The following is a 53723-nucleotide window of genomic DNA, read 5'->3' on the forward strand; positions in this document are numbered from 1 at the left end:
TCGGCGATGTGGGCCAGCTCGTCCGCGCCGAGGGCGGAGAAGACCACGAGGTCGTCGAGGCGGTTGAGGAACTCCGGCTTGAAACTGGCCCTGACCACGTCCAGGACCTGCTTCTTCTTCTCGTCCACAGGTGTGGACGGGTTCATCAAGAACTGGCTGCCCAGGTTCGAGGTGAGGATCAGGATGGCGTTGCGGAAGTCCACCGTGCGGCCCTGGCCGTCCGTGAGGCGGCCGTCGTCGAGGACCTGGAGCAGGACGTCGAAGACCTCGGGGTGGGCCTTCTCCACCTCGTCCAGGAGGACGACGGAGTACGGGCGCCTGCGCACGGCCTCGGTCAGCTGGCCACCCTCCTCGTAGCCCACGTACCCGGGCGGGGCACCGACGAGGCGGGCCACGCTGTGCTTCTCGCCGTACTCCGACATGTCGATGCGGACCATGGCCCGCTCGTCGTCGAAGAGGAAGTCGGCGAGGGCCTTGGCCAGCTCGGTCTTGCCGACGCCGGTGGGGCCGAGGAAGAGGAAGGAGCCGGTCGGGCGGTCCGGGTCGGCGATGCCGGCGCGGGTGCGGCGCACGGCGTCCGACACGGCCCGCACGGCCTCGGTCTGGCCGATCAGGCGGCGGCCCAGCTCGTCCTCCATGCGGAGCAGCTTCTGGGTCTCCCCTTCGAGGAGGCGGCCGGCCGGGATGCCGGTCCAGGCGCCGACCACGTCCGCGATGTCGTCGGGGCCGACCTCGTCCTTGACCATGCTGTCCTTGGCCTTGCCGGCCTTGGAGGCCTCCTCCTCGGCCTCGGTGGCCTCCGCGAGCTCGCGCTCCAGGGCGGGGATCTCCCCGTAGAGCAGCTTGGAGGCGGAGTCGAAGTCGCCGTCGCGCTGGGCGCGCTCGGCCTGCCCGCGCAGCTCGTCCAGGCGCTCCTTGAGCTCGCCGACCCGGTTGAGGGACTGCTTCTCCTTCTCCCAGCGGGCGGTCAGGCCGCGCAGCTCCTCCTCCTTGTCGGCGAGGTCCTTGCGGATCTTGTCGAGGCGTTCGCGGGAGGCCGGGTCGGACTCGTTGTTCAGCGCCAGCTCCTCCATCCGCAGCCGGTCGACGGAGCGCTGGAGCTCGTCGATCTCCACAGGCGAGGAGTCGATCTCCATGCGCAGTCGGGACGCGGCCTCGTCGACGAGGTCGATGGCCTTGTCCGGGAGGAAGCGGGAGGTGATGTACCGGTCGGAGAGGGTCGCGGCGGCGACGAGCGCGCTGTCGTTGATGACCACCTTGTGGTGGGCCTCGTAGCGGCCCTTGAGTCCGCGCAGGATGGCGATCGTGTCCTCGACGGACGGCTCGGCGACCAGCACCTGCTGGAACCGCCGCTCCAGCGCCGGGTCCTTCTCGATGCGCTCGCGGTACTCGTCGAGGGTGGTCGCGCCGACCATGCGCAGCTCGCCGCGGGCCAGCATGGGCTTGAGCATGTTGCCCGCGTCCATGGCGGAGTCGCCTCCGGCGCCCGCGCCGACGACGGTGTGCAGCTCGTCGATGAAGGTGATGATCTGGCCTTCGCTCGACTTGATCTCGGCGAGGACCGTCTTGAGCCGCTCCTCGAACTCGCCGCGGTACTTGGCTCCGGCGACCATGGCGCCGAGGTCGAGGGAGACGAGGCGCTTGTTCTTGAGGGACTCGGGGACGTCGCCCTTGACGATGCGCTGGGCCAGGCCCTCGACGACGGCCGTCTTGCCGACGCCGGGCTCGCCGATGAGCACCGGGTTGTTCTTGGTGCGGCGCGAGAGCACCTGGACGACGCGGCGGATCTCGTGGTCGCGGCCGATGACCGGGTCGAGCTTGCCGTCGCGGGCGGCGGCCGTGAAGTCGGTGCCGAACTTCTCCAGGGCCTTGTACTGGCCCTCGGGGTCGGGGGTGGTCACCCGCCGGCCTCCTCTCGCGTTCTGGAAGGCGTCCAGCAGCTTCTTCGCGCTCGCCCCCTGGCTGGACAGGACCTCGCCGGCCGCCCCGCCCTTGGCGGCGATGGCGATGAGCAGGTGCTCGGTGGAGAGGTATTCGTCACCGAGCTTGCCCGCCTGGGCGTCGGCCTCGGCGAGGACGGCGAGCAGGTCGCGGCTGGGCTGCGGGGGCGCGACGGTGGAGCCGGTGACGCTGGGCAGGGCGGCGAGGAGGCGTTCGGCGCCGGCCCGGACGGCCGCCTGGTCGGCGTCGGTGGCGACCAGCAGGTCGATGACGTTCTCGTTGTCCTCGCCGGCGAGGAGCGCCAGCAGCAGGTGCGCGGGGGTCAGGTCGGCGTGGCCGTCCTTGACGGCCCTGCCGGTGGCCGCGTTCAGGGCGTCCCTGCTCTTGTTGGTCAGCTCGGCGTCCACTGCGTCTTCTCCTCTCCCCAAGGGGTAGTACCGAACAATAATTCTGACAGGATCAGCGTACGTAAAGTTGAGTCTATTCCACTCAAGGGAGATTCGGGGACGGCCTGCCCGTACCCTTCGGCCCATGTCCCATGACGTACTCAACCCGACGCCCGAGTACCTCGCCTACTGGCGGGAGCGCCACCTCTGCACGCTGACCACCACGCGGCCCGACGGCTCCCCGCACGTGGTCCCGGTGGGCGTGACGTACGACCCGGAGGCAGGCCTGGCCCGAGTCATCACCAACAAGCAGAGCAGGAAGGTCCGCAACGTCCTGGCGGCACAGGCGACCGAGCCGGGCGGGGCCCGGGTCGCGGTCTGCCAGATGGAGGGGCGCCGCTGGGCGACGCTGGAGGGGCGCGCGGTGATCCGTACCGACGAGGCCTCGGTCGCCGAGGCGGTGGCGCGCTACGCGCAGCGGTACGGACGCACTCCCTCGCCCAATCCCGACCGGGTGGTCCTGGAGATCACGCTGGAGCGGGCGATGGGCCGGGCCTGAACGGCACCGGCGAGACGCGCGGGCCGGAAATCGGCCCGCTCATATTGTCCCGTTCAACCACTGGACGGGGACATCACAACGGCGCCATCGTGGTCAGGTCCACGATGGCGCCGTTGTGTGGGGGTAGCACCTGAGCGATCTGCAACGACGGGGGAATCGCTTCAGGCACTGCGGGGGGTGGCGGTGGTGATATCGGGTTCGAAGAGCTGGTGGTCGCGCTGATCGAGATTGACGAAGACCATTCCGTAGCGCACCTCGCAGCGGACCGGCTGCGGCGCGCCGCGCGGCCGGCGCAGGCACCTGTAGGCACGTACGTCCTCGTCCTCCTCGCGCACGATGACGATCGGCTGTCCGAAGAGCGTGACCATCAACGAGTCGCCAGGGTGGGGGATGGCCGTGGCGAGGTCGATGAACTGCCAGCCGGAGCGGTAGGCAGAGGCCATTTCGCGGCGGAAGCCGCGGTCGTCGGGGGTCACACGAAGGCCTTGGCAGGAGCGGTGTTCCAGCCGAGGTCGGCCGGCTTGGCGTTCCAGCCGAGGTCGACCGGAGTGGCGTTCCACCCGAGGTCGGCCGGCTTGGCGTTCCAGCCGAGGTCGACGGGCGTGGCGTTCCACCCGAGATCGGCCGGAGTGGCGTTCCACCCGAGATCCGCCGGGATGACGTTCCAGCCGAGGTCGGCGGGCTTGGCGTTCCAGCCGAGGTCCGCCGGGATGACGTTCCAGCCGAGGTCCGCCGGGGTGGCGTTCCACCCGAGGTCGACCGGAGTGGCGTTCCAGCCGAGGTCGGCCGGCGTGGCGTTCCAGCCGAGATCCGCCGGCGTGGCGTTCCAGCCGAGATCGGTCTTGCCCACCGGCTCGGCGGGCGTACCGGTGGTGCCGGCCCGAACGCTTCCCGCGTCCCCGTTGAAGGCGACGACTGCCCCGTAGACCGCGACGACGGAGAAAACAACGGCAAGCACCGAGCGAAGCATTCTCTTATACATGGTCGGCTTCGTCCTCACTTGATGGAATCCTCTCCCCCGCGTGACTGACGATGGCTCATTCAGGCACGTCAGTGCCACAGGGACGATGCATCATGTTCTTACATGTTCAGGACCCTGGGGGGTGGAGATTTGCCCAAGAGCGACACAAACCCGACACATCCCCACCCGGTCACGGCCATGTGCCCCGAGGGAACCCGGCTCTACGCGGCAGCGCTGAGCACCGGCCGCGTGACCCGCGGCGAGGTGAAGAACGCCCCCTGCCTGCTCGAATTCGCCCTTCTGCGACCCGACCCGGATGACGCGAACCAACTCCGCGCGGTTCCACCGTCCGTCGCGCTCGCGCAGCGCCTCCATCCGCTCGAACGCGAGATCCGCGACCGCCGGCGCAGTGCCGTAGATCTCGCCGATGCATTCGAGCCGTTCCTGACCATCAGCGCCCAGACCCCCGCGACCACCCACGCCATCACCGTGCTGGAGGGCTTCGACCAGATCAACGCCGCCCTCGACCTGGCCACCGCGGAGTGTCACACCGAGGCGCTGACCGTCCAACCGGGCGGCGCCCGCCCCACCTTCGTCCTCACCGAGGCCCTGGAGCGGGCCGCGCCGCTGATCGACCGCGGGGTGAGCATACGGACGCTCTACCAGCACACGGTACGGCACAGCCAGGGCACGCTCGCCTACGTGGACCGGATCTCCACGGGGAAGGTGGAGATCCGCACGCTCGAAGAACTCATCGAACGCCTCATGATCTTCGACCGCACGGTGGCCTTCATCCCGGTGAGCGACGACCGGACGGTGGCGCTTGAGCTGCGACACCCCGGGCTGGTCGACTACCTCATCAGGGTCTTCGAGCAACTGTGGCGCAGGGCCGTCCCGTTGACCGAAGAGGTGACGTACACGCACGCCCCGGACGGCATCTCCGGCGTGCAGCGCACCATCGCCCAGCTCCTCGTCGAGGGGCACGTGGACGAGGCCATCGCGCGCCGCCTGGGGATGAACGTACGCACCTGCCGCGCGCACATCGCGAAGCTCGCCACCGCCCTGGGCAGCGGCAGCCGTGCCCAACTCGGCTTCCTCATCGCCCAGTCCGGCATCCTGGGCCGCCCCGGGGGGCCGTCGAGGCCCGACGGCCCCCCGGGGATCTGAATGGAACGGCCTTGCGGGAAAAGGGAGAAGGGCCCCTGAGCGGACGGTCGTCCGGTCAGGGGCCCTTCTCGTGCGCGCGTGCGCCGTGCGGTGCGCTCGGCGAACCGACCGCTCGGCGAACCGACCGCTCAGTCCATCGGCCGCTCAGTCCATCGGCCGCTTCGGCGCCGGCCGCCACACCACCAGGGCGTTGCCCGGCTGCGGGGGCTGGTACGGGACCAGGTCACGCCGGTAGGAGGCGTGCACCTGGGCCTCGCGGGCCCGGAGGGTGGCCGCCGCACCGTCGACCGCCGCGGCGAGCTCGGCCACGCGCTGCTGGAGCGCGGCGACCTGGTTCTCCAGCTCGATGATCCGCTTGATGCCCGCCAGGTTGATGCCCTCGTCCTGGGACAGCGCCTGCACCGTGCGGAGCAGTTCGATGTCCCTGGCCGAATACCGCCGGCCGCGCCCGGCCGTACGGTCCGGGGAGACCAGGCCGAGGCGGTCGTACTGACGGAGGGTCTGCGGATGCAGGCCCGAGAGCTGGGCGGCCACCGAGATCACGTAGACCGGGGTCTCGTCGGTGAGCTGGTAGCCCCCGCCCAGGCGGGAGGACTGTCGTCGGCGGCCGTCCATGGTCATGCTCCCTTCGCGGACTCGAACAGCGCGGAGCGCGGGTCCTCGGACCCGGTCGCCTCGCGGTACATCTCCAGCGCCTCACGCGCCTTGTCCGACAGCTGCGCGGGCACCGCGACCTCGATGGTGACCAGCAGGTCGCCGCGGGTGCCGTCCTTGCGGACCGCTCCCTTGCCGCGGGCCCGCATGGTGCGGCCGCCCGGGGTGCCCGGCGGCAGCTTCAGCGTCACCGAGGGGCCGTTCAGGGTGGGCACCTTGATGTCGGCCCCGAGGGCCGCCTCGGCGAAGGTCACCGGGACGGTCACCGTCAGGTTGTCGTCGCGGCGGCCGAACACCGGGTGGGAGTCGACGTGCACGACGACGTAGAGGTCACCGGCGGGACCGCCGCGCTCGCCCGGCGCGCCCTTGCCGCGCAGCCGGATCCGCTGGCCGTCGGAGACGCCCGCCGGGATCCGGACCTGCATGGTGCGCGAGGAACGGGCCCGGCCGCTGCCCTTGCAGACCTCGCACGGGTCCTCCGCGATCAGGCCGCGGCCCTTGCAGTCGGCGCAGGGGTCGGTCAGCGAGAAGCCTCCGCCACTGCCCCGGGAGACCTGGCCGGTGCCGACGCAGGTCGGGCACACGCGGGGCGTGCCGTTCTTGTCGCCGGTGCCCGCACAGGCCTTGCAGGGCGCCTGGGAGGACATCCGGAGCGGGACCGTGGCCCCGTCCACCGCCTCCGTGAAGGAGAGGGTGACCTCCGACTCGATGTCCTGGCCGCGGCGCGGCTGGGTGCGGGTGCCCGCACCCGCCGTACCGCCCCGGCCGCCGAACAGGCCGCCGAAGACGTCGCCCAGGCCGCCGCCGAAACCGCCGGCCCCGGCGCCACCCGGCTGGGTGCCGCCGAAGAGGTCGCCCAGGTCGAAGTTGAACGAGCCGCCGCCCGCGCCGGGACCGGGGCGGAAGCCGCCGTTCCCGAACAGCGCGCGGGCCTCGTCGTACTCCTTGCGCTTCTTCGGGTCGCCGAGGATGTCGTTCGCTTCGGAGATCTCCTTGAAGCGCTCCTCGGCCGAGGAGTCGCCCTTGTTGGCGTCCGGGTGGAACTCGCGGGCGAGCTTCCGGTACGCCTTCTTGATCTCGGCCTCGGTGGCGTCCTTCGGGACACCGAGGACCTTGTAGTAGTCCTTCTCGACGAAGTCCTTCGTGTTCATCCCCGGTGTCCCTCCTCCCGTGCCACTACTGGTTCAAGCTCAGCCGTTGTCGGCTGCATCCGCGTCCTTGTCGGACGACGCGTCGCCTTCCGACGACTCGGACTTGGGGGCCGCACCCGGCTGGGGCTCGGCCACCGCGACCCGTGCGGGACGGATCGTACGCTCGCCGATCCGGTACCCAGGCTGCAGGATCGCCACGCAGGTCGTCTCGGTGACGTCCGGCGCGTACGAGTGCATCAGGGCCTCGTGGACCGTCGGGTCGAAGGGCTCGCCCTCCTTGCCGAACTGCTGCAGACCCATCTTGGCGGCGACCGTCTCCAGCGATTCGGCCACCGACTTGAAGCCGCCGACCAGCTCGCCATGTTCCCGCGCCCGGCCGATGTCGTCCAGGGTCGGGAGCAGCTCCGTCAGGAGGGACGCGACCGCGATCTCCTTGACGGTGATCCGGTCCCGCTCCACCCGGCGGCGGTAGTTCTGGTACTCCGCCTGGAGCCGCTGGAGGTCCGTGGTGCGCTCGCTGAGCGCGGTACGGGCCTGGTCCAGCTGCGCCAGCAGGGCTACGTCCTGAGCGCTCTCGTCCCCGGCCGGGGCCGCTTCGTCCTTCGCGGACTCGGCGGCCTTCGGCTCTTCGGGCTTGCCGTCGGCGGGGACTTCGGGCTTCTCCTCGAAGCCCGGGGTCTCCTCCGACATCAGGCAGCGCCGCCCTTCGGCTTCTCGTCGTCGACGATCTCGGCGTCGACGACGTCGTCATCGGCGGCCTTGTCCTGGGCACCCTCGGCGCCGGCGGCACCCTGGGCGGCCTGCGCGTCGGCGTAGATCGCCTGGCCCAGCTTCTGGCTGACCGCGGCGAGCTTCTCGGTCGCGGTGCGGATCTCGGCGGTGTCCTCGCCCTTGAGCTTGTCCTTCAGCTCGGTGACGGCGGCCTCGACCTCGGCCTTGACCTCGGCCGGGACCTTGTCCTCGTTGTCCTTGACGAACTTCTCCGTCTGGTAGACGAGCTGCTCGCCCTGGTTGCGGGACTCGGCCGCCTCCTTGCGACGCAGGTCCTCGTCCGCGTACTGCTCCGCCTCCTGGCGCATGCGGTCGACCTCGTCCTTGCCGAGCGAGGAGCCGCCGGTGACGGTCATCTTCTGCTCCTTGCCCGTGCCAAGGTCCTTGGCCGTGACGTGCATGATGCCGTTCGCGTCGATGTCGAAGGAGACCTCGATCTGCGGGACGCCACGCGGGGCCGGCGGCAGGCCGGTCAGCTCGAACATGCCGAGCTTCTTGTTGTACGCCGCGATCTCGCGCTCGCCCTGGTAGACCTGGATCTGCACGGACGGCTGGTTGTCCTCGGCCGTCGTGAAGATCTCGGACCGCTTGGTCGGGATCGTGGTGTTGCGCTCGATGAGCTTGGTCATGATGCCGCCCTTGGTCTCGATGCCGAGGGACAGCGGGGTCACGTCGAGGAGCAGGACGTCCTTGACCTCACCCTTGAGGACACCGGCCTGGAGGGTGGCGCCGATGGCGACGACCTCGTCCGGGTTGACGCCCTTGTTGGCGTCCTGACCGCCGGTGAGCTCCTTGACGAGCTCGGCGACGGCCGGCATGCGGGTGGAGCCGCCGACCAGGACCACGTGGTCGATCTCGGACAGGTTGATGCCCGCGTCCTTGATGACGTTGTGGAACGGGGTCTTGCAGCGGTCGAGCAGGTCCGCGGTCAGCTGCTGGAACTGGGAGCGCGTGAGCTTCTCGTCCAGGTGCAGCGGGCCCTCGGCGGAGGCCGTGATGTACGGCAGGTTGATGGTCGTCTCGGTGGAGGACGACAGCTCGATCTTCGCCTTCTCGGCGGCCTCGCGCAGACGCTGGAGCGCCATCTTGTCCTTGGACAGGTCGACGCCGTGGCCGTTCTGGAACTGCTTCACCAGGTAGTCGACGACGCGCTGGTCCCAGTCGTCGCCACCGAGGTGGTTGTCACCGTTGGTGGCCTTGACCTCGACGACACCGTCGCCGATCTCCAGGAGCGACACGTCGAAGGTGCCGCCACCGAGGTCGAAGACGAGGATGGTCTGGTCGTCCTTGTCGAGACCGTAGGCCAGGGCGGCGGCCGTCGGCTCGTTGACGATGCGCAGGACGTTCAGGCCCGCGATCTCGCCGGCCTCCTTCGTCGCCTGACGCTCGGAGTCGTTGAAGTAGGCCGGGACGGTGATGACCGCGTCCGTGACCTTCTCACCCAGGTAGGCCTCGGCGTCGCGCTTCAGCTTCTGCAGGATGAAGGCGCTCATCTGCTGCGGGTTGAAGTCCTTGCCATCCAGGTTGATCTTCCAGTCAGTGCCCATGTGGCGCTTGACGGAGCGGATGGTCCGGTCCACGTTCGTGACCGCCTGGCGCTTGGCCACCTCGCCGACGAGGACCTCGCCGTTCTTGGCGAAGGCGACGACGGACGGCGTGGTCCTGGCGCCCTCGGCGTTGGTGATGACGGTGGGCTCGCCGCCTTCCAGAACGCTGACGACGGAGTTAGTGGTGCCCAGGTCGATGCCGACCGCACGTGCCATTTTGATTCCTCCAGCTGACTTGAGTGGAACAGACTCAACCATGACGTATCGCGGCGCGCACGTCAACAGAGCTGAGTCGAGTCGACTCAACCTTTAGGTCACCCTTACGCGCAATCCCGGATGCGATTCCGGCCCCGCCGGGCGGAACTCCAGCCCCTCCGGCATCTGAGGAGCGGGGTCCGGGGCGGAGCCCCGGCGGCGCCGCCGAACGGGTCACCCGGCCGCGCGGCACCCCCGCACCGCCGGAGGCGTACGGCACGGTGCTGGCATGGCAACGTCCCTCATCGCCCGGTCGGAATCACGGCCGGCCAGGCCCTCGGCGAAGCGGGTGTTCGACCTGCTCGGGGCGGCCGCCCTGCTGGCGCTGTGCGCCGTACCGCTCGCACTGGCCGCCGGGCTGCTCTGCCTGACCCAGGGCGGGCGGGTCTTCGTACGGGAGCCGGTGGCGGGCCTGTCCGGGCGGCCGTTCCGGACCTGGAGGTTCCGTACCGCCCCGGCGGGCCGCGCCGGGGCCGCCGTGGAACGCTGCGCGCTCGACGCGCTGCCCCAGCTGCTCAACGTGCTCCGCGGGGAGATGTCCCTCGTCGGCCCGCGCCCGGAATCCCGTACCGACCGGGCCGACAGACTGCTCGTACGCCCCGGAATGACCGGGTTGTGGCAGGTCAGCGCGCGCTCCGACCTGCCCTGGGAGGAGATGGCCCTGCTCGACCGGCATTATGTGGAGAACCACTGGCTCGGGATGGACCTGGCGATCCTCGCGCAGACCCCGCGGGCGGCCTTGCGGCAAAGGCTCGCCTGAGCGACACAGATCACCGCACGCTCGGCTACATTGCGGCGTCGGGAATGGGTAACCTCAAGCCTTGACTTCATAAGTTACCGCTTAGTAAGTGCTGCCCGAGGAGCCCGCCCATGCAACTCGCCGCGATCATCGTGTCGCTGGTCATCACGGTGGTAGCCGTCGCGCTGTTCGGCCGTGCCATCGCGCAGATCTACCGCTTCGTGCGCCTCGGCCAGCCAGTGCCCGCGGGCACGCGCACCGGCGACCCCACGCAGCGCACCATCACCCTGGCCAAGGAATTCCTCGGCCACACCCGCATGAACCGCTGGGGCATCGTCGGCTTCGCCCACTGGTTCGTGGCGGTGGGCTTCTTCTCCCTGCTGCTGACGATCGTCAACGCCTTCGGCCAGCTCTTCCAGGCCGACTGGCTGATCCCGATCATCGGCGACTGGCTGCCGTACGAGATCTTCACCGAGTTCCTCGGCCTGATGACCGTGCTCGGCATCGTCACCCTGATCGTGATCCGGCAGCTGAGCCGACCGAGCAAGGCGGGCCGCAAGTCCCGCTTCGCCGGGTCCAAGACCGGCCAGGCGTACTTCGTCGAGGCCGTCATCCTGATCGTCGGCGTCTGCATCATGACGCTGCGCGCGCTGGAAGGCGTCCAGCACCACGTCGACGGCTGGGAGCCGGGCTTCTTCGCCTCGTACCCGCTGATCGCCGCCTTCGACGGGCTGAGCCTGAGCACGATCCAGCACCTCACCTACTTCTTCGCCGCCCTCAAGATCGTCACGTCCTTCACCTGGATGATCACGGTCTCGCTGAACACCAACATGGGTGTCGCCTGGCACCGCTTCCTCGGCTTCCCGAACATCTGGTTCAAGCGCAACGCGGACGGTGCGAGCGCGCTCGGCGCGCTCCAGCCGATGACCAGCGGCGGCAAGGAGATCGACTTCGAGGAGCCGGGCGAGGACGACGTCTTCGGCGTCTCCCAGGTCGAGCAGTTCTCCTGGAAGGGCATCCTCGACTTCTCCACGTGCACCGAGTGCGGCCGCTGCCAGTCGCAGTGCCCCGCCTGGAACACCGGCAAGCCCCTCTCCCCCAAGCTCCTGATCATGTCGCTGCGCGACCACGCGCACGCCAAGGCCCCGTACCTGCTGGCCGGCGGCGGCAAGACGATGGAGGGCGACGAGAAGGCGACGGCGGAGCAGCTGAAGGACGTCCCGGCGGCGGCGCTGGCCGAGGCCGAGCGCCCGCTGATCGGCACCGCCGAGGAGAACGGCGTCATCGACCCGGACGTGCTGTGGTCCTGCACCACCTGCGGTGCGTGCGTGGAGCAGTGCCCGGTCGACATCGAGCACATCGACCACATCGTCGACATGCGCCGCTACCAGGTGATGATCGAGAGCGCGTTCCCGTCGGAGGCGGGCACGATGCTCAAGAACCTGGAGAAGAAGGGCAACCCCTGGGGCCTGGCCAAGAAGCAGCGCGTCGAGTGGACCAAGGAGGTGGACTTCGAGGTCCCGATCATCGGCAAGGACGCGGAGGACCTCTCCGAGTTCGACTACCTGTACTGGGTCGGCTGCGCGGGCGCGCTGGAGGACCGGGCCAAGAAGACCACGAAGGCCTTCGCGGAGCTCCTGAACATCGCGGGCGTCAAGTTCGCGATCATGGGCGGCGACGAGAAGTGCACCGGTGACTCGCCGCGCCGCCTGGGCAACGAGCCGCTGTTCCAGCAGCTGGGCCAGGAGAACGTGGCCATGCTGAACATGGCGTTCGGCGAGGACGACGACGACCCGGCCACGAAGAAGCCGAAGTCGGCGAAGCGGATCGTCTCGACCTGCCCGCACTGCTTCAACACCATCGCGAACGAGTACCCGCAGCTGGGCGGCGAGTACGAGGTCATCCACCACACGCAGCTGCTCCAGCACCTGATCGACGAGGGCCGCCTCACGCCGGTGACGCCGGTCGACGGGTTGATCACGTACCACGACCCGTGCTACCTGGGCCGCCACAACAAGGTCTACACGCCGCCGCGCGAGATCATGTCGGCCGTACCGGGCCTGCGGCAGCAGGAGATGCACCGCCACAAGGAGCGGGGCTTCTGCTGTGGCGCCGGTGGTGCGCGGATGTGGATGGAGGAGCGGATCGGCAAGCGCATCAACAACGAGCGCGTGGACGAGGCCCTGTCCCTGAACCCGGACATCGTCTCGACCGCCTGCCCGTTCTGCCTCGTCATGCTGACCGACTCGGTGAACGGCAAGAAGAACGAGGGCCAGGCCAAGGAGTCCGTCCAGGTGGTGGACGTGGCCCAGCTCCTCCTGGAGTCGGTGAAGACCCCGGGCCCGACGGAGGCCGAACTGGCCGAAGCCGCCGCCGAGGCCGCTGCCGCGGAGGCGGCGGAGATCGCTGCGGCCGAGGCCGCTGCCGCGGAGGCGGCTGCCCAGGCCAAGGCCGAGGCGGAGGCAAAGGCCAAGGTGGAGGCCGAAGCGAAGGCGAAGGCCGAAGCGGAAGCCAAGGCCGAAGCCGAGACCAAGGCGGACGCGGAGCCGGAATCCGAGGCCAAGGCCGAGGCGGATGCCGCGGCTGCGGCTCCCGCCGAGGCCGAGGCCGAGGCCCCCGCAGCCGAGGCGGAAGCCGCCGCCGAGGCCCCCGAGGCTGAAGCCGAGCCGGAGGCAAAGCCCGAGGGCGAAGCCGAGCCGGAGGCGAAGGCCAAGGCCGAGACCGAGCCGGCAGCGGCGGACGCCGCGACCGAAGCGAAGCCCGAGGCGGTCCAGGCCGAGGACACCAAGTAGGCCCTGGGCTCAACCGCACAACACCGGAACGGCCGGTCCCCCACCCGGGGGACCGGCCGTTCCGGTGTGTCCGGCCCCCCGCAAAACGGCCCGGCTCGGTCCGGCGGGGGGCGGCCCAGCCCCGCAATGGAGCTCCCCGCGAGGGGTCCGGGGTCCGGCTCGGCCTGGCGCGCGGGGCCGGGGGTCAGGTGCGGTTGCGGCGGAGCATCGCGAAGCCCAGGCCCGCCGCGCCGACAGCGGCCATGCCGCCGCCCGCGGCAACCAGCAGCGGGGTGTCGGATTCCGCCGTGGCGACCCCTTCCGCACCGGCCTTCACTCCGCCCTTCGGGACGATCCTCTCGACGGCCGGCTTGGCGACGTCCGGCTTGGCTACGTCCTTCGTGGCGTACTTCTTCGTGTCCCGCTTCGCGTCACGCTTCGTGTCCACCGTGTACTTCTCGATCAGCTTGCCGTTGAAGTCGTACACCCAGCTGTTCCCGCCGCCCCTGCCGTCGATGACGACGAACTTCACGCGCTTGCCGTCCTGGACGAGCTTGTACGTCCAGCCGTCGTTCTGCGCGCTCGGGTGCTTCAGGTCGATCGTGCCGAGGGCGTTCCCGTTCGGCATGGAGATGTCGACGCGCTTGCCGTTCGAGCCGTCGACGAGCTTCGCGATCCGCCCGTCGGGCATGGTCAGCCGGACCGAGCTCTCCTTCCTGACCTCCGGCTTCTTCCCCGGCTTCGGCTTCTCGGCTCCCTCCACCCACGAGGTCACGGTGCCGTTCGGGTGGAGCACCACGTGCAGGCCGTTGCTCTGGCCGTACGTCGCGGCCCCGTCCTTGCCGACCAGCGTGTCCAGCTTCGTGCCGCCGGAGAAGATGTCCGCCTCGAAGTGGCTGTCGGAGATCTTGTAGATCTTGGCGATCGAGCCGTCCGCCAACTTCACGGTGGTGACGTAGGCCCGCACGCTCGGCCGCGGCTTCTCGGAAGGCTTCTCGGAAGGCTTCACCGGCGGCTGCACGGACGGCTTCACGGACGGGTCCACCGGCGGCTCGACCGGCGGTTCCACCGACGGCTGCTCGATCCCCGGCAGGACCTGCGGCTCCGGGACCGCCGGGGAGTCCGCGAAGGCGGATCCCACCGGGAGGGCCATGACGGCGGCCGCGCCGGTGACGACGGCGGCGGTACGGAGGGCGGTACGTCGGGTGCTGCGCATGGCGGGCGGCTCTTCTCGTTGGTTCGTGCGTTCGTTCAGCGACACTCACGAAGCTACGGACCCGATATGTGCGTATTCCATCGGGAATGTAACGAAGGGCCCCAGAACGCGACGCAAACACGTAAACCGGACAGCTAGGGGTTCCCCTAAGGGATGTCACAGCTCAGCCGCAATGGGTGCGTCTTTCCGCCGCCCGGTCACCGGGCCCCGCAGGACCAGGTACGTTCGATCACGTGGCTGGATTCAGGATCGGACGCGGCCGGGACAACAACCGCCCGCCCCAACAACCCCCGCAGCAGCAGCCGTACGGTCAGCAGCAACCGCAGCCGCCGTACGGCCAGCAGCCCTACCCTCCCGCCGGCTCCGCGCCCCCGCAGCAGCAGTGGCCGCAGCCGGGCGGTGGCGGCGGGCACGGCGAGCCCGAGTACTTCGACCCGTACGGTCAGCAGCAACAGCAGCAGCCGTACGGCCACGGAGCGCCCGGACCGGGATACACGAACGACAACCCGGGGCACACCCAGGTCTTCGCCTTCGGCGAGGACCCGTACAGCCAGGGCGCGACCTACCAGGCCGGTGCGGCGGCGGCTCCGGCCGGGCCGAGGCTGCCCTGGAAGGAACTGCTCCGCGGCATCGTGACCCGGCCCGGGCAGACCTTCCTCCAGATGCGCGACCACGCCGTCTGGGGCCCGGCGCTGACCGTGACCTTCCTCTACGGGCTCCTCGCGGTCTTCGGCTTCGACGACGCCCGCAAGGACGTGATCAAGTCGACGCTGTCGCAGGCCGTCCCGATCGTCCTCTTCGCCGGCGTCGCCTTCGTCATCTGCGGCCTGCTCCTGGGAGCGGTCACGCACACGCTGGCCCGCCAGATGGGCGGCGACGGGTCCTGGCAGCCGACCGTGGGCCTGTCGATGCTGGTCATGTCGCTGACCGACGCCCCGCGCCTGCTCTTCGCGGTGTTCCTGGGCGGGGACAACGGCCTGGTCCAGGTCCTGGGCTGGGCCACCTGGGTGGCGGCCGGCGCGCTCTTCACGTCGCTGATCAGCAAGTCGCACGACCTGCCGTGGCCCAAGGCACTGGGCGCGTCCGCGATCCAGCTGATCGCCCTGCTGTCGATCATCAAGCTGGGCCTGGGCACGTAGCGGCCGCATCCCTCCCGACACGAAAAGGGCCCGCCGCGCGATCCTCCGCACGGCGGGCCCTCCTGTCGGCCCGTGGACCGGGACTAGGCGTCGAGCACCTGTCCCTCGCGCTTCACGACGGGCGGCAGGACCGACCACGGGAACTCGATCCAGGCGTCCGTGCGCTTCCAGGCGTACTCGCACTTCACCAGGGAGTGCGACTTCTCGTAGATGACGGCGGAGCGCACCTCGGCGACGTGGCCGAGGCAGAAGTCGTGGACCAGCTTCAGCGTCTTGCCGGTGTCGGCGACGTCGTCGGCGATCAGCACCTTCTTGTTCGTGAAGTCGATCGCCTCGGGCACGGGGGCCAGCATGACCGGCATCTCCAGCGTGGTCCCGACGCCCGTGTAGAACTCGACGTTCACCAGGTGGATGTTCTTGCAGTCGAGCGCGTACGCCAGCCCGCCCGCGACGAACACCCCGCCCCGGGCGATGCTCAGGATGATGTCGGGCTCGTAGCCGTCCGCGGCGATGGTCTGCGCCAGCTCGCGAATGGCGTTCCCGAAGCCCTCGTAGGAGAGGTTCTCGCGTTCGACGTCACTCATGCCTCGTGCCTCACCTGGGTGCGGTGGAAGTTCTGGAAGGAGCGCGAGGCGGTCGGCCCGCGCTGCCCCTGGTACCGGGACCCGTAGCGGTCGCTGCCGTACGGGAACTCCGCGGGCGAGCTGAGGCGGAACATGCACAGCTGCCCGATCTTCATGCCCGGCCAGAGCTTGATCGGCAGCGTGGCGAGGTTCGACAGCTCCAGGGTCACGTGACCCGAGAACCCGGGGTCGATGAACCCGGCGGTCGAATGCGTCACCAGGCCGAGGCGGCCGAGGCTGGACTTCCCCTCCAGTCTGGAGGCGATGTCGTCGGGGAGCGAGATGACCTCGTACGTCGAGGCGAGGACGAACTCGCCCGGGTGCAGGATGAAGGCCTCGTCCCCCTCCGGCTCGACCATGCGGGTCAGGTCGGCCTGCTCGATGGCGGGGTCGATGTGGGCGTAGCGGTGGTTCTCGAACACCCGGAAGAACCGGTCGAGGCGCACGTCGATGCTGGAGGGTTGGATCATCGACTCCTCGAACGGGTCGATGCGAACCCGTCCGCTGTCGATCTCGGCCCGGATGTCTTTGTCAGAGAGAAGCACGTCCCGAGGATACGCAGGCGCGCGGGCCACCCCCAATCGAGAGCGGCACCCCGCGCGCCTCCCGCCTCGGCCTGCCTCCTGCTACCGCTTCACGCCACCCACGGGCACGGCCTGCCGCAACCGCGCGCACCGCGGACACCGCAGCAGCCGTCCGGGCCCGATCCGGCCGGCACCGAGGTGCTGCAGCGGGAAGGAGGCGGTACTGAAAACGTGCCCTTCGGCACAACGGACGACGGTGTGCTCCATCGAGTCCCTTTCCCCAACGAGCTGTACTGCGACGAATCGCCACATTAGGGGATGATCGGGACCCAGCTCCAGCCGCCGCTCCGAACCCATACGGTACGCCCCAACTCCCGCACGCACACGCCTCGGTGCACGCCACACACGACAACGACCCCGCGGCGAACACACCGGGGGTCGATCATGGGGTAGAGTGTGCAACGGTAAGGATCCGGGCAACTGGTCCGCCTTGCGGATGTAGTTTAATGGTAGAACATGAGCTTCCCAAGCTTATAGCGCGGGTTCGATTCCCGTCATCCGCTCAGATGTGAAGGCCCAGGTCGGCGACCTGGGCCTTCTTCTTTGTCTGGACTTCTCAGGGCCCGCATGCCGTTCGCGTGCCATAAGTGCCCAGCCGGCGCGTCCGGTTGAGTGCGCCCGTTCTCCGCCGGCCGCTACGGGATGCCGACGACCGTCTCGCAGCGCACGGCGGTGTCGCCGGTGCCGGCTTCGCCGTCACAGTGGTCGATCTGGCGTCCGCCGTCGAGCCAGTCGTTGCCCGGGCCCGCTCGCAGCGCGTCGTCCCCCGCGCCGCCGGCGAGACGGTCCCGGCCGCCCGCCGTGCCGACGGTCCTGCCACCGTCGACGTCGGTGTTGTCTCCGAAGAGCGTGTCGTTCCCGCCACGGCCTTCGATGCGGTCATTGCCGGCGTCGGTGGCATTGTCGGCGGCACTGTCGCCGATGAGGAGTTCGGCTCCCGCTCCACCGATGATCCGGTCGTCGCCCGAACCGCTTGCCGCGGCGCCCGGCGTGAACGTGTTGTGGTCACCGATGGCGAAGTATCCGCCGTCCGCACCGAGGTCCAGGAGGTCGTCTCCGCTCCCGCTCGCGCCGAGCGCAGCATTGCCGTCGCCCCGCAGGTTGTCCATGAGGCCCGGGCCGCCGAGGAGGACGTCGTTGCCCGCGCCCGTCGCGTAGCCGGTGAAAGAGGTACTGTCTCCCGCGATGGCGTCGTCGCCGGGGCCGCCCTCGATGCGGTCACGGCCGCCCCCCGAGGCGTTGCCGTCGAGGGCGAGGCTGTCGCCGGTGGCCGCGTCGTCACCCGGCCCGAGAAGCAGCAGGTCGTCCCCGCCGCCGATGGCGTCGCCGGTATCGGTGCGTACGTCGCCCGCCACGATGTCGCGGTCGTCGCCGCCGTCGATCCGGTCGTTCCCGAGTCCCCCGCTGAGCACGTCCATCCCGGCGAGTCCGCAGATCCGGTCATTGCCGCCCTTGCCGTCGATGGTGTCAGCGCCGGAAGAGCCGATGATGACGTCGTCGCCCGGGGTCCCGTCGATGACACCGGAACCCGTGATCGTCGCCGGTCGGCCGAAGCACGTCGGCTGGCCGGGTCCCGCTGCGGCCAGGGGGACGCTCAGCACGAACAGGGCCGTGGTGACGAAGCCGACGGTGAGCGTCCCCCAGGATGCCGGGTGGTGGGGCCTCTTCCTCGAAGGCTGCGGGGTAACGGGCGGCAAGGGCATGGGAGACCTCCGAGTGTCGACTGGAACGTCGTACGGGCACTGCGGCGCCAAGGCGCTGCGGCGCTGGTGGATCAGAGCCCGCCCCTCCCTCCGGGAAGCCCGGACCTGGCCCCGATTGATCCGCTATGGACCGTATATGCCGATTCAGGCTGGATGGGGTGGCCCGCGCTCCGCGTTCGAGTGACAGATCGACGCTGCCGGCAGCACCGGGCGCGGGCCGGGCCCGCCACTGATCCGGCCGGAACGGAGTCTCCCGGTACGCGGCGGTTGGCATGCGAGTCAGACAGCGTTCCAATTCCGGGCGCGTCCCACCCGGGCGGCGCGACCGGGGCGCGCAGGCCGTGAAACGGTCATCGCATTCCCCACTCACGGCAGGAGCCCTCCCGAAGGAGTGCCGTGTTCGGCAGGAATCGGCAGGCCGGATCACGAAGAAGTGGCCCCTTGCGGGTCTCCCGAGACGGCGAACCGGCCCAGTCGATGCCGCCTTGCCCAACGGCATCCGCGCTCACGCCACCAACCCGATCGGCCCTATGCAGGACAACGGAGACATTGCTAATCGTAGTCATGTCACTACGTTACGTACGCATTCGCGATCGAGGCACAAGTGTCCGCAGCCCGCAGGGGCTCCGTGGCGCGCCGCGCGTCGGAGTGCGGCAAGAGAGGTGGACATGGCTACGAAGACGATGGCGTTCGGCGAACTCGAACTCGCCTTCACGGACAAGTTCGTGTGGTGCTGGGACGACGAGGACACCGGCGGGAAGCACTGGGTCAGCTTCTGGCACCCCGAAGCCCCCAAGGGCTTCCTGCCCCTGGGAACGACGGCCATCCCGGCCTGGGGATCGGCGAATCTGAACCCCACGACCGGGGCCAAGAAGGTCAAGGACCACGTGGTCGCCCTCTGCGTGAAGGAGAGCGGCACGACTCCGAAGGACAAGGCGCCGGCGCTCGCCGCCCCGGTCGCCTACGAGAAGATCTGGACGGACGTCGGCACAGGAGGCAAGTACAAGGGCTCCCTGTGGAGGCCCATCCCGCCCGAGGGCTACGTGGCCATGGGGTGCGTCGTGCCCAAGGACACCTACGAAGAACCGCCGTTGGACGCCGTCATGTGCGTGCGCGCCGACCTGACCGACCACTCCACGGGGACCCTGATCTACAACGACAAGGGCACCGGCGGGAAGCAGGACGTGAGCGTCTGGCACAACAACGTCCCGCCGGCCTACGTCGACAACACGAGCGGCGACACCCGTGCGTTGATGAGCGCCAACACGTTCACCGCCCACGCCGCCTACGGCGAGCCCAAGTCACTGCCGGACATGCGGGTCCTCTGCCTGCCCATGCCCGTGGTGAAGGCACCCTGGCCGCCCGCACCCGAACTGTCCGACAGGTCGCGGCCGGCCGAAAGGACGGCTCCGGTCACCGCCAACGCCCTGTGGATTCCGTTCACCGCCATCACCGACGCCGAGCGGTCGGTTCCCTGGAAGCTTGAGCACTCGCCGTTCTACAAGATCGAGCGGAAGGTGAGCTGGGAGCTGGTCGACCACGTCGACAACAACACCGAATCACCCGCCAAGCTCTCCAGGAGCATCACGACGGGTGTGGAGACGGAGAGCGCGAACAGCTTCCAGATCACCACGGGCGTCCAGGTCAACACGACCGCGGGAGTCAGCAGCGGTATCGCCAGCGCGTCGGTCAGCACCACGTACAGCCTGGAGCTCGGCTTCTCCCATTCGACATCCGTCAAGGAGCTGGAGTCCAAGTCCGTCACCGTGGAGAAGGACGTGCTGCCCAACACGTCCCTGGCGGCCTGGGTCGGCTCCAACAGCCTCCAAGTCGTCCGCGCAGACCACACACTCGTCGGCAAGCCCCTTCAGTTCAGGGGCAAGAGCAGTGTCCGGTACGACCAGTACCCCGACAAGGCTTCGGCCTCGACGTAGCCCTCCTCGCCGGGGCGTGCGACTCAGTGCCGCACGCCCCGGCAGGACGGGCTTTCGTGCACGCGGCGGCAGGCGGTGTGGGGCATCTCGCCGTCCAGATCGCCAAGGCGCGCGGGGCCCACGTGATCGGCACGGCCCGGACGGCCAAGCACGACTTCGTGCGTGAGCTCGGTGCGGACGAACTGATCGACTGCCCGACACTTTTCGGCCGGGGTGCCGGAAGGTCAGGGCGCTCCGAGCAACCCGTGCTGGTAGGCGAGGGCGACCAGGTGGGCTCGGTCGCGGGCGCCCAGTTTGGCCAGGGCCCGGCTGACGTGGGTCTTCGTCGTGGCCGGACTGATCACCAGGTCGCGGGTGATCTCCTCGTTGCTCAGGCCCTGGGCCACGAGCGCCACGACCTCGCGTTCACGGGTGGTGAGTTGGGCGAACACGTCGTGGTTCGGGGTGCGGGCGGGTCTGGTCATACGGGCGATCAGCCGTCGGGTCAGGCCCGGGGCGAGCAGTTCCTCCCCGCCCGCCACGACCCGGATGCCGTGGAGGAGTTGCGCCGGGTCGGTGTTCTTGAGCAGGAACCCGCTCGCGCCCGCGTTCAGGCCCTCGATGGCGTACTCGTCCTCGTCGAAGGTGGTCAGGACGAGGATCCGCACCTCTGAGAGGGCCGGGTCGGCCGTGATCCTGCGGATGCCCTCGATGCCGTCCACGCCCGGCATCTGGACGTCCATGAGGATCACGTCCGGGCGCTCGGTCCGGGCGAGTTCGGCCGCCGCGGCTCCGTCGCCCGCCTCGCCGACCACCGTCATGTCGGGCTCGCTGTCGATCAGGACGCGGAAGCCGCCCCGGACGAGCGCCTGGTCGTCGGCGATGAGCACCTTGATCACGGGATGTCCCTTCCGAGCGGCAACGCGCACCGCACTTCGAATCCGAATCCGTCTTCCACCCGGCCCGCCGTCAGGGTGCCGCCCAGCTTCTCGGCCCGGGCGCGCATGCCTTCGATGCCGTGCCCGCCGACCGTCGTGGGCTCCTCGCCGGGGCGCCCGTCGTCGCGTACGGCGATGTGCAGCTCGTCCCCGTAGGACAGTTCCAGGCGCACGGTCGTGGCTCCGCGCGCGTGGCGTCGTACGTTGGTCAGGGACTCCTGGATGATCCGGTACGCGGCGAGGTCGGCTGCGACCGGCACGGTCCGGTTCTCGCCGCGCACCGACACCTCGGCCTTCACGCCGGCCGTGGCGAGCAGCTTGTCGAGCTTGGCCAGTCCGCCCGTGGCCGTGCGCAGGTCCTGCGCCCGCATCGCGCCGAGCAGCACCTGCACCTCGGCCAGGCCCTCGTCGCTGATCCGCTTGATGGTGCTCAGCGCGTCGGCGGCCTGCTCGGGCCTGCGCTGCATCACGTGCACGGCGACGCCGGCCTGCACGCTGATCGCGGCCATGGTGTGACCGAACACGTCGTGCAGTTCGCGGGCGATCTCCAGCCGTTCCTCGGCGGCCTGGCGGCGGACCTGGTCGGTGCGCGCCTCCGCGAGCCGCTCGGCCCAGTCACGCGCCCCCGCCGCGAACGCCCTGTGCGAGTGCACGGCCGCGCCGAGGGCGGTGGCGACGGCCACCAGGGGCAGGGCGTTGAACACCTGGTCGCCGAGCCACTCTCCGCTCATCGTGAACCGTACGGTGACGACGGTGCAGGCGGCGGTCAGCAGACCGCCGACCGCCCCTGCCTGCCAGCCCCGGCGCGCGGCCAGCGTGTAGCAGCCGATCAGGGGGGCGATGGTGATCAGACGGCCGTGGTAGTCGAGGTGGAACCAGGCGGCCGTCACCGCGTTGACCACGGCCAGGGCCGCGACGGGGAAGCGGAGCCGGTACGCGACGGCCGTGCCCGCAGTCACCGCGAGGGCGAACGCGCCCCAGTCCACCGGGCCGGTCGGCCCTGGCGGTCCCACTCGCAGCAGACCGCCCCCGAGGACCAGGAGCAGCAGTCCGGCGCCCAGTGTCACGTCGGCCGTTCGCGGCACGCCGCCCTCCCCTAGCCCTGGACCGTGATCAGCATGCGCATCCCCCGCGCCGCGAACATACTGCCAGTGCGCAGGTCGCGGACCCAGGTGACGAGTGCGTACTCACCGGGCGGAAGGTCGGTCGTGAGCACCGCCGACCGGCCCGGCGACAGCGGCACCACACCCGTCGGCCCGCCGGTGAACGGCGATCCGGAAGGCCGGCGCCCCGCGTCGACGTCGGCGAAGAAGGCGTCGAGGTCCGCGAGGGTGGTTCCGGGGCGTACGGGCATCAGCATGGCCTCGTTGTGCTGCCGCGACCGGTTGACCACCTGGACGGGCCCGCTCAGCACGTCGGGAGCCTCGAAGGCCCCGTCCCGCAGGGTGATGCGCGCGGCGGGGCGGATGTCGGCCGTGTCCGTCCGCGGGTGCCCGGCCAGGGCCCGTACCGGCCGCACCCGGTCCGCGAGGTCCGGCAGGCCCACGTCCCGGAAGTCGATGAGGTGGTACTCGCCGGGGGTGAGCTTCATGGTGACCGCGGCCGGGGCGTGGGCGACGGCCGCGCCGCCGAGCATCTCCGCGTCCCTTGCCACCGCTTTGCCGCCCTCGACGGGGTCGTCGCCCATGGCGCGTTCCAGATCTTCGAGGTACCGCTCCAACGGCACGCCCGGGCGGAGCCGTACGAGCCCGATCCACGCACCCCGTGGATCGGTGGACCGGACCCGGAGGGTGACCGGACCGGCCCGCAGGACGGACGGGGCGGTGAATCCGTCGGGCGTGACGGGGATGTCCACCTCCTGCGGGGCGGCGGAGGAAGCAGCCGCGGCCGGCACCTGCGAGGTCGCGGACGCCTGCGCCCCGGGGGCGAACGACAGCATCAGGGAGCCGGCGAGCGAGCCGGCGAGGACGGTGGAAACCAGGGTTCGCTTCATGTCGGCAACCCTGCCGTCCGGGCTCCCGTCATCGCGTCGGCCGGGCGGCGACAGCCGCGGCGTACCGCCGGAGTATGACGCTACCGCCCCGGTCGTAAGCGGATGTTGCCGCCCAGAGCCGACGCGACGCGGCGGCACCCGGCGGCACGCTCGGGGCCATGAGACGACGCGGCTTCCTCGCACTGACCGGACTGGTGGGACTCGCCCTGGCCGGGTGCGCCGGCTCGCAGGGCAACGCGAACACCCTGGCCTTTCGCAACCCGTTGCGCATACCGCCCCTGCTGGACCCGGAGCCCGGCCCGGACGGGGTGAAGCGGTACCCGCTGCGGCTGGTCGAGGGCCGCACCGAACTGCGGCCCGGCAAGCCCGCCAGGACCTGGGGCATCAACGGCGGCCACCTCGGCCCGACTCTGCGCGCCCGGCGCGGCGACCGCCTCGCGATGACGGTGACGAACACGCTCGGCGAGGCGAGCACGCTGCACTGGCACGGCATGCGGCTGCCCGCGGTGATGGACGGCGGCCCGCACCAGATGATCGAGCCGGGCGCCGTGTGGAGCCCGGAATGGACCGTCGACCAGCCCGCCGCGACCACCTGGTACCACCCGCATCCGCACGGCCGGACCGGGCTCCACGTCTACCGGGGCCTCGCAGGGATGTTCATCCTGGACGACGAGAAGGGCGGGGACGGCACCGGGCTGCCGAGCGCGTACGGCGAGGACGACATCCCGTTGATCCTCCAGGACCGGAAGTTCGAGCGGAACGGCGAGCTGGACGAGGGCTTCGGCGGCACGTTCGGCCCGCTCGGCGACGACATCCTGATCAACGGAACGTACGACCCGCACTTCCGGGTGACCACGACCCGAGTGCGCTTCCGGGTGCTCAACGGCTCCAGTGCGCGCGTCTACACCATCGGGTTCTCGGATGAGAGGGAGTTCCACGTCGTCGCGAACGACGCCGGGCTGCTGGAGCGTCCGGTGGCCGTGCGCCGGTTCCGGATCAGCCCCGGTGAACGGTTCGAGATCGTCGCCGCGTTCGAGGCGGGCGAGGAGGTCCTCCTGAAGAGCCACGGCGGGGACACGGGCGCGGACGTCGAGGAGGGCGATTACGACCTGCTGAAGCTGGCCGCCGCCCCGCAGCTGCGGCCGTCGGCCCCGCTGCCCGCGCGGCTCACCCCGCTCGCCCCGCCGGACCGGGGGACACGGACTCGTACGTTCAGGCTGGGCGGCTCGAACATCAACGGCCGGGACATGGACATGGCCCGCATAGACGAGGTCGTACCGGCGGGCGCCCGCGAGACGTGGGAGGTGGACAACGTCACCTTCTCCCACAACTTCCACATCCACGACGCCGTCTTCCGCGTCCTCGACATCGACGGCGAGCGTCCGCCGGAGCACCTGCGCGGCCCGAAGGACACGGTCTACGTGCCCGGCAGGACGAAGGTCCGGCTGGCCGTCGAGTTCGGCCGCCACACCGACCCGGGCACCCCGTACATGTACCACTGCCACATCCTCAGGCACGAGGACAAAGGCATGATGGGCCAGTTCGTGATCGTCCCCCCGGGTTCCGAGGACACCACCCCGCGCCGCCTGCCCGTGGCCGGCCATGGCCATCACTGATCGCGCCGCGGAGCGCCGCCCGCACCCCGTGCCACGACCTCCGTGCTCCCCGCGCCGGATCAGCTCGCGATCTTCGCCAGGGCCCGGATGCCTTCGAGTACCTCGGCGGCCGTGGGGGCACTGCCGGGATCGCTGAGGCACTGGAGCATCACACCCGACACGAGCGCGAGTTGCACGGTGCCGAGGGTGCGGACAGAGGGCTCCGGCACTTTGTCTTCCGGGACGCCGTCCAGGATGGCCGCCATGCCGCGCCGCCCCTGGGAGATGCCTCCGGCCAGCGCGGGGCGCAGCTCCGGCTGACGCTGGGCCTGCATGAACAGCTCCACCGAGGCGAGCCACAGGTCGGGGTGCGCACCGAATTCCTCGATCAGGCTCTCCCAGACGCGCTCGAAATGCGCACGGGCGGAGCCGTCGGCGTCGGGGACCAGCGCCCGGCCCATCGCGTCGCCCCACTCGTCGAGGATCTCGAACAGGGCCTGGTTGAGCAGCGCTTCCCGTGAGCCGTAGTGGTAGCCGACGGCAGCCGTGCTCACTCCGGCGGCCGAGGCGATGTCACGCACGGACGTTCGGTCGTAGCCCTTTTGCCGCAGGCAGGCCTTGGCGCCGACGAGCAGGGCTTCGCGGTTTCCCATACCCGGAGCCTAACGGCCGTGTGGCACGAACGTCTCATACGATCGAGTTATACATTTGTCTTGCACGATCGTTTGAATCGCCGTAGCGTGCGGGGCATGAGACGCACCAAGAACGTTTCCAAGGGGTTCACCACCACCGCTCTGACGCTGGCCACGTTGGGCGTCGCCCTCGGCATCGGGCCGGCCGGCCCGGCAGCGGCAGCCGAGGGCAGGCCGGTGGTCGCCACCACCGGCGGCACCGTGCGCGGCACCACCGACAGCAACGGCCTGCGCGCCTTCCAGGGCATCCCGTACGCCGCCCCGCCGGTGGGCGACCTTCGCTGGGCCTCGCCGCGGCCCGCCGCGCCCTGGACCGGGGTGCGGGAGGCGACCGCGCCGGGGTCCGCCTGCGCACAGCCGGCCGGGCTCCCCATCGGGGTCCCGAGCGAGGCCGAGGACTGCCTCTATCTGAACGTCACCACCCCCGCGAAGCAGAACGGCAAGCGGCCGGTGATCGTGTGGATCCACGGCGGCAGCCTGATGTTCGGCAGCGGCGACCTCTACGGCCCCGAGCGGCTTGCCGCCGAGGGCGCCGTCGTCGTGTCGGTCAACTACCGGCTCGGCGTCATGGGTTTCCTGTCCCACCCGGCGTTGGGGACCTCCGGGGGCCTCGGCCTGGAGGACCAGCAGGCCGCGCTGCGCTGGGTCCGCGCCAACGCCGGTGCCTTCGGCGGCGATCCCGGCAACGTCACGATCATGGGGCAGTCGGGCGGCGGCTACAGCGTCTGCGGCCACCTCGCCTCGCCGAAGTCGGCCGGACTGTTCCACCGCGCCATCGTGCAGAGCGCGCCCTGTGCCACGGGCGGCTCCCGCACCCGGCAGGAGGCCGAGGTCGAGGCCGAGACGACCGTCAAGAACCTTGGGGTGCTGGGGGTTTGCGACGGCCACCAGGACGCGGAGTCCTGCCTGCGCCACGCGGACCCGGCCGCGCTCCTGAAGGCGTACGGGACCGAGAACGAGCCCCGCCCGATCGCCGGCACGGACCTGATGCCGCTGGCCCCCGCCGAAGCCCTGCGCACCGGGAAGTTCAACCGGGTCCCGGTCCTCGTCGGGGTCAACCACGACGAGGAGCGCGGCCGGATCCTCGGCGAGGAGCTGAGGGACGGACCCATACGGCCCGAGGCATACGAGGCCGAGGTACGAGAGAAGTTCCCCACCGAGGCCGACGCCGTGCTGGCACGCTACCCGCTGAATCGCTTCGGTTCGGCCGGCGAGGCCCTGGCGGCGGCCCTGACCGACCGCGACTGGTCGGTGCCGACGCTGGACACCGCCCGGCTGCTGGCACGGTGGACACCGACCCGGATGTACGAGTTCAGCGAGCGCGAAACGTTCACTTGGGCAGGCAACCCGGAGCTCGGCTTCGAACCCCGCGCCTCGCACATGTCGGAGCTGCCCTACCTCTTCGACTTGAAGCTGCCCCTGTACGAGAAGATGACGGAGGAGCAGCGACACCTCGGGAAGCGGATGACGGACACCTGGGTGGACTTCGCCGAGTCCGGGAAGACGAACTGGCCGGGCTTCCGCGACGGAGGCTACGTGCAGTCGCTGGCCTCGGGGCCCTGGAGCCGCGCGGAGTTCGCCAAGGACCACGACTACGCGTTCTGGAAGAACCTCCGCTGACGCCAAGCCCGGGCCCGTGGCGCGGGTTCGATTCCCGTCATCCGCTCTCGTACGGAGGACCGGGTCGGCGCCGGGCTCAGACGAAGAGGAACGCGGCCGTGGTGGCCGCGCCGAAGGCGGAGCCGACGATCGTCTGGGCCACCGTGTGGTACGCCAGCGCGACCCGGGACCAGCACACGGCGGCCGCGAGCGAGTAGGCGAGCAGCCACCACGGCGAGTGCACCACGGCCAGCAGGGCCACCACCGCCGAGGCCACGGCGGAGTCCACCGAGATCTTCCAGACGGTGTTCACGAGGAGCAGCCCGATGGTCATCACCCACAGGCCGAGCATCGCGACCAGGATGGGCTTGGGGGCCCCGCCGAGGACCATGACCACGGAGCCGGTGCCCAGGGAGCCGAGGATGACGAAGAAGATGGGCGCGCGCTGGGTGCGGTCGACCACGTGGCGGTCGCCCCAGGTGCCCCGTTTGCGCTCCCACTCGATGTAGCCGGCCGGGACCAGTCCGGCGCACAGGGCGCCGAGCAGGCCCCAGGGCAGGCCGGTCCAGTCGCCGGCCGCGGCCAGACCGATCCCGAGCATGCCCGCGAGCAGGACGTTGCGGGGTTGCAGCACGTCCGTGACGGTGCGGGCCACCGTGGTCGTGGTGGTGGAGCCGGGGTTGGTGTTCGGGGCGGTCACGCGCTGTGCTCCAGGGAGGATCGCAGAACGGCGCGGGTCCGCTGCTCCGGGATGGACTTGTAGGCGGCGGCCACCCGGACCAGCCAGGCGATTTCGCCGTCCTGGTCGGTGGCGTGCTTGGTCTCGAAGGCGGCGGCCTTCCCCGCGGGGGCGCCCTCGGCCTTGGCCACCACGGCCGCCTGGATCCAGTGGGCGTTGGTGAGCGAGCCGGTCTTCGCGAGGTCGGTGCCCTCGCCCGCGGCGGCCTCCTTGGCTGCGGTCGGCAGGCTGTCGGGCCCGTGGTGGCGCAGCTTCTCGACCGCGTCCGCGATGTCGGCCGCCCAGCGGTCGGCCCTTCGTGACGGGGATGCGCGAAGGGCTGTGCCCGTGCAGTATGCCGGCCGGCCGGAGGTGCCTGCACGGTGCACCCATGACGCTCCGCTCCGCTCTCGGCGGCGGAGTCCGGGCCCGGTGGTTTCACCCGGGTGCTCCGGTTCGCGGGCGACGTGGTGCAGAGCGTCACGGCGCGTGTCAGCGTGTTGCGGGGGGAAATCCGTACCCCACCCATCACGAGGAGTCGCCATCATGGGCGGTAAGCACGACAAGCGTCAGCAGCCGGGCAGGAGCCGCGAGGCGCAGGGGCATCAGCGCCCCGGGGACCCCGCGCGCCCGCAGCCGGGCCGGCAGTCCCGCGAGCAGGGTCAGAAGGAACAGGGGCAGAAGGAGCCCTCGCGCGGCCGTGAGGACGACCTGCTGCGCGAAGAGGACCTGCACGGCGAGTCGTTCTGACCGTCCGCACCGCACGACGGAGCCCGGCCGGGGCGACCGCGCACCGGCCGGGCTCCGGCGTGCCGCGTCACGTCGGTGCGACGGGCGGCCGCCCGGGTCGCTGGGAGCGGCACCCGCGGATACGTTGGGAAGGGGCCGGCGGATGCGCGGGGAAGGGAGCCGTACCAGGGCATCAGGCGGGCGCGCGCCGCGCGTCGGCGACCGTGTTCGTGGAGCTTCGTGGAGCTTCGTGGAGCGTCTGGGAGGGTCCGCAATGACCGACAACCATCTCTCCGGCGACGAGACGCGGAACCTCACCCCGCAGGAGCGGGCCGCCCGCGGCAAGGCCGCCCGCGCGGACGCTCCCCGTTCCGGCCATGCCGCGTACGAGCCCTCGCCGAACCGCGCGGATCCGGTGGACATCATCGAGAAGCAGTCCGCGAGGCGGGTGCCGGAGCTGGTGCCGATCCGCTACGGCAGGATGAGCGAGTCGCCGTTCCGCTTCTACCGCGGGGCCGCCGCGATCATGGCCGCGGACCTCGCGGACACACCGCGCAGCGGGTTCAGGGTCCAGTGCTGCGGCGACGCGCACATGCTGAACTTCCGGCTGCTGGCCTCGCCCGAACGCCGCCTGATGTTCGACATCAACGACTTCGACGAGACGCTGCCCGGACCGTGGGAATGGGACGTCAAGCGGCTGTCGGCCAGCTTCGTCATCGCGGGCCGGGCGAACGGCTTCAGCACCGGGGAGCGGGCCACGGTGGTCCGGGCGGCCGTGGCGTCCTACCGCGAGCGCATGCGGAGCTTCGCCGGGATGGGCAACCTGGAGGTCTGGTACACCAGCGACTCCGCTGAAGCGCTCACGGAGCGGTGGGGTCCGATCGTGGGCGCGGGACAGCTCGAACGCTGGAGCCGTGTCCAGAAGCGGGCGTACGCGCACGACACGTTGCAGGTCTTCGACAAGCTCACGCGGGTGGTCGACGGAAGGCGGCTGATCACTCCCGACCCGCCGCTGCTCACGCGGCTCGACGATCTGCTGGAGCCCTCCGAACGCGGTCCGACGGAGAAGGAGATCAGCCGGTTGATCGAGCACTACGGCAAGACCCTGCAGACGGACCGCAGGTTCCTGCTGAAGGGCTACCGGATCGGCGACATCGCCCGCAAGGTCGTCGGCGTGGGCAGTGTGGGAACCCGCTGCTGGGTCATCCTGCTGCTCGGCAAGGACGACGAGGACCCGCTGCTGCTCCAGGCCAAGGAGGCGGACCAGTCCGTCCTGGCGCCCTACGCGGGCGCCAGTGCCTTCCGCACCCAGGGCGAGCGCGTCGTCGCGGGCCAGCGGCTCATGCAGGCCACCAGCGACATCTTCCTCGGCTGGGAGCGCATCCAGGGCATCGACGGCAAACGGCGGGACTTCTACGTACGCCAGCTGCGGGACTGGAAGGGCATCGCGGTCGCCGAGGAGATGTCACCGAAGCGGATGGCGAACTTCGGCAGGCTGTGCGGCGCCACTCTGGCCCGCGCCCACGCGAGGTCCGGGGACCGGATCGCCATCGCCGCGTACCTGGGCGGCGGCGACGTCTTCGACCGGGCCATGGCGGACTTCGCCGAGCTGTACGCGGACCAGAACGAGAAGGACCACCAGGCGCTCCTCGATGCCGTCAAGGCCGGACGGGTCCGGGCCGAGGCGGCGTGAGCGACCGGGACGGACGGCGCGGCACGAGCGGTTGATCGAGGGGCTGTTGCCGCCGGCGCGCTCGGAACCCCGCGACGGCGGAGGACTGGTCGTCACGGCCGCGCCGCCGCCGGCACAGGGCTGCCGCGGCGTGGGTCAGGTGTTGCTGTTGAGGAAGCCGATGACCACGGCGCCCCACCAGCACGCCTGCGAGACGAGGGCGGTGGCGCCTCCCCAGACCAGCAGCTTGCGCTCGACCGTCTCGCCGGCGGCTTCGAGGCGGCGGGCGAGGAGGCCCGCCTGGAGGCCGTTGACGGTGAGTGCGGCCACCAGGCCGAGCTTCGTCAGGGTCAGAGGGGAGTCGATGTCGGGGCTCAGCATCAGCCCGCTGAGGACGAGCCCGCCGAGGCCGGCCCAGATCGGCACGTGGAGCCGGGCGGTCGCGCCCACCACCTCGGCCAGCGTGCAGCGCCCCGTCGCCCAGAGCAGCCCGTAGTAGTCGGCGGACAGCACGGCGCCGAAGCCGAGCACGAGCGAGGCCAGGTGCGCGAAGAGCGCGGCCGTGTGCATCGCCGCGTCCGCCTGCACGTGCAGCGAACACCACACCCCGGCCGTCAGCACGACCAGCGCGAAGAACGCTCCCGCCGCCACCGTCCACCACGAGTCGAAGAGGCGGATCGGGCGGGCGGTGGGTCTGGCTGCGGTGGACGACATGTGAGCTGACTCCGGTGAGGGCGGACGGACTGACCTCCGACACGCGGAAGCTAGGTAAGGCTTACCTAAAGCGACGCCGTCGTCAATGCGCGCCCACCCCTCAAGACCATGAAACCGGCCACAGCCCGTGACCGGGCCGCCCTACCCGGTGACCGGCGCCACACGCTCCCCGTCCGCCCGGAAGATCCGGTCGAGGTGGTGGTCGAGCACGGCGATGGCGGACTCCGGGCTCCGCTGGCCCACGAGGATGCTGGTGCCCATCGTCGCCGTCATCGCGAGCAGGCTGATCGCCTCCGTGCGCGCGTCGATGCCGGGATCGGCCAGGCCGGACGCCCGGGCCCCTTCGAGCAGACCGGCCACGGCGTCCTCGGCGGCGTCGGGGTTGTCGATGAACGGCTGGGCGGCCAGCGCCTCGTCGGTGACCGACAGGATCGAGTACGAGCTGTAGAGGAGGTGGAAGGTGCGACCCTCCTCGTCGGTCGGGAGGGAGGCCAGCAGCAGCGCCTCGATGGTCGCGCGCGGACCCGGAGCCGGGCCGATCGCGGCGAGGCGGGCGCCGACCCGGGCGGTGAAGCGGTTCGTCAGGTGCTGGAGCCCGTAGAAGAGCAGCTTCTCCTTGGTCTCGAAGTAGTACTGCACGAGCCGCAGCGACACGCCCGCCTCCGCGGCGACGTCCCGCATGCCGACGGCGTGCAGGCCCTGCCGTCCGGCGACCCGGATGAGCGCCTCGGCGATCTGGGCACGCCGTTCCTCGTGATCCACGCGCTTAGGCATGTGCCGGTGTCTCCGCCCGTCGGTGGTGGTGGGTTCGTCAGCGGTCCGGCCCCCGGACCTTTTTCATGGTACCGCCGTATCAACATCGTGGTACGATCGTATCACGAAGAACGGATCTTCCCGGAGGTGCCCCATGCCCGAGAACACGACCCGTAAGCCGCGCCGCGACATCGGCCGCTACGTCAGCGACGAACTGCGCGACCGCTACTTCGCCACCTGCGACGCGCTCTTCGCGATGGGGGCGCCCATACGCTCCGAGACGGACGTCGAGACCAGCTTCGGCACCACGCACGTCTACCGGTACGGACCCACGGACCCTGCGGCCGAGTCCCGGACCCCGATCGTCCTGATCCACGGTTCCGGCGGCTGCTCCGCGCAGTGGTACCCCAACACCCGTGCGCTCAGCGCCGATCGACCCGTCTACGCCCTCGACACCCCCGGCGACCCCGGGCGCAGCGTCCAGCGCGAGCCCATGTGGCAGCCCGAGCGGGCCGCTCAGTGGATGGACGAGGCCCTCGACGCGCTCGGCCTCGACAAGGTCCACCTCGTCGGCTCCTCCTACGGCGGCTGGCTGGTCATCAACCAGGTGCACCTGCGACCCGGCCGCCTCGCCTCGGTCACCGCCCTCGACCCGGGCGGCCTGGAGAAGGTGGGCCTGCGCTTCTTCGTCTGGATCTTCGCGAGCCTCTTCGCCACCTTCGCCCCGAAGGCACTGCGCCCGGCCCTCGCCAAGTGGCTGGAGCAGCCGGTGCTCATCGTCCCGGAGCTGCGCAAGTGGATCCAGGCCGGGGTGCGGGCCTTCCGGATCCGTCGGCCGGCCCCGCTGCCGCTGTCCGACGCCGAACTGGGCTCCATCCGGACGCCGTTCTACCTGATCATGGGCAAGCGCAGCCTGCTGGTGCACCCGAAGCGGCAGTTGGAGCGCGTGCCACGGCTGATCCGGGGCGCCCGCGCCGAGATCATCTCCGCGACCGGTCACGGCCCGCAGATCGACCACCCCGACGTGGTCAACGCCCGGATGCTGTCGTTCATGGAGGACGTCGACTCCCTCGACCCGGCCGCCGCGGCCGCGTAGCCCGCGGCCCGGCCGCCCTCAGGAGCGGCCGGGCGGCGGGAAGTGCCTGCGCAGCAGCTCCAGGAAGACGCCGGCCGCGGGCCCGGAGGGGCCGTCCGTCCGCCAGGCGATGGCGGCCCGGGCGCGCAGCCGGGGCTCGGTGATCTCCAGCGTCCGCACTCCCAGGGCCGCCGCCGTCTCGGCGGGGAGCGCCGGGATCACCGCCACCCCGAGGCCGCGCGCCGCGAGCTGCGCGAGGAACTGCGGAGCGCTCGCCTCGAAGGCGATACGGGGGTCGAACCCCGCCCCCGCGCACGCACGGTCGACCACCGCGCGCACACCCGTGCCGCGCGGCAGGCTGATCAGCGGACGGTCGCGGAGCTCGGCCAGGGCGATGGCCGTACGGTCCGGGGGCGGACGGTCCGGGACCGTACGGTCCGGGGGCCTGAGGGCGGGGTCGGCCGGGGCGACGGCCGCGACGACGGCGATGTCGACGACGACCTGGAGCGAGATCCCGGGTGGGGGCTCCTCGTCCGCGAGCCCGATCACGGCGATGTCGAGTTCCCCCCGGCGCAGAGCGGCGAGCATCCGCTCCGAGGTGTCCTCGGTCAGGGCGATCTCCACCCGAGGGTGCTCCTCGTGGAAGCCGGCCAGGACGGCCGCCACGTCGAAGCCCCGACCCGCGCCGGCCGCACCCGAGACGAGGCCGAGGGCGACGCGGCCGCGCAGCAGTCCGGTGAACTCGTCGGCGGTCTGCCGTGCCGCCTCGACGGCCGCGAGCGCGGCCCGTGCGTACGGCAGTACGGCCTCGCCCACCTCCGTCAGGGTCACCGACCGACCGGAGCGGTCGAGCAGCGGGTGCCCGAGCTCCCGTTCGAGCTGCCGGACCTGGGCGCTCAGTCCGGGCTGCGCCAGATGCAAACGGGCCGCGGCACGCGTGAAGTTGGCTTCCTCGGCGACCGTGACGAAGTACCGCAGCTGCCGGATGTCCATAACGGATCATGCTAGTTGCGAGACACGCAAACTCTTGGACTTGCGGCGGGCCGGCCAACAGCCTTGAAGTCATGGGGAACACGGACACGAACACGGACATCAAGGCCGCGATCGCAGCCGAGCGCCGCGAACTCGCCGCCGTACTGGACTCCTTGCGGGACGAGCAGTGGGACGCCCCGAGCCTGTGCGCGGGGTGGCGGGTCCGGGAGGTCGCGGCGCACATGACGATGGGGTTCCGGTACTCGCTCGCCAGGACGGCACGGGAACTGGTCCGGGCCCGGGGCAGCCTCCACCGGATGACCGACCGGTGCGCCCGCGCGGACGCGGCCGCCCATTCGACACGTGAACTCGCCGCACTGCTCGCGGACAACGCGGACCACCCCTGGCGGCCCCCGGTCGGCGGACTCGCCTCGGCCCTGGGGCACGACGTGGTCCACGGCCTGGACATCACCGTCGCGCTGGGCCTCGGGCGCAGGGTGCCCGCGGACCGCGTGCGGATCCTCCTGGCGGGCGTCGACGCCAGGACGCTCAGGTTCTTCGGAGCCGACCTGAGCGGCATCGAACTCCGCGCCACCGACCTCGACTGGTCCTTCGGCGCGGGAACGCCCGTGTCCGGCGCCGCGCAGGACCTCCTCCTGCTCGCGTTCGGACGCCGGCTCCCGCCGGGACACCTCCACGGCGCACCGGACGGCCGCTTCCTCGCCGCGGGGGCGTGAGGGTGCCCCCGACGTGTGCCCGCGACCTCTTCCGGCCCTTCCGACTCTTCCGACAGGGGGTGACGGGCTCTGCCTTTGGGCAGAGGCCGGCGGGGTGCGGATCCGTCTCGGGGTCCATGTCCTCGCGCATGCGGACGTAGATACTGGTCAGCGTGGTCCGTACCAGCCGTTTCCGACGTCCCCCCGGCCTCGTGCACGTCGTGGCGGAGACCGCGGCCGTGGCCGGTGCGGGGCTGGGTGTGTACGTCGTGCTCGGGTACCTGGGGTTCCTTCCGCGGCCCCTGTTCCAGTTCCTGGGGCTCGCCGCCGGAACCGCCCTCTTCCCGCTGCGCCGCCGCTTCCCGGACGCCGTGCTGCCGGTCCTCGCCGGGCTCACCGGTCTGGTGCCCGTGCTCGGGCCGGTGACGGCGGCGACCGCCTACACCGTGGCCCGTGAGTCGGACAGGGCGCGGGAGCGGACGCGGCTGCTCGCGGCGGCCGGGGTGCTCGTCGTGGTGGTCGCGGCGGCGGCCGGGCCCCGGCTCGGGCCGGGTTCCATGCCGTACGGGCTCGCGCTGGGCCTCGTCCTCGCGGCGACGGCCGTGGTCGTGCCCGGCCTGGTCGGCACGGTCCGGGGGCAGCAGCGGCGCCTGCTGCGGGCCCTGCGCGAGCGCGGGGACGCGGCGGAACGCGCCCGCCTGCTCGCCGACAGCGAGGCCCGCATCCACGAACGGTCCCGGATCGCCGCCGAGATGCACGACCTGGTCGGCCACCGCCTCAGCCTCATCTCCCTCTACGCGGGCGGCCTGGAGCTCTCCCTGGCCCGCGCCGAGCCCGGGCTGCGCGAGGAGGCCGTCCTCGTACGGCGCACCACCCGGGACGCGATGCGCGAGCTGCGCCAGGCCCTCGGCGTACTGGGCCCGCTCGGCCGGGACACCGGCTCCGACGCGCTCACCGACGCCACCGGCACCCGCGCCGACATCGAGACCCTGGTCGCGGAGTCCGGCGACGGGGGCATCGCCGTGGAGCTCGACTGGACGGGGCCCGACCTCGACGCCCGCCCCGCCCCGGTCCGCCGGGCCGTGCACCGGGTCGTCCGGGAGGCCCTGACCAACGTGCACCGGTACGCGCCCTCGGCGCACGTCACCGTGACCGTCGCGCACGACGAGGAGACCGTACGGGTCGCCGTCCGCAACGGCGCCCCGCCGAGCCCGGCGGCGCCCCCCGCCGAACTCGGCACCGGCCGCGGCCTCACCGGCCTGCGGGAACGGGTCGAGCTGCTCGGCGGGACCTTCGACGCCGCCGCCCTCCCCTCGGGCGGCTTCCGGGTGGCGGCGGTCGTACCGGCCGAGCCCGGTGACGCCCCCGACCGGGTCACCGGCCCGGCGGCGGGCGGGGGCGACCGGCCCGCCGACGCGTACCCCCCGGCAGGTGCGCCCGAGCGGCGGACGGCCGAGGTGCTGACGCTCGTCTGCGGACTGGTGACGCTGTGCGTGCTGATGGTCCTCGGGATCGCCTTCGTGTACGCGGCCCACCCGGACGGCCGCCACCACGGACCGCCCCCACTGCCCCGCGTGGGCGACACCTACCAGGAGGTGGGCGCGGCGGGTGTGAGCGACAACAAGGCGGTACGGGCCGCGGCCACCGGCCACGAGCCGCCGCGCCCTGCCGCCGCGGTCGGCTGCGTGTATCCGTTCAACGGCGCCACCGAGACCCGCCCCGGCACCCTCACCGTCGCCCGCTACTGCTTCGACGCCTCGCAGCGCCTGATCGCCATCGACCGTTTCGACGTCCCGTCGGTCCGGGACGCCATGCCCTGGGAGACCCCGTGACCGAGCCCGCCCGCCCCATCCGCGTCCTGCTCGCCGACGACGAGACGATGATCCGGCACGGTGTCCGCCTGATCCTCCGGCACGCCGAGGACATCGACGTCGTCGCCGAGGCCGCCAACGGGCGGGAGGCCGTCGACCTGGCCGCCGCCCACCACCCCGACGTGGCGCTGGTCGACATCCGGATGCCGGTGTGCGACGGCCTGAGCGCCATCGCACCGCTGCTCGCGCTCGATCCCGCGCCGCGCGTGGTGATGCTGACGACCTTCGGCGACGAGGACAACGTCGTACGCGCCCTGCGGGAAGGCGCGGTGGGCTTCCTGCTGAAGGACGAGGGCCCGCAGGAGCTGATCAGTGCCGTACGGGCGGCGGCCGCCGGCGACGCCGTGCTCTCCCCCGGCGTCACCGGGGCGCTGATCACCCGGATGCTGCGGGGCGGCGACCCCGAAGCCGAGGCCTCCGCTCTCGCGGACGAGCGGATCGCCCGGCTCACGGCCCGGGAGCGGGAGGTCCTCACGATGCTCGGCGGGGGCCTGTCCAACCAGGACATCGCCGAGCGGCTCGGCATCGGGATCGGCACGGTGAAGACGCACGTCCGGGCCATCCTGGAGAAGACGGGCTCGGCGAGCCGGGTACAGGCGGCCCTCCTCGCCCACCGCACGGGCCTGGCGCGCTGACGCGACGGCGGGCCGACGCCTGACGCGGGCGGCGTGCGCACTCCCTGCCCCAGGCTCCGCCCGGACCCGTTCGGGCGCCGGGTGCCCGGTGCGCGTGAACACCGCGGCGGGCCGGCGCCGCCGCGCAGCGGCAAAATCCGGCCCCGCCAGGGGGCACCTCCCAGCGGTGGCCGGGGGAGTTCGAGGCGCGGGGTCCGGGGCGGAGCCCCGGGAACGCCGGGCCTCTGCCCGGGGGGAGGGACGCGTCCGCCGCTCTCTGCCGAAGGGCAGAGCCGGGCCCCCCGGACCATCCCCTCCGGCAGAGCCCAACTCCAGCCCCCAGCACGATGTTTCCGCAGGTGAGTGCCGTGACGATGGATGTCATGTCACAGCTCGCGCAGCACCCACAGCCCACCGCGTCCCTCCCCGAACCGGCCGCCCGGGCGGCCGGCCTGACGAAGGTGTACGGGAAGGGGGACGCCCGGGTCACCGCCCTGGACGGGGTCTCGGTCGACTTCCCCCGGGGCCGGTTCACCGCGGTCATGGGCCCCTCCGGGTCCGGGAAGTCCACGCTGATGCACTGCCTGGCCGGGCTGGACACGGCCACCTCCGGTTCGGCGCGCATCGGCGGCACCGAGCTGTCCTCCCTGACGGAACGACAGCTCACCAACCTGCGGCGGGACAAGGTGGGCTTCGTGTTCCAGGGCTTCAACCTGCTGCCCACCCTCACCGCGCTGGAGAACATCACGCTTCCGCTGCGGATCGCCGGGCGCCGGCCGGACGCGAAGTGGCTGGAGGTGGTCGTCGCCACCGTCGGACTGGCGGGGCGGCTGGAGCACCGTCCGGCCGAGCTGTCCGGCGGTCAGCAGCAGCGGGTCGCGGTGGCCCGCGCGCTCGTCTCCCGGCCCGACATCGTCTTCGCCGACGAGCCCACCGGGAACCTCGACTCGCGCTCCGGCGCCGAGATCCTCGGCTTCCTGCGCGACTCCGTAAGGGAGTTGGGGCAGACGGTGGTGATGGTCACCCATGATCCGGTGGCCGCCGCCCACGCGGACCGGGTGGTGTTCCTTGCCGACGGCCGGGTGGTCGACGAACTGTACGGGCCGACCTCCGGCGCCGTGCTCGACCGGATGCTCCGCTTCGAGGCCCAGGGCCACACGGGCTGACACGGGCTGACACCCGCCCGCCGACACCACCGCTACCGCCCGCACTACCGGAAGTCCCCCATGCTGCGAACAGCCCTGCGCAACGTCCTCGCGCACAAGGCCCGTCTGGCCATGACCGTCCTCGCGGTCTGTCTCGGTGTCGCCTTCGTCTCCGGCACCCTCGTCTTCGCGGACTCCTCCGCCGCCGCCCACCGCGCCGCCGCTTCCAAGGGGTTCGCGGACACCTCGGTCACCGTGACCCCGAAGTACTCCCCGGCCGGATCGGCCGATGATCAACGTACGACGGGGCTCGACGACGCCCTCGCGCGGAAACTGGCCGCGGTGCCGGGCGTCGCCGCCGTCCGCCCCTCCGTCGACGGCTCCGCCACCCTGGCCGCCGCCGACGGGAGCCCGCTGCGGGCCGGGAAGACCTGGGCCAACCTGGCGGCCGCCTACGTGCCGGGCAAGGACGGTACGGACGGCCGCCACCCGCTCGTCGAGGGCCGCGCCCCGGCCGACGGGGACGAGCTCGCGGTGGACAGCGGCACCGCGGCCGCCGGGAAGTTCCGCGTCGGGGACACCGTCAGCCTGGCCACCGACGGCCCGGTGATGAGGAAGCGGCTCGTCGGCATCGTCCGTACCGACGACCCCCGGGTGAACGCGGGCGGCACCCTCGCCCTCTTCGACAAGGCCACCGCGCAGGAGCTGTTCGCCGCCCCGGGCCTCTACACCGGCATCGACCTGACCGCCGCGGCCGGCACCGGCCAGTCCGAACTGGCCGCCCGGGTCACCGCCGTGCTCCCGGCGGACCGGGCCGAGGCCACCACCGCCGACGCCCTGGCCGCGCAGCAGACCGTACTCGTCGACACCCTGACCCGCGGCTACGCCAAGCTGCCGCTGGTCTTCGCCGGGGTCTCGCTCTTCATCGGCTCCTTCCTCATCGTCAACACCTTCACGATGCTCGTGACCCGGCGCACCCGCGAGATCGCGATGCTGCGGGCGATCGGCGCCTCGCGCCGCCAGGTGGCCCGCTCGGTCCTGCTCGAAGCGGCCCTGACCGGTCTCGTCTCCTCGGTGGCCGGCTTCCCGCTCGGCCTCGGCATCGCCTCCGTCCTGCCCCGGCTGCTGAGCACCGCTCAGCAGACGCTGCCCGACGGGCCGCTGGTGATCGGCGCGCGCCCGGTCGCGGCCGCTCTCGCCGTCGGGGTGGGCGTCACGGTGCTCGCCGCGTGGCTGCCGTCCCGCCGGGCCGCGAGGGTCGCCCCCGTCGAGGCGATGCGCGGCGCCGAGCAGCCGCCCTCCGCCGCCCGGTCCCGGCTGCGCGGCGCCGTGGGGCTGGTGCTGCTCGTGCTCGGCGCCGGGCTGCTGGTGTCGGTCACCGGCGCGAAGGACGCCTCGGTGGAGAACCTCCAGGACGCGATGGTCGCCTGCGGTGTCCTGGTCGCCGCCCTGATCGTGCCGGCGCCGCTGCTCGCCGGGCCGGTGATCAGGCTGACGGGCCGGCTGACCGGCCGCTTCGGCGTCGTCGGGCACCTCGCGCGGGAGAACGCGCTGCGCGACCCTCGGCGCACCGCGGCCACCGCCGCCACCCTGATGATCAGTACGGCGCTGGTGGCGGGGCTCGCCGTCATCGGGAACTCCACGGGCCGGGCCCTGGACCGGCAGGCCGCCGACGGCCTCGGCGCCGACTACGTGATCGCCGCCGGCAGTCCCACGACCGGCATCGACCCGGCCGCCGTGCGCCGGGTCGGAGAGACCGCCGGCGTGCGGACCGCGGTGGCCGTCGCGGACTCCACCCTGTTCGTCGGCGGCGGCGTCCGGGAGATCTCCGGGGTCGACCCGGCCGGCCTGGACGCCGTCCTGGAGCTCGACTTCACCAGCGGCTCCGCGAAGGACCTCGGACCCGGCCGGATCGCGGTCTCCAGCACCCTCGCCAAGGAGCACGGGCTGAGCGCGGGCGGGCACGTCAACGCGCGCATGGGCCGTGCGCAGGAGTTCCGGCAGTACACCGTCGTCGGGGTCTACCGGGACAACCCGGTGGCCCGCGACGCGCTGGGCGCCCGCGCCGAGGTGCAGGAGAACGGCTTCCTGGCCGGCTCCGTCCAGCGGGTCCTCGTACGCACCGGCCCCGGCGGCGTCTCCGACAGCACCGAGCTCGCGCTGCGCGCGGCCGTGGGGAACAACCCGCTGCTGAAGGTGCAGGACCGGGAGGCCCTGGTCCACGAGGCGGCCGGCGGCCTCGGCGACCTGCTGACCCTGATGTACGGGCTGCTCGCCATCGGCACCGCGATCAGCGCCCTCGGCATCGTGAACACCCTGGCCATGTCCGTGGCCGAGCGCACCCGGGAGATCGGGGTGCTGCGCGCCATCGGCATGGACCGCGCCGGGATCCGCCGGATGATCCGGCTGGAGGCCCTGACCGTGGCGGCCTTCGGCACCCTGCTGGGGCTGGCGGCCGGGGTGTCCGGGGCCTGGGCGGTGGGCTCCCTGGCGGCGGGCGCGATGGAGCGGTACGAGCTCGTCGTGCCGTGGGGGACCCTGCTGCTGGTCTGCCTGGCCTCCCTCGCGGTCGGCGCGGCGGCGGCGATCGTCCCCGCCCGCCGGGCCGCCGCCCTGTCGCCCCTGCGGGCGGTGGCGACGGCATAGGGACCGGGCCGGCTTCCCCGGGGCACCCGCGGGGGCGTCCCCGGGGAAGCCGGCCGGGCCCGGAAGAACGTCCTGGAGACGGCTTGGAGACGAGCTAGCGGAACGCCGGCAGGTTGCGTGCGACCCAGTCGGCGAACGGCCGGGCCGGCCGGTGGAGGACCCTCCGCACGTCGGGGCCGATCTCGACCTCCGCCGGCAGCGGGACGCCGAGGACGTCGAGGGTGCCGCCGATCACCTCCGGTGCCATGAACTGCGCCATGTGGGCGTGGGCGTCCTCGCGGGACAGCTCCACGAAGGCCACCTCCTCGCCCAGCGCTTCGGCGATCACCGCGGCCTGCCGGCGCGGGCTGATCGCCTCGGGGCCCGTCAGCTCGTACGTACGGCCCGCGTGGCCGTCCTCGCGCAGCGCGGCCGCGGCGACCTCGGCGATGTCCGCCGGGTCCACGACCGGCAGCGCCACGTCGGCGAAGGGGGCGAAGACCGTGCGTCGGGTACGGACCGACTCGGCCCAGGCGAAGGCGTTGGAGGCGAAACCGCCCGGGCGCAGGACCGTGAAGTCCAGTCCGGAGCCCCGCACGGCGGTTTCGAAGGCTCGCAGCCGGGCGTGCGAAGGCGCCTCGGGGCGGGTGGAGTTGATCTGCGAGGAGAGCAGGACGATCCGCTTGACCCCCGCGTCCCGTGCGACGTCCACGAGGGCGTCGGGGCTTTCGCCGTGGCCGTTCAGTTCGCCGCCCAGCAGGACGAAGAGGGCGTCGGCGCCTTCGAGGACCGGCCGCATGCCCGCGGCGTTCCCCGGGTCGGCCACGGCGCGGCGGGCCCCGGGCGCGGGCGGCTCGGAGTGCGGGCGCCGCGAGACGGCCGTGACCTCCTCGCCCGCCTCCGTCAGCACCTGTACCAGCGTCCGCCCGATGTTGCCGGTCGCACCCGTCACCACGATCATTTCGGTCTCCCCGTGCTAGTTAGTCAGTTGACTGACTTACTGATGGGGTGACCGTAGCACCACCACCCCGGGGGCTGTCTATAGTTGGTTGGGTGACTGACTCAAAGGCGCCTCGGGCGCGGGCGGCCGACAAACGGCGGCGCCTCACGGCCGCCGCGGCGCGGGTCCTCCACGAGCAGGGCGTCGAGCGCACCACCCTCGCCGACATCGCGCGCGTGGCCGACGTACCCGTCGGGAACCTCTACTACTACTTCAAGACCAAGGACGACCTCGTACGGGCCGCGCTCTCCGAGCACAGCCGCCACCTGGACGAACTCACCGTGCGCCTGGACGAGTTGCCCGACCCCCTCGACCGGCTGAAGGGCCTGGTCGAGGGCTGGATCGAGCGGCGCGACACCGCCGCCCGCCACGGCTGCCCCACCGGGACCCTCGCCGCCGAACTCGACAAGCGCGCCGAAGGCACCCTGGACGCCGAGGCCGGCGCGGTGATCCGCCGGCTGTTGGACTGGGCCGGCGTCCAGTTCCACGCCGCGGGCCTGGCCGACCCGGACGGCCTCGCCCTCACCCTCGTCTCCGGCTACCAGGGCATGTCGCTCATGGCCAACGCCCTGCGCGACCCGGAGGTCATGACCCGCGAGGGGGCCCGCCTGCTGAGCTGGCTCGACTCCCTCAGGACTGCAGGTAGCTGAAGCCCACCTCGTAGCGTTCGACCGTGATGATCCGCTGGCCCTCGCGGTGGGCGGATTCCGCGCGCAGGCGCGTGGCACGGTCCTCGCTCGCCATCATGGTCTCCTCGTCGTCCCACAGGGTGAGCGACTTGGCCTTCCCAGAGGCCCGGTCGACGAGGTAGTACGCGCCCCGGAAGCCGGGGGCGTCCCGGATCTGCTCGACGATCGCCTGCGAATTCGCCGCCAGATCCCCCTCCGCCGGAAGCGGTGATCCCTGGTAGGTGCTGAGCCTCGCGAACATCTCCGGCAGTCCTTCCTGACCGGGCTGCCCGTCTGGGGTCGGCAGCTCCACGACCAGAGTGCTCTGGCGGGCCGTCCGGCGCATGCCGAGCGGACAATGGGTAGCGGGGAACGCTTCCACCGAGGAGAGGCGGGACGTCGTGGTGCCGTACGTAGCCGTGACCGCCCTGAGCCACACCGGGCTGGTGCGCGATCACAACGAGGACAGCCTGGTCGTCGGGCCGTGGACGCTGTGCGGGACCGTGACCGAGAGCCCCCAGACCTTCCTGTTCCCACTCGGCCGTCCGTTGGTCGTCGCCGTCGCGGACGGGCTCGGCGGGCAGCCGGCCGGCGAGGTGGCCAGTGCCCTCGTCGTACGCCAGCTCGCCTCGCTCGGCCCCTCCCTGGAGGGCGAGGAGAGCGTCGACGACGCGCTGAAGCTGTGCAACGGCATGGTGTACTCGGCCGCCGACGGCCGGCCGGAACTGACCGCCATGGGCACCACCGTGGCGGGCGCGCTCGTCCTCGGGGAGTCGCTGCTGGTCTTCAACGTCGGCGACAGCCGGGTCTACCACGCGGACAAGGGCGGGCTGCGCCAGGTCAGCGTGGACGACAGCCCCCCGCCGGAGCCGGGACGGCGCACCACGTCCCTCGTCACCCAGACCCTCGGCGGCAGCCGCGGCTACAGCTCCGTCACCCCCCACTTGGCGGCCTTCCCGCTGACCGGGGACGACCGCTACCTGCTGTGCAGCGACGGGCTGACCGACCCGCTGCCCGACGAGGAGATCGACGGACTGCTGCGGGTCCACGACGACGGCAAGGCCGCCTTCGAGCTGTGGAAGGCGGCCATCGAGGCCGGGGGCCCCGACAACATCACCCTCGCGCTGGTCCGCGTCAACGCGTAGCGGGGGCCTCCCGGAGCTGGTCCGTGAAGCGTTTCAGGGCGCGTGCGCCCATCGGGGCGAGCAGCGGCCGCAGCGCCCCGTCGACGAGGCCGATGCCGGGCAGCCGCAGGCCGCCGAAGAAGCCGAACCGGGTCCCCTCCCCCTCCGGTACGGCGGCCATCCCGCCGATCACGAAACGGCTCTGCATGAGGCACCAGCCCGGCCGCAGGACCACGTCGAAGCGCGCCCGCATGCCGAGCGGGCTGCGGGCCCGGGCTTCGAGGTGCTCGCCGTCGGCCGCGGTCACGGTGAAGGATCGGATGTCGGTGATCAGCATCGGCATCTGCCGCTCCAGGTCGGAGGCGAGTGCCCAGACCCGGTCGAAGGGCGCGTCGATCAGGTGCTCCGCGTGGCCCGTTCCGGGGGTGGTGCGGGCGAGCACGCGGAGCCTGCGGACGGGGTCGAGTTCGGCGACCGGCCAGGAGTCCATCAACGTTCCCACGCCTTCCGGAAGTTGCGGCGGGCCCGGAACAGCCGGGTCCGCACGGTGGGTTCGGGCACGCCGAGGAGCGCACTGACGGAGCGCTCGTCCAGCCCTTCGAGATCGCGCAGGACCAGTACGGCCCGGTGCGCCGGCGAGAGCCGCTCCAGTACGTCGTGCACGTCGGCGGCGAGTTGCGGATCGTCCCGCGCGGGGACGTCGTCGAGCGGGTCGGGGACGCTGCGCGCCGCCTTGCGGGCGATGCGTACGGCCTCCCGTACGGCGATCACCCGCGCCCAGCCGAACAGCGCGGCGGGCTCCCGCAGTCGACCCAGGCTGCGGAAGATCACGATGAGTGCCTCCTGGGTGGCGTCCGGGCCGTCCTGGAGGGCGATCGGGCCGCAGAGCCGGCCGATGTACGGGGTCAGCAGGTCCAGCAGCTCCGAGGCGGCCATCCGGTCGCCGCGCTGGGCGGCCCGTACGAGCGCGGCGACCTCGTCGGCGTCCCGCGCGGGGCCGGTGGTCGTGGGGGTCGTGGCGGTCCCGGTCACCGGCGGCCGAGTCCCGCCAGGAAGGGGACGGCCGTGTCCACGAAGGTGTTGCGGCCCGGGGACGCGAACAGCGGGTCCAGGTGCGTCATGGCCGCATTCTCGGCGTACGTCGCCGAGGTGATCCGCGACCGTCCCGCCAGCCACCGCGCGGACGCGTTGACCGTGCCGTGCGTCAGGCCGGTCTGGAAGGAGTACAGGGGTACGTCGATCTCCCGCGTGTGCGTCAGCCGCAGGCCCAGCCGGCGGGCGACGTCGGTGTCGTCGAAGGCGTCGGCGGCCTCCAGGTCGAGGGTGAGCCTGGCGGGCCAGTACCACTGGTAGAGGGCGGGTTCGGGACCGGCCAGGGCGCGGGCCAGGTCGGCGGGCGGGGTGAACTCCGGGTTGACGCTGATGTCCGGCACCATCGGGTGGGTGGCGTACAGCCACTCGACCAGGCCCGCGTTGGTCACCTCGGTCCCGGCGGGCGGGCGCAGCCAGGACGGCAGGTGCGCGGCGAGCGCCGAGGGCCGGTCCGGGGCGGCCGTCGCGTACGCGCCCGCGAGCTGCATGAGGATCGCGTAGGTCTCGGTGCGGCCCATGTTCAGTGCCTCGTCGAAGACTTCGCCCCCTTCGATCCGGGCGCGCCGGGCGTCGGCCTGCTCCGCGGTCAGCCGGTACGTGATGCCCTCCCCGGCGAACGCGTCGTGCACCCCGGCGTCGATCAGGAGGAGGCCGGACAGGTCGCGGTGGCCGGGGCGGCCGTCGAAGTCCCAGCCGGCGTAGGCGAGGGCGATGGTCCCGCCCCAGGAGTGGCCGCCGAGCACCACCTGCCGGCGGCCGCCGTCCCGGGCCGCCAGCACGACCCGGCGCAGGTCGGCCAGTTCGACCGCGAGGCCCCACCGGCCGACGTACGGGGCGCTCTGCGGGCTCCGCGAGCGGTAGTGCCCGCCGAGGTAGTGCTCGGCGGCGCGGTCCGGCGGGAGCCGGAAACCGTCGAGGTCGGCGAGGTTCTGCTCGCGCCGGTCCACGGCCCACACCTCGGTGTCGGGCAGGCGGGCGGCCAGCTCCCGGACCACGGGGGCGAGGCTGCCGGCGGCCGCGAACTGCCCCGGCTCCAGGACCAGGACCTGCCGGGCCCGGGGAGAGCCCGCCTTCAGCATTTGGATGCGGTCCTCGGCGGCGGGGCCGGGGGCGTCGGCGCCGCGCAGGGAGACGTAGGCCTCGCGCACGGAGGGCCGCGGCGCGGGGGCGGCGGAGGCGGGCGCCGTGCCCGCGGCGAGCAACAGCACGGCCGCCGCGGCCCCGCACAGCCGCGGATACGTACCGGTCCGCTTTCCGATCGGCGAAGTGGGCCTCATCTGCTCCTCCTTGACGGTGTCTCGGGAAGGAAGAGGGGGCCGGGGCGGCGAACATTCCCCGTGACCTGCGTCACATAGCACGCCACGTCACGCGTCACGTCACGCGTCACGTCACGTCATGCGCAACACCGTGCGCCACATCTCATAGGAATTTCACACACGGATTTTAATTATCGCCGGTCCGGAATTTCCCGGCCCTCGATTTCCGCGTCCGAGACTCCGCCCGTGCTAGTGTTCCGACATCCGCAATCGCGGCCGAAAATACTTTCCCTTTATTCCACGAAGGAGAATTCATATGGCATCTGGCACCGTGAAGTGGTTCAACTCGGAAAAGGGCTTCGGCTTCATCGAGCAGGAAGGCGGCGGCGCCGACGTGTTCGCCCACTACTCGAACATCGCCGCGTCCGGTTTCCGCGAGCTTCAGGAAGGCCAGAAGGTCACCTTCGACGTCACGCAGGGCCAGAAGGGCCCGCAGGCCGAGAACATCGTTCCCGCCTGACAAGCGGACACGGACACGCGGACACGCGCACGGGCCGGGGCCGCACTTTTCGGTGCGGGCCCCGGCCCGTTCGCACTGCCCGCCGCCACGAATGCCGCTAGAGTGCCTGGGCATGTCGATTCCTGATGAGCTGCTCATCGATCTCGCCGCCATGGTCGAGTCGGAGCAAACCAATCAGATGTCCCTGACCGTCGTGGTCCACGGCGCCGTCATCACCGGCCGGCTCGCCCCCGAACGCGTCTGGCGCCAGCGCGTCGCGGAAGTCCTGCGGGATTCCGATCAGCTGGGCCCGTTCTCCGAGATCTTCAGCGCCCCCGGCGAATCCGACCGCACCGGGTCACCGCCCTCCCATCTCCACTTCCACGTGGCGCGCATCCTCCAGGGCACCCTGGGCATCCCCGAGACCGGCGGGATGTACCGGATCGCCATCGCGGACGTCGGCGGCTGGACCGTGGGGGACTTCCGCTACTCGGATCACTGACGCCCCCCGACAACCACTGAACTTTCACATCGCGGAAAGGAAATTCCGCGATGTGACAAGTTACGATCGCCTCCGCCCGTCACGATCAAGGACCCAGGAGGCAGACCATGACCGAGAGCCGTGTCGCGCTCATCACCGGCTCCTCGTCCGGGATCGGTGCCGCCATCGCCCGCCGACTGAGCTCCGAGGGCATCCGCGTCGTCGTGAACTCCGCCCGCAGCGAGAGCGCCGGACGGGCACTGGCCGCAGAGCTGCCCGGGGCGCTCTACGTACAGGGCGACGTGGCCGACGCGGCGGACGCGCAGCGGATCGTGCAGAGCGCCGCCGACGCCCACGGCCGGCTGGACATCCTGGTCAACAACGCGGGCGTCACCCGGTTCATCCCGCTCGACGACCTGGAGGCGGCCGACGCCGACGCCTGGCGCGAGATCTTCGACGTCAACGTCATCGGCGCCTGGCAGATGATCACCGCGGCCGTCCCGCACCTGCGGAAGTCCGAGTCGGCCTCGATCGTCAACATCTCCTCCGTCTCCGCCACCCGCGCGCTGGGCAGCTCCGTTCCGTACGCCGTCAGCAAGGCCGCGCTCAACCACATGACGCGCCTGCTCGCCTCGCAGCTCGGCCCCGCCGTCCGCGTCAACGCGGTGGCCCCCGGCCTCATCGACACCCCCTGGTACGAGGACGCCGAGCAGGTCTGGGAGAGCTCGCGCGACTGGATCACCGAGAACACCCCGCTGCACCGCGTCGGCACCCCCGAGGACGTGGCGGAGGCCGCCCTCTACCTCGTCAACGCCGCGTACACCACGGGAGACGTCCTCACCGTGGACGGCGGCCGCCACATCGTCTGACGGCCCGATCGTCCGGAGGGCGGCGGGGCCCCGGGCCGTCCCGCGGTGTGGACACGGCCTCGTGTCCACATCCTGGACGACTACCCTCGTTTCATGAACGCAGAAGCCGACGCCCTCTCAGCAGCACGAGACGCAGTCAAGGACGCCGACCGGAAGCACGTCTTCCATTCCTGGTCGGCGCAGGACCTCATCGACCCGCTCGCCGTGGCCGGGGCCGAGGGTTCCTACTTCTGGGACTACGACGGGAACCGCTACCTCGACTTCTCCAGCGCCCTCGTCTACACCAACATCGGCTACCAGCACCCCAAGGTCACCGCGGCCATCCAGGAGCAGGCGGCCAGGCTGTGCACCGTCGCGCCCGGCTTCGCCGTCGACGTGCGCTCCGAGGCGGCCCGGCTCATCGCCGAGCGCACCCCGGGCGATCTCGACCAGATCTTCTTCACCAACGGCGGCGCCGAGGCCGTCGAGAACGCCGTCCGCATGGCCCGGCTGCACACCGGCCGGCCCAAGGTGATGTCCGCGTACCGCTCGTACCACGGCGCCACCTCCACCGCGATCAACCTGACCGGTGATGCCCGCCGCTTCGGCAACGACACCGCCACCGCGGGCGTCGTGCACTTCTGGGGCCCCTTCGCCTACCGCTCGCCCTTCTACGCGGCGAACGAGGCCGAGGAGTGCGAGCGCGCCCTGCGCCACCTCGAGGACACCATCGTCTTCGAGGGGCCGCAGTCCATCGCCGCGATCGTCCTGGAGACCGTCGCCGGCGCCCCCGGAGTGCTCGTCCACCCCGACGGCTACCTGCCCGGCGTGCGCGCCCTCTGCGACCGCTACGGCATCCTGCTCGTCCTCGACGAGGTCATGGTCGGCTTCGGCCGCACCGGCGAGTGGTTCGCCGCCGACCACTGGGGCGTCGTCCCCGACCTGCTCTGCTTCGCCAAGGGCGTCAACAGCGGCTACGTGCCCCTCGGCGGCGTCGCCATCTCGCCCGCCGTCGCCGCCACCTTCGCCACCCGCCCCTACCCGGGCGGTCTGACGTACTCGGGGCACGTGCTGGCCTGCGCGGCCGCCGTCGCCACCATCAACGTCATGGCCGAGGAGGGCATCGTCGAGCAGTCCGCCCGCACGGGCGCCGAGCTGCTCGGCCCGGGCCTGCGCGCGCTCGCCGAGCGGCACCCCTCGGTCGGCGAGGTCCGCGGGCTCGGCACCTTCTGGGCGCTGGAACTCGTACGGGATCCGGCCACGCGCGAGCCGCTCGTCCCGTACAACGCCGCGGGAGCGGACAACGCGCCGATGGTCGCCTTCGGGGCCGCCTGCAAGAAGGGCGGGCTCTGGCCGCTGATCGCGGGCAACCGCATCCATGTCGCCCCGCCCTGCAACATTTCGGCCGAGGACGTCGCGAAGGGGCTGGAAATCCTCGACGAGGCTCTCTCCGTCGCCGATGCGCACATGGCCTGACCTGCGCAGATGTACGGTCGCCCAATCCGTGGGTGCCTGTCTTGGACGTTCCGCGCCATTACGAACAACGCGTGAACGTGCTGAAATCCGACACAGAGCACCTACGGACCGGGATGCACGTCAGTCCCGGGGCGGTCCTCCGGACCGAACGGCGGGGAGCGGGCCTACCGCTGGACGCCGGGCGTACGGGATCCAGTCAGCCGGACTCCGTGTACCCGAAGGAAGACAGCCATGAGCAAGCACGTCCTGGGCCAGAACCAGTACGGCAAGGCCGAGAACCGCATCGTCAAGGTCACCCGCAAGGGCAGCGACGGTTCCTGGGCCGAGATCCGCGACCTCAACGTGTCGGTGGCGCTGCGCGGTGAGTTCCGCGACGTCCACCTGACCGGCGACAACGCCAACTGCCTGCCGACCGACACCACCAAGAACACGGTGTACGCCTTCGGCAAGGAGCACGGCATCGAGTCGCCGGAGGCCTTCGGCATCCTGCTCGCGAAGCACTTCGTCTCCTCCCAGTCCCCGATCCGCGAGGCGCAGATCCGCATCGAGGAGTTCGCCTGGGACCGCATCCCGGTCCCGACCCGCAAGGAGCAGCACTCCTTCGTCCGCAAGGGCCAGGAAGTGCGCACCGCGCAGATCACCTACAGCGAGACCACCGGCCTGCAGGTCATCTCGGGTCTGAAGGACCTGACGGTGATGAACTCGACCAACTCCGAGTTCCACGGCTACATCAAGGACAAGTACACGACGCTGAAGGAAGCGTACGACCGCATCCTGGCGACCAAGGTCACCGCGCGCTGGGCGCACTCGGCGCTCGCCGCCGACGACACCGAGTACGACTGGGACCAGTCGTACAAGAAGGTCCGCCGCAACATGCTGGAAGCCTTCGCGGAGACCTACTCCTACTCGCTGCAGCAGACCCTGAACCAGATGGCCGAGCGCGTGCTCGACAACTGCCCCAAGGTCAACGAGGTCCGCCTCAACCTCCCCAACAAGCACCACTTCCTCGTCGACCTGGAGCCCTTCGGCCTCAAGAACGACAACGAGGTCTACTTCGCGGCGGACCGCCCGTACGGCCTGATCGAGGGCACCATCCACCGCGACGGCGTCCAGCCCGTGATCGCCACGTCCGACTGGATCACCGCGTAACACCCCTGGTACCCAGGTTCCTCAGTTCGGCCCGGACCGCGTCGCGGGGTCCGGGCCGTTCTGCTGCTCCCCGACGAGCAGGTTCCAGCGGCCGGCGCGGCCCGTGAGGGTGGTCACCGACTCCGGACGTACGTCGAGCCGCCAGAACGCCGCCGCCGGCAGCTCCAGGGCGTGCACCACGGCCGCCCGTACGACGGCCTGTTCCACCGTGAACCGGTGCGTGCCCGGGGCCAGGGCGGCCAGCTCCGCCCCGACGCGCGCGATCAGCGCGTCCACCGACTCCCCGCCGGGCGGCGCGTATCCGGGATCCGTCAGCCAGGCGTGCACGCCCGCCGGGTCCTCGGCGGCCACCTCGTCCAAGGTCCGGCCCGCCCACTCGCCCGCGTCCAGCCCCCGCAATCCCCGTGGCCCCAGCGGCCCCTGGTTTCCCTGGTGCCCCTCGGGCATCGCGCTTCCCGCGTTTGGGAAGCGTCCCTGGCGGGCAGCGGTGTCCAGCGGGAGTCTCACGAGATGAACTCGTACCAATGGGGGGTTCATAAGGCGAGCGTAAGCGCGGTACGGTTCCGGACGACATAACTACATGACGACGGTACGACGGAAGTATCGGTGAGAATCCGGCACGGTCGCGCCACTGTGAATCCTCCCGCAGGGGAGGTAAGTCAGACCCGCCCCCGTCGTCGCGAGCACCACTGACCGGGACGCGTGTTCCCTCTGGAGGTTCCTGACATGGCCAACACCGCCGTGCCCACGACGGCTCCCGCCGTCGCCCCGATTTCGCTCTCCGCGCTCGCCCCCTGGGCGGCCTTCGTCGCCGTCCTCACGCTGGTCCTGCTGTACTTCGTCGGCATCGAGCAGGGCGCCACCGCCGTCTTCCAGGGCGAGAACGTCCACGAGTGGCTGCACGACGGCCGCCACCTGCTCGGGTTCCCCTGCCACTGATCTCCCCTGCCTGATCTGACGCCTCAGCAAGGGAATCGCCACAAATGAATTCCGTCTCCCCCCGCATCCTGCTGGTCCGGGGCATGCTGGCCGGTGCCCTCGCGGGCCTGGCCGCCTTCCTCGTCGCCTACCTCATCGGTGAGTCCAAGGTCGACGCGGCCATCGCCATCGAGGAGGCCGGCCACCTCGCGGCCGGCCACGACCACGGCGCCGAGGATGCCCCGGTCAGCCGGGCCCTCCAGGCGACGGCGGGCCTCGGCACCGGCGTGATCCTCTACGGGGTCGCGCTCGGCGGCATCGCCGCGCTCGTCTTCTGCTTCGCCCTGGGCCGCATCGGCCGCTTCGGCCCGCGGGCCACGGCGGCACTGGTCACCGCCGGTCTGTTCGTGACCGTCACCCTGGTCCCGTTCTTCAAGTACCCGGCCAACCCGCCGGCCGTCGGCGACCCCGACACGGCCGCGCGGCGAACCGCCCTGTACCTGATGATGATCGCCCTGAGCGCCCTGCTCGCGGCGGGCATGCTGATCCTCGGCCGGCGGCTCGCGCCGAAGCTCGGCAACTGGAACGCCTCGGTCGTCGCCGGCCTGGGCTTCGTCCTGCTCGTCGGAATCTCGTACGCCGGCCTGCCCGGCATCAACGAGGTCCCGGCGGACTTCCCGGCCGCGCTGATCTGGGAGTTCCGCCTCGCGTCGCTGGCCATCCAGACCGCGCTGTGGACGACTTTCGGCCTCGCCTTCGGTTTTCTAGCCGAACGGGCTCTTGTGCCGTCCGCCGCACCCAAGGAGGCTTTGCAGCCGACGAGTTGACGAGAAGGATCCCGAGGGGGCCGGTAGTAGATGCCGTACGCGCCGTACGTGCCGACGGCGGTCAGGGAATGGCGGGGATGGACGGGCGCCGGCCCGTTCTGGCTGAACTCGCTCCTGCTGCTCCTGGCCCCCCTCACCGCCGTCACGCTGTTCGGCCAGATCGGCGTCATCACCGCCCTCGCCGCACTGGGCGGGCTGGTCCGGCACCTGTGGTCCGGCGACTACGGCCATCCGGCGATGCACCTCGCGGCGGCGGCGATGGGGGCTGGGGCGGCGGCGCTGGTGCTGATGTGAGCCACCCGCGGCGGACGGCCTCGGGGTGCCCGCGGCGCCGGCCGGTTCCCTGCGGTGCCCCGCGTGACCGTCTCGTCCACCCGGGCCATGTCCATCTTCCGGCCGTTGATCCCGGAAGCCCTGAGCTCGAAGAACCGGCTGCGGGCCGAGTCCTCCCGGTTCGTCGCCGACCGTGAGGTACGGGTCGAGGGTGCCGTTGACCAGCGTCCGGTCGCCCAGGAATCCGACGCTCCTCATGAGCTCGTGGCCGTGGTCGAACCGCCCGCCGTCGAACCGCACGTCCTGGACGATGACGGGCACGTCGTCGACCCCGACCGCCCCGGAAGCGCCGGGTTCCGGCTCTCCTCGTCGTCGAGGAGGAACATGCCCGCGAGGCCACGCTGGACGTGCGTCTCGGTCGCCCCGTGCGGGTGCGGGTGGTACCAGAGCGTGGCGGCGGGCTGGTCGACGGTCCCACTCCGGTGCCCAACTGCCGCCCGCCGGCACCATCTGGTGCGGGCCGCCGTCCATCGCGGCGGGCAGGTGCATGCCGTGCCAGTGGACGGTGGACTCCTCCGGGAGCCCGTTGGCCACCTTGACCCGGACCTTCTCGCCCTTCGCCGCGCGCAGGGTGGGGCCGAGGTAGCTGCCGTTGAAGCCCCGGGTGGGGGTTGGGGCACCGGGTTCGAACTCCGTCCGGCCCTGCTGCATCCGCAGGTCGAACATGCTCATGACGCTACGAACGCCGCCGCGCCCGGCCATCCGGGACCGGCCCCGATACCTCCCCGGTCCGGGACCCCGAAGGGAGTCGGGGACCGGGTCCGATACGGGTCAGGGCAGCCGTCCGGGAGGCGTCGGGGACCAGGATCGTCTTGCCGCGCGCGAGGGTTCCCGCTTCCGCCTCCGCGTGTACGTCGGCCAGTTCGGCCAGCGGGCGGACCGCCGCCGGGGTCACCGCGAGCTCTCCCTCGTCCACCAGCCCGACCAGACGGGACAGCTGCCCGGTGTCGGGGCGGGCCACCAGGTGGATGCCGCCCGGTATCGGGGTCGCCACCGACACCGCGGTCCCGCCGGGACGGAGCAGGGCGGGCAGGGCGGCGGCCGCCGCGGGGGCGATCGGGGCCAGGTTGAGGACGACGTCCACCGGTTCACCGTCCTCGGCCGTGAGCACCTCGGCCCCGGCCCGGCGGGCGAGCTGCACGGCGAAGGAGCCGACACCACCGCCCGCCCCGATGATCAGGATCCGGCTGCCCGCGCCGATGCGCGCCGCCTCGAACAGGGCCTGCCAGGCGGTCAGTCCGGCCACCGGAATGGCGGCGGCCGCCGTGAGGGGGATGGATCGCGGTGCCGGGACCAGGAGCTCCGGGGCGACCGCCACGTAGTGGGCCGCGGCGCCGCCCGCGTCGAGCCGCCCGATGACCCGTTCCCCGGTGGAGACGACCGTACCGGCCAGGTCCCAGCCCGGGGTGTGCGGAAGGGTCAAGGGAAGGACGTCACGCAACATCCCGGCTCGCAGGGCGAGTTCCGAGGGATTGAACGAGGTGGCCGCCACCTCCACGAGCACCTCGCCGGGAGACGGTACGGGGCGCGGGACCTCCTCGTCGCGGATGA

Annotated in this window: 53 protein-coding genes, 1 tRNA gene and 3 pseudogenes (2 of these 57 only partly in view); 28 read left to right on the forward strand and 29 right to left on the reverse strand. The window is 71.5% G+C overall.

Translation table 11 applies throughout. The features are described 5' to 3' along the window. Positions 1–2348: the 5' portion of an ATP-dependent chaperone ClpB gene (gene clpB, locus ACIQ5Y_RS04330; RefSeq protein WP_403874829.1), read on the reverse strand. The gene continues 253 nt to the left of window position 1, outside the view; 2348 of the gene's 2601 nt are visible here — the first part of the coding sequence; the start codon lies at positions 2346–2348; its stop codon lies beyond the left edge, outside the window. A 124-nt stretch (positions 2349–2472) separates the two neighbouring features. Between clpB and ACIQ5Y_RS04335 the strand changes: the two genes are divergently transcribed. Beyond that, complete coding sequence (locus tag ACIQ5Y_RS04335; protein WP_403874831.1) at positions 2473–2886, forward strand: pyridoxamine 5'-phosphate oxidase family protein; 414 nt, start codon at positions 2473–2475, stop codon at positions 2884–2886. A 161-nt stretch (positions 2887–3047) separates the two neighbouring features. Here the strand turns inward: ACIQ5Y_RS04335 and ACIQ5Y_RS04340 are convergent, their stop codons facing one another. Together ACIQ5Y_RS04340 and ACIQ5Y_RS04345 are read right to left on the reverse strand one after the other, a co-directional pair. Continuing rightward, on the reverse strand, positions 3048–3329 hold the full coding sequence (locus ACIQ5Y_RS04340; RefSeq protein ID WP_051734285.1) for a (2Fe-2S)-binding protein: 282 nt from the start codon (positions 3327–3329) through the stop codon (positions 3048–3050). A 29-nt stretch (positions 3330–3358) separates the two neighbouring features. After that, complete coding sequence (locus ACIQ5Y_RS04345; protein WP_403874833.1) at positions 3359–3844, reverse strand: hypothetical protein; 486 nt, start codon at positions 3842–3844, stop codon at positions 3359–3361. A gap of 126 nt (positions 3845–3970) precedes the next feature. Between ACIQ5Y_RS04345 and ACIQ5Y_RS04350 the strand changes: the two genes are divergently transcribed. Then, a complete protein-coding gene (locus ACIQ5Y_RS04350) occupies positions 3971–5014 on the forward strand; it encodes a helix-turn-helix transcriptional regulator (protein WP_403874834.1) in 1044 nt (347 codons plus the stop codon). A gap of 144 nt (positions 5015–5158) precedes the next feature. Here the strand turns inward: ACIQ5Y_RS04350 and ACIQ5Y_RS04355 are convergent, their stop codons facing one another. Genes ACIQ5Y_RS04355 through dnaK form a run of 4 tightly spaced genes read right to left on the reverse strand, consistent with a single transcriptional unit; the run spans position 5159 to position 9353 of the window. Then, the gene (locus tag ACIQ5Y_RS04355) at positions 5159–5629 is read right to left on the reverse strand and encodes a heat shock protein transcriptional repressor HspR (protein ID WP_376662523.1); all 471 of its coding nucleotides are present in this window, start codon (positions 5627–5629) and stop codon (positions 5159–5161) included. A gap of 2 nt (positions 5630–5631) precedes the next feature. Continuing rightward, complete coding sequence (dnaJ, locus tag ACIQ5Y_RS04360; protein WP_403874836.1) at positions 5632–6819, reverse strand: molecular chaperone DnaJ; 1188 nt, start codon at positions 6817–6819, stop codon at positions 5632–5634. 39 nt (positions 6820–6858) lie between these two features. Then, positions 6859–7509, reverse strand: a complete 651-nt coding sequence (grpE, locus tag ACIQ5Y_RS04365; RefSeq protein ID WP_403874838.1) for a nucleotide exchange factor GrpE — start codon at positions 7507–7509, stop codon at positions 6859–6861. Further along, positions 7509–9353: a molecular chaperone DnaK gene (gene dnaK, locus ACIQ5Y_RS04370; RefSeq protein WP_403874840.1), complete on the reverse strand. Its 1845-nt coding sequence runs from the start codon at positions 9351–9353 to the stop codon at positions 7509–7511. Before dnaK ends, grpE begins: the two co-directional genes overlap by 1 nt. Before the next feature lie 268 nt (positions 9354–9621). On the opposite strand from dnaK, the gene ACIQ5Y_RS04375 reads away from it, so the two are divergent. Next, entirely contained in the window at positions 9622–10152 is a 531-nt protein-coding gene (locus ACIQ5Y_RS04375) for a sugar transferase (protein ID WP_403874842.1), read from the forward strand. Positions 10153–10262: 110 nt separating this feature from the next. Next, complete coding sequence (locus ACIQ5Y_RS04380) at positions 10263–12923, forward strand: (Fe-S)-binding protein (protein WP_403874843.1); 2661 nt, start codon at positions 10263–10265, stop codon at positions 12921–12923. Positions 12924–13107: 184 nt separating this feature from the next. Here the strand turns inward: ACIQ5Y_RS04380 and ACIQ5Y_RS04385 are convergent, their stop codons facing one another. Continuing rightward, positions 13108–14118 carry a hypothetical protein gene (locus tag ACIQ5Y_RS04385; RefSeq protein WP_403874845.1) on the reverse strand — a complete coding sequence of 337 codons (1011 nt, stop codon included), beginning with the start codon at positions 14116–14118 and terminating at the stop codon, positions 13108–13110. Between the two features lie 233 nt (positions 14119–14351). Here ACIQ5Y_RS04385 and ACIQ5Y_RS04390 point away from each other — a divergent pair, with 233 nt between their 5' ends. Then, on the forward strand, positions 14352–15257 hold the full coding sequence (locus tag ACIQ5Y_RS04390) for a Yip1 family protein (RefSeq protein ID WP_403874847.1): 906 nt from the start codon (positions 14352–14354) through the stop codon (positions 15255–15257). Between the two features lie 83 nt (positions 15258–15340). On the opposite strand, the gene ACIQ5Y_RS04395 is transcribed toward ACIQ5Y_RS04390, so the two are convergent. Further along, positions 15341–15841: a phosphoribosyltransferase gene (locus tag ACIQ5Y_RS04395; RefSeq protein ID WP_403874849.1), complete on the reverse strand. Its 501-nt coding sequence runs from the start codon at positions 15839–15841 to the stop codon at positions 15341–15343. Further along, positions 15838–16425 carry a dCTP deaminase gene (dcd, locus tag ACIQ5Y_RS04400; RefSeq protein ID WP_376660035.1) on the reverse strand — a complete coding sequence of 196 codons (588 nt, stop codon included), beginning with the start codon at positions 16423–16425 and terminating at the stop codon, positions 15838–15840. Before dcd ends, ACIQ5Y_RS04395 begins: the two co-directional genes overlap by 4 nt. A gap of 471 nt (positions 16426–16896) precedes the next feature. Here dcd and ACIQ5Y_RS04405 point away from each other — a divergent pair. Beyond that, positions 16897–16967, forward strand: a tRNA-Gly gene (locus ACIQ5Y_RS04405). A 132-nt stretch (positions 16968–17099) separates the two neighbouring features. On the opposite strand, the gene ACIQ5Y_RS04410 is transcribed toward ACIQ5Y_RS04405, so the two are convergent. Next, positions 17100–18167, reverse strand: coding sequence for a calcium-binding protein (locus tag ACIQ5Y_RS04410; RefSeq protein ID WP_403874851.1), 1068 nt, complete (start codon positions 18165–18167; stop codon positions 17100–17102). Between the two features lie 668 nt (positions 18168–18835). Between ACIQ5Y_RS04410 and ACIQ5Y_RS04415 the strand changes: the two genes are divergently transcribed. Continuing rightward, positions 18836–20101, forward strand: a complete 1266-nt coding sequence (locus tag ACIQ5Y_RS04415; RefSeq protein ID WP_403874853.1) for a Vps62-related protein — start codon at positions 18836–18838, stop codon at positions 20099–20101. A 53-nt stretch (positions 20102–20154) separates the two neighbouring features. Next, a pseudogene (locus ACIQ5Y_RS04420) lies at positions 20155–20293 on the forward strand (zinc-binding dehydrogenase); the annotation flags it as partial. 32 nt (positions 20294–20325) lie between these two features. Here the strand turns inward: ACIQ5Y_RS04420 and ACIQ5Y_RS04425 are convergent. The 3 genes from ACIQ5Y_RS04425 to ACIQ5Y_RS04435 are packed head-to-tail and all read right to left on the reverse strand — an operon-like array spanning position 20326 to position 23011. Further along, positions 20326–20979 (reverse strand): response regulator, encoded by a 654-nt coding sequence (locus ACIQ5Y_RS04425; RefSeq protein WP_403874855.1) that lies wholly within the window; start codon positions 20977–20979, stop codon positions 20326–20328. Then, positions 20976–22103, reverse strand: a complete 1128-nt coding sequence (locus ACIQ5Y_RS04430; RefSeq protein WP_403874857.1) for a sensor histidine kinase — start codon at positions 22101–22103, stop codon at positions 20976–20978. The genes ACIQ5Y_RS04425 and ACIQ5Y_RS04430 overlap by 4 nt, the downstream gene beginning before the upstream one ends. Positions 22104–22114: 11 nt before the next feature. Then, positions 22115–23011 (reverse strand): hypothetical protein, encoded by an 897-nt coding sequence (locus ACIQ5Y_RS04435; RefSeq protein ID WP_403874859.1) that lies wholly within the window; start codon positions 23009–23011, stop codon positions 22115–22117. Between the two features lie 158 nt (positions 23012–23169). On the opposite strand from ACIQ5Y_RS04435, the gene ACIQ5Y_RS04440 reads away from it, so the two are divergent. Further along, positions 23170–24627 carry a multicopper oxidase family protein gene (locus tag ACIQ5Y_RS04440; RefSeq protein ID WP_403874861.1) on the forward strand — a complete coding sequence of 486 codons (1458 nt, stop codon included), beginning with the start codon at positions 23170–23172 and terminating at the stop codon, positions 24625–24627. A gap of 59 nt (positions 24628–24686) precedes the next feature. Here the strand turns inward: ACIQ5Y_RS04440 and ACIQ5Y_RS04445 are convergent, their stop codons facing one another. Continuing rightward, positions 24687–25259 carry a TetR/AcrR family transcriptional regulator gene (locus ACIQ5Y_RS04445; RefSeq protein WP_403874863.1) on the reverse strand — a complete coding sequence of 191 codons (573 nt, stop codon included), beginning with the start codon at positions 25257–25259 and terminating at the stop codon, positions 24687–24689. Between the two features lie 96 nt (positions 25260–25355). On the opposite strand from ACIQ5Y_RS04445, the gene ACIQ5Y_RS04450 reads away from it, so the two are divergent. Continuing rightward, on the forward strand, positions 25356–26918 hold the full coding sequence (locus ACIQ5Y_RS04450) for a carboxylesterase/lipase family protein (protein ID WP_403874864.1): 1563 nt from the start codon (positions 25356–25358) through the stop codon (positions 26916–26918). Between the two features lie 76 nt (positions 26919–26994). Here ACIQ5Y_RS04450 and ACIQ5Y_RS04455 read toward each other — a convergent pair whose 3' ends face one another. Together ACIQ5Y_RS04455 and ACIQ5Y_RS04460 are read right to left on the reverse strand one after the other, a co-directional pair. Next, a complete protein-coding gene (locus tag ACIQ5Y_RS04455) occupies positions 26995–27597 on the reverse strand; it encodes a hypothetical protein (protein WP_403874866.1) in 603 nt (200 codons plus the stop codon). After that, positions 27594–28004, reverse strand: coding sequence for a DUF6545 domain-containing protein (locus ACIQ5Y_RS04460; RefSeq protein WP_403874868.1), 411 nt, complete (start codon positions 28002–28004; stop codon positions 27594–27596). Before ACIQ5Y_RS04460 ends, ACIQ5Y_RS04455 begins: the two co-directional genes overlap by 4 nt. A gap of 157 nt (positions 28005–28161) precedes the next feature. Here ACIQ5Y_RS04460 and ACIQ5Y_RS04465 point away from each other — a divergent pair, with 157 nt between their 5' ends. Then, entirely contained in the window at positions 28162–28365 is a 204-nt protein-coding gene (locus tag ACIQ5Y_RS04465; protein ID WP_403874870.1) for a hypothetical protein, read from the forward strand. A gap of 253 nt (positions 28366–28618) precedes the next feature. Further along, positions 28619–30037: a DUF2252 domain-containing protein gene (locus ACIQ5Y_RS04470; RefSeq protein ID WP_403874872.1), complete on the forward strand. Its 1419-nt coding sequence runs from the start codon at positions 28619–28621 to the stop codon at positions 30035–30037. A gap of 135 nt (positions 30038–30172) precedes the next feature. Here the strand turns inward: ACIQ5Y_RS04470 and ACIQ5Y_RS04475 are convergent, their stop codons facing one another. Then, positions 30173–30730: a hypothetical protein gene (locus ACIQ5Y_RS04475; RefSeq protein ID WP_403874874.1), complete on the reverse strand. Its 558-nt coding sequence runs from the start codon at positions 30728–30730 to the stop codon at positions 30173–30175. Positions 30731–30871: 141 nt separating this feature from the next. Next, positions 30872–31504: a TetR/AcrR family transcriptional regulator gene (locus tag ACIQ5Y_RS04480; RefSeq protein WP_403874876.1), complete on the reverse strand. Its 633-nt coding sequence runs from the start codon at positions 31502–31504 to the stop codon at positions 30872–30874. 133 nt (positions 31505–31637) lie between these two features. On the opposite strand from ACIQ5Y_RS04480, the gene ACIQ5Y_RS04485 reads away from it, so the two are divergent. After that, the gene (locus ACIQ5Y_RS04485; protein ID WP_403874877.1) at positions 31638–32579 is read left to right on the forward strand and encodes an alpha/beta fold hydrolase; all 942 of its coding nucleotides are present in this window, start codon (positions 31638–31640) and stop codon (positions 32577–32579) included. Between the two features lie 18 nt (positions 32580–32597). On the opposite strand, the gene ACIQ5Y_RS04490 is transcribed toward ACIQ5Y_RS04485, so the two are convergent. Beyond that, complete coding sequence (locus ACIQ5Y_RS04490; protein ID WP_403874879.1) at positions 32598–33551, reverse strand: LysR family transcriptional regulator; 954 nt, start codon at positions 33549–33551, stop codon at positions 32598–32600. 71 nt (positions 33552–33622) lie between these two features. Here ACIQ5Y_RS04490 and ACIQ5Y_RS04495 point away from each other — a divergent pair, with 71 nt between their 5' ends. From ACIQ5Y_RS04495 to ACIQ5Y_RS04515, 5 genes are all read left to right on the forward strand, one after another. Next, on the forward strand, positions 33623–34267 hold the full coding sequence (locus tag ACIQ5Y_RS04495; RefSeq protein ID WP_403874881.1) for a maleylpyruvate isomerase family mycothiol-dependent enzyme: 645 nt from the start codon (positions 33623–33625) through the stop codon (positions 34265–34267). A 152-nt stretch (positions 34268–34419) separates the two neighbouring features. After that, positions 34420–36078: a sensor histidine kinase gene (locus tag ACIQ5Y_RS04500; RefSeq protein ID WP_403874883.1), complete on the forward strand. Its 1659-nt coding sequence runs from the start codon at positions 34420–34422 to the stop codon at positions 36076–36078. After that, on the forward strand, positions 36075–36752 hold the full coding sequence (locus tag ACIQ5Y_RS04505) for a response regulator (RefSeq protein WP_403874884.1): 678 nt from the start codon (positions 36075–36077) through the stop codon (positions 36750–36752). Before ACIQ5Y_RS04500 ends, ACIQ5Y_RS04505 begins: the two co-directional genes overlap by 4 nt. Before the next feature lie 362 nt (positions 36753–37114). After that, positions 37115–37897: an ABC transporter ATP-binding protein gene (locus ACIQ5Y_RS04510; RefSeq protein WP_403874886.1), complete on the forward strand. Its 783-nt coding sequence runs from the start codon at positions 37115–37117 to the stop codon at positions 37895–37897. Between the two features lie 60 nt (positions 37898–37957). Beyond that, positions 37958–40522, forward strand: coding sequence for an ABC transporter permease (locus tag ACIQ5Y_RS04515; protein ID WP_403874888.1), 2565 nt, complete (start codon positions 37958–37960; stop codon positions 40520–40522). Between the two features lie 94 nt (positions 40523–40616). On the opposite strand, the gene ACIQ5Y_RS04520 is transcribed toward ACIQ5Y_RS04515, so the two are convergent. Continuing rightward, on the reverse strand, positions 40617–41462 hold the full coding sequence (locus ACIQ5Y_RS04520; RefSeq protein ID WP_403874890.1) for an NAD(P)H-binding protein: 846 nt from the start codon (positions 41460–41462) through the stop codon (positions 40617–40619). Positions 41463–41554: 92 nt separating this feature from the next. Between ACIQ5Y_RS04520 and ACIQ5Y_RS04525 the strand changes: the two genes are divergently transcribed. Further along, on the forward strand, positions 41555–42151 hold the full coding sequence (locus ACIQ5Y_RS04525) for a TetR/AcrR family transcriptional regulator (RefSeq protein WP_403874892.1): 597 nt from the start codon (positions 41555–41557) through the stop codon (positions 42149–42151). Here the strand turns inward: ACIQ5Y_RS04525 and ACIQ5Y_RS04530 are convergent. Next, a complete protein-coding gene (locus ACIQ5Y_RS04530) occupies positions 42132–42515 on the reverse strand; it encodes a hypothetical protein (RefSeq protein ID WP_403874894.1) in 384 nt (127 codons plus the stop codon). The genes ACIQ5Y_RS04525 and ACIQ5Y_RS04530 overlap by 20 nt on opposite strands. A gap of 58 nt (positions 42516–42573) precedes the next feature. On the opposite strand from ACIQ5Y_RS04530, the gene ACIQ5Y_RS04535 reads away from it, so the two are divergent. Beyond that, positions 42574–43314 carry a PP2C family protein-serine/threonine phosphatase gene (locus ACIQ5Y_RS04535; RefSeq protein WP_403875673.1) on the forward strand — a complete coding sequence of 247 codons (741 nt, stop codon included), beginning with the start codon at positions 42574–42576 and terminating at the stop codon, positions 43312–43314. Here ACIQ5Y_RS04535 and ACIQ5Y_RS04540 read toward each other — a convergent pair. The 3 genes from ACIQ5Y_RS04540 to ACIQ5Y_RS04550 are packed head-to-tail and all read right to left on the reverse strand — an operon-like array spanning position 43304 to position 45662. Then, positions 43304–43783 carry a hypothetical protein gene (locus ACIQ5Y_RS04540; protein WP_403874896.1) on the reverse strand — a complete coding sequence of 160 codons (480 nt, stop codon included), beginning with the start codon at positions 43781–43783 and terminating at the stop codon, positions 43304–43306. The two genes, ACIQ5Y_RS04535 and ACIQ5Y_RS04540, sit on opposite strands and share 11 nt — an antisense overlap. Beyond that, positions 43783–44325 (reverse strand): RNA polymerase sigma factor, encoded by a 543-nt coding sequence (locus tag ACIQ5Y_RS04545; RefSeq protein WP_403874898.1) that lies wholly within the window; start codon positions 44323–44325, stop codon positions 43783–43785. Before ACIQ5Y_RS04545 ends, ACIQ5Y_RS04540 begins: the two co-directional genes overlap by 1 nt. Then, entirely contained in the window at positions 44322–45662 is a 1341-nt protein-coding gene (locus ACIQ5Y_RS04550) for an alpha/beta hydrolase (RefSeq protein WP_403874900.1), read from the reverse strand. Before ACIQ5Y_RS04550 ends, ACIQ5Y_RS04545 begins: the two co-directional genes overlap by 4 nt. A 295-nt stretch (positions 45663–45957) precedes the next feature. Between ACIQ5Y_RS04550 and ACIQ5Y_RS04555 the strand changes: the two genes are divergently transcribed. The 5 genes from ACIQ5Y_RS04555 (at position 45958) to pucL (ending at position 50094) form a co-directional block, all read left to right on the forward strand. After that, the gene (locus ACIQ5Y_RS04555; protein WP_376659720.1) at positions 45958–46161 is read left to right on the forward strand and encodes a cold-shock protein; all 204 of its coding nucleotides are present in this window, start codon (positions 45958–45960) and stop codon (positions 46159–46161) included. Between the two features lie 112 nt (positions 46162–46273). After that, on the forward strand, positions 46274–46642 hold the full coding sequence (locus ACIQ5Y_RS04560) for a hypothetical protein (RefSeq protein WP_403874902.1): 369 nt from the start codon (positions 46274–46276) through the stop codon (positions 46640–46642). Between the two features lie 107 nt (positions 46643–46749). Beyond that, positions 46750–47490: an SDR family NAD(P)-dependent oxidoreductase gene (locus ACIQ5Y_RS04565; RefSeq protein ID WP_403874904.1), complete on the forward strand. Its 741-nt coding sequence runs from the start codon at positions 46750–46752 to the stop codon at positions 47488–47490. Positions 47491–47583: 93 nt separating this feature from the next. Continuing rightward, positions 47584–48945: an aspartate aminotransferase family protein gene (locus ACIQ5Y_RS04570; protein WP_403874906.1), complete on the forward strand. Its 1362-nt coding sequence runs from the start codon at positions 47584–47586 to the stop codon at positions 48943–48945. Positions 48946–49176: 231 nt separating this feature from the next. Next, positions 49177–50094, forward strand: a complete 918-nt coding sequence (pucL, locus tag ACIQ5Y_RS04575; protein ID WP_403874908.1) for a factor-independent urate hydroxylase — start codon at positions 49177–49179, stop codon at positions 50092–50094. 21 nt (positions 50095–50115) lie between these two features. On the opposite strand, the gene ACIQ5Y_RS04580 is transcribed toward pucL, so the two are convergent. Continuing rightward, the gene (locus ACIQ5Y_RS04580) at positions 50116–50541 is read right to left on the reverse strand and encodes a histidine phosphatase family protein (protein WP_403874910.1); all 426 of its coding nucleotides are present in this window, start codon (positions 50539–50541) and stop codon (positions 50116–50118) included. Between the two features lie 279 nt (positions 50542–50820). Here ACIQ5Y_RS04580 and ACIQ5Y_RS04585 point away from each other — a divergent pair, with 279 nt between their 5' ends. From ACIQ5Y_RS04585 to ACIQ5Y_RS04595, 3 genes are read left to right on the forward strand one after another with little or no spacing between them, the layout of a single operon-like run. Continuing rightward, a complete protein-coding gene (locus ACIQ5Y_RS04585; protein ID WP_403874912.1) occupies positions 50821–51033 on the forward strand; it encodes a CbtB-domain containing protein in 213 nt (70 codons plus the stop codon). Positions 51034–51077: 44 nt separating this feature from the next. Continuing rightward, complete coding sequence (locus ACIQ5Y_RS04590; RefSeq protein WP_403874914.1) at positions 51078–51839, forward strand: CbtA family protein; 762 nt, start codon at positions 51078–51080, stop codon at positions 51837–51839. A 30-nt stretch (positions 51840–51869) separates the two neighbouring features. Then, a complete protein-coding gene (locus ACIQ5Y_RS04595) occupies positions 51870–52133 on the forward strand; it encodes a hypothetical protein (protein ID WP_403874915.1) in 264 nt (87 codons plus the stop codon). 233 nt (positions 52134–52366) lie between these two features. Here ACIQ5Y_RS04595 and ACIQ5Y_RS04600 read toward each other — a convergent pair. The 3 genes and pseudogenes from ACIQ5Y_RS04600 to ACIQ5Y_RS04610 form a co-directional block, all read right to left on the reverse strand. Continuing rightward, a pseudogene (locus ACIQ5Y_RS04600) lies at positions 52367–52525 on the reverse strand (hypothetical protein); the annotation flags it as partial. Between the two features lie 70 nt (positions 52526–52595). Beyond that, positions 52596–52874: pseudogene (locus ACIQ5Y_RS04605) on the reverse strand (multicopper oxidase domain-containing protein); the annotation flags it as partial. After that, on the reverse strand, positions 52849–53723 hold the 3' portion of the coding sequence (locus ACIQ5Y_RS04610; protein ID WP_403874917.1) for an NADP-dependent oxidoreductase. The gene runs 91 nt beyond the window's last position; only the last 875 of its 966 coding nucleotides appear in the window; its start codon lies off the right edge, out of view; its stop codon occupies positions 52849–52851. The pseudogene ACIQ5Y_RS04605 and the gene ACIQ5Y_RS04610, both read right to left, overlap by 26 nt.

Source organism: Streptomyces sp. NPDC096339 (assembly GCF_044762985.1).
Taxonomy (GTDB): domain Bacteria; phylum Actinomycetota; class Actinomycetes; order Streptomycetales; family Streptomycetaceae; genus Streptomyces.

What these genes read in the sequence shown, in the direction of transcription:
- ACIQ5Y_RS04335 (WP_403874831.1), top strand. Translation starts at nt 2,473, where the DNA reads ATGTCCCATGACGTACTCAACCCGACGCCCGAGTACCTCGCCTACTGG.
- ACIQ5Y_RS04340 (WP_051734285.1), bottom strand. Translation starts at nt 3,329, where the DNA reads ATGGCCTCTGCCTACCGCTCCGGCTGGCAGTTCATCGACCTCGCCACG.
- ACIQ5Y_RS04350 (WP_403874834.1), top strand. Translation starts at nt 3,971, where the DNA reads ATGTTCAGGACCCTGGGGGGTGGAGATTTGCCCAAGAGCGACACAAAC.
- ACIQ5Y_RS04355 (WP_376662523.1), bottom strand. Translation starts at nt 5,629, where the DNA reads ATGGACGGCCGCCGACGACAGTCCTCCCGCCTGGGCGGGGGCTACCAG.
- dnaJ (WP_403874836.1), bottom strand. Translation starts at nt 6,819, where the DNA reads ATGAACACGAAGGACTTCGTCGAGAAGGACTACTACAAGGTCCTCGGT.
- grpE (WP_403874838.1), bottom strand. Translation starts at nt 7,509, where the DNA reads ATGTCGGAGGAGACCCCGGGCTTCGAGGAGAAGCCCGAAGTCCCCGCC.
- dnaK (WP_403874840.1), bottom strand. Translation starts at nt 9,353, where the DNA reads ATGGCACGTGCGGTCGGCATCGACCTGGGCACCACTAACTCCGTCGTC.
- ACIQ5Y_RS04375 (WP_403874842.1), top strand. Translation starts at nt 9,622, where the DNA reads ATGGCAACGTCCCTCATCGCCCGGTCGGAATCACGGCCGGCCAGGCCC.
- ACIQ5Y_RS04380 (WP_403874843.1), top strand. Translation starts at nt 10,263, where the DNA reads ATGCAACTCGCCGCGATCATCGTGTCGCTGGTCATCACGGTGGTAGCC.
- ACIQ5Y_RS04385 (WP_403874845.1), bottom strand. Translation starts at nt 14,118, where the DNA reads ATGCGCAGCACCCGACGTACCGCCCTCCGTACCGCCGCCGTCGTCACC.
- ACIQ5Y_RS04395 (WP_403874849.1), bottom strand. Translation starts at nt 15,841, where the DNA reads ATGAGTGACGTCGAACGCGAGAACCTCTCCTACGAGGGCTTCGGGAAC.
- ACIQ5Y_RS04410 (WP_403874851.1), bottom strand. Translation starts at nt 18,167, where the DNA reads ATGCCCTTGCCGCCCGTTACCCCGCAGCCTTCGAGGAAGAGGCCCCAC.
- ACIQ5Y_RS04415 (WP_403874853.1), top strand. Translation starts at nt 18,836, where the DNA reads ATGGCTACGAAGACGATGGCGTTCGGCGAACTCGAACTCGCCTTCACG.
- ACIQ5Y_RS04435 (WP_403874859.1), bottom strand. Translation starts at nt 23,011, where the DNA reads ATGAAGCGAACCCTGGTTTCCACCGTCCTCGCCGGCTCGCTCGCCGGC.
- ACIQ5Y_RS04440 (WP_403874861.1), top strand. Translation starts at nt 23,170, where the DNA reads ATGAGACGACGCGGCTTCCTCGCACTGACCGGACTGGTGGGACTCGCC.
- ACIQ5Y_RS04445 (WP_403874863.1), bottom strand. Translation starts at nt 25,259, where the DNA reads ATGGGAAACCGCGAAGCCCTGCTCGTCGGCGCCAAGGCCTGCCTGCGG.
- ACIQ5Y_RS04450 (WP_403874864.1), top strand. Translation starts at nt 25,356, where the DNA reads ATGAGACGCACCAAGAACGTTTCCAAGGGGTTCACCACCACCGCTCTG.
- ACIQ5Y_RS04465 (WP_403874870.1), top strand. Translation starts at nt 28,162, where the DNA reads ATGGGCGGTAAGCACGACAAGCGTCAGCAGCCGGGCAGGAGCCGCGAG.
- ACIQ5Y_RS04470 (WP_403874872.1), top strand. Translation starts at nt 28,619, where the DNA reads ATGACCGACAACCATCTCTCCGGCGACGAGACGCGGAACCTCACCCCG.
- ACIQ5Y_RS04475 (WP_403874874.1), bottom strand. Translation starts at nt 30,730, where the DNA reads ATGTCGTCCACCGCAGCCAGACCCACCGCCCGCCCGATCCGCCTCTTC.
- ACIQ5Y_RS04480 (WP_403874876.1), bottom strand. Translation starts at nt 31,504, where the DNA reads ATGCCTAAGCGCGTGGATCACGAGGAACGGCGTGCCCAGATCGCCGAG.
- ACIQ5Y_RS04485 (WP_403874877.1), top strand. Translation starts at nt 31,638, where the DNA reads ATGCCCGAGAACACGACCCGTAAGCCGCGCCGCGACATCGGCCGCTAC.
- ACIQ5Y_RS04490 (WP_403874879.1), bottom strand. Translation starts at nt 33,551, where the DNA reads ATGGACATCCGGCAGCTGCGGTACTTCGTCACGGTCGCCGAGGAAGCC.
- ACIQ5Y_RS04495 (WP_403874881.1), top strand. Translation starts at nt 33,623, where the DNA reads ATGGGGAACACGGACACGAACACGGACATCAAGGCCGCGATCGCAGCC.
- ACIQ5Y_RS04510 (WP_403874886.1), top strand. Translation starts at nt 37,115, where the DNA reads ATGTCACAGCTCGCGCAGCACCCACAGCCCACCGCGTCCCTCCCCGAA.
- ACIQ5Y_RS04515 (WP_403874888.1), top strand. Translation starts at nt 37,958, where the DNA reads ATGCTGCGAACAGCCCTGCGCAACGTCCTCGCGCACAAGGCCCGTCTG.
- ACIQ5Y_RS04520 (WP_403874890.1), bottom strand. Translation starts at nt 41,462, where the DNA reads ATGATCGTGGTGACGGGTGCGACCGGCAACATCGGGCGGACGCTGGTA.
- ACIQ5Y_RS04530 (WP_403874894.1), bottom strand. Translation starts at nt 42,515, where the DNA reads ATGCGCCGGACGGCCCGCCAGAGCACTCTGGTCGTGGAGCTGCCGACC.
- ACIQ5Y_RS04540 (WP_403874896.1), bottom strand. Translation starts at nt 43,783, where the DNA reads ATGGACTCCTGGCCGGTCGCCGAACTCGACCCCGTCCGCAGGCTCCGC.
- ACIQ5Y_RS04550 (WP_403874900.1), bottom strand. Translation starts at nt 45,662, where the DNA reads ATGAGGCCCACTTCGCCGATCGGAAAGCGGACCGGTACGTATCCGCGG.
- ACIQ5Y_RS04555 (WP_376659720.1), top strand. Translation starts at nt 45,958, where the DNA reads ATGGCATCTGGCACCGTGAAGTGGTTCAACTCGGAAAAGGGCTTCGGC.
- ACIQ5Y_RS04560 (WP_403874902.1), top strand. Translation starts at nt 46,274, where the DNA reads ATGTCGATTCCTGATGAGCTGCTCATCGATCTCGCCGCCATGGTCGAG.
- ACIQ5Y_RS04565 (WP_403874904.1), top strand. Translation starts at nt 46,750, where the DNA reads ATGACCGAGAGCCGTGTCGCGCTCATCACCGGCTCCTCGTCCGGGATC.
- ACIQ5Y_RS04570 (WP_403874906.1), top strand. Translation starts at nt 47,584, where the DNA reads ATGAACGCAGAAGCCGACGCCCTCTCAGCAGCACGAGACGCAGTCAAG.
- pucL (WP_403874908.1), top strand. Translation starts at nt 49,177, where the DNA reads ATGAGCAAGCACGTCCTGGGCCAGAACCAGTACGGCAAGGCCGAGAAC.
- ACIQ5Y_RS04580 (WP_403874910.1), bottom strand. Translation starts at nt 50,541, where the DNA reads ATGCCCGAGGGGCACCAGGGAAACCAGGGGCCGCTGGGGCCACGGGGA.
- ACIQ5Y_RS04585 (WP_403874912.1), top strand. Translation starts at nt 50,821, where the DNA reads ATGGCCAACACCGCCGTGCCCACGACGGCTCCCGCCGTCGCCCCGATT.
- ACIQ5Y_RS04590 (WP_403874914.1), top strand. Translation starts at nt 51,078, where the DNA reads ATGAATTCCGTCTCCCCCCGCATCCTGCTGGTCCGGGGCATGCTGGCC.
- ACIQ5Y_RS04595 (WP_403874915.1), top strand. Translation starts at nt 51,870, where the DNA reads ATGCCGTACGCGCCGTACGTGCCGACGGCGGTCAGGGAATGGCGGGGA.